The 53,385-nt window shown below is 63.4% G+C and carries 32 protein-coding genes (1 of these 32 running past the window's edge); 22 read left to right on the top strand and 10 right to left on the bottom strand.

What is annotated here, in order from left to right:
- Positions 1 to 627 precede the first annotated feature (627 nt).
- The 20 genes from OKA04_RS16665 to OKA04_RS16570 all read left to right on the top strand — a co-directional run bounded on the left by OKA04_RS16665 (position 628) and on the right by OKA04_RS16570 (position 31,347).
- Positions 628 to 1,398 (top strand): sugar transferase, encoded by a 771-nt coding sequence (locus tag OKA04_RS16665; protein WP_264502327.1) that lies wholly within the window; start codon positions 628 to 630, stop codon positions 1,396 to 1,398.
- The gene (locus OKA04_RS16660; protein ID WP_264502326.1) at positions 1,395 to 2,477 is read left to right on the top strand and encodes a Gfo/Idh/MocA family protein; all 1,083 of its coding nucleotides are present in this window, start codon (positions 1,395 to 1,397) and stop codon (positions 2,475 to 2,477) included. Before OKA04_RS16665 ends, OKA04_RS16660 begins: the two co-directional genes overlap by 4 nt.
- Positions 2,474 to 3,004 carry an acyltransferase gene (locus OKA04_RS16655; RefSeq protein ID WP_264502325.1) on the top strand — a complete coding sequence of 177 codons (531 nt, stop codon included), beginning with the start codon at positions 2,474 to 2,476 and terminating at the stop codon, positions 3,002 to 3,004. Before OKA04_RS16660 ends, OKA04_RS16655 begins: the two co-directional genes overlap by 4 nt.
- A gap of 89 nt (positions 3,005 to 3,093) precedes the next feature.
- Positions 3,094 to 5,340: a GumC family protein gene (locus OKA04_RS16650; protein WP_264502324.1), complete on the top strand. Its 2,247-nt coding sequence runs from the start codon at positions 3,094 to 3,096 to the stop codon at positions 5,338 to 5,340.
- Between the two features lie 161 nt (positions 5,341 to 5,501).
- A complete protein-coding gene (locus tag OKA04_RS16645; protein WP_264502323.1) occupies positions 5,502 to 6,947 on the top strand; it encodes a sugar transferase in 1,446 nt (481 codons plus the stop codon).
- 19 nt (positions 6,948 to 6,966) lie between these two features.
- The gene (locus tag OKA04_RS16640) at positions 6,967 to 7,524 is read left to right on the top strand and encodes an acyltransferase (RefSeq protein ID WP_264502322.1); all 558 of its coding nucleotides are present in this window, start codon (positions 6,967 to 6,969) and stop codon (positions 7,522 to 7,524) included.
- Positions 7,521 to 8,468, top strand: a complete 948-nt coding sequence (locus tag OKA04_RS16635) for a glycosyltransferase family 2 protein (RefSeq protein ID WP_264502321.1) — start codon at positions 7,521 to 7,523, stop codon at positions 8,466 to 8,468. Before OKA04_RS16640 ends, OKA04_RS16635 begins: the two co-directional genes overlap by 4 nt.
- Before the next feature lie 23 nt (positions 8,469 to 8,491).
- A complete protein-coding gene (locus tag OKA04_RS16630) occupies positions 8,492 to 9,379 on the top strand; it encodes a glycosyltransferase family 2 protein (RefSeq protein WP_264502320.1) in 888 nt (295 codons plus the stop codon).
- A 345-nt stretch (positions 9,380 to 9,724) separates the two neighbouring features.
- Positions 9,725 to 11,866 carry a chitobiase/beta-hexosaminidase C-terminal domain-containing protein gene (locus tag OKA04_RS16625; protein ID WP_264502319.1) on the top strand — a complete coding sequence of 714 codons (2,142 nt, stop codon included), beginning with the start codon at positions 9,725 to 9,727 and terminating at the stop codon, positions 11,864 to 11,866.
- A gap of 75 nt (positions 11,867 to 11,941) precedes the next feature.
- Positions 11,942 to 13,129, top strand: a complete 1,188-nt coding sequence (locus tag OKA04_RS16620) for a glycosyltransferase family 4 protein (RefSeq protein ID WP_264502318.1) — start codon at positions 11,942 to 11,944, stop codon at positions 13,127 to 13,129.
- A gap of 24 nt (positions 13,130 to 13,153) precedes the next feature.
- On the top strand, positions 13,154 to 14,512 hold the full coding sequence (locus OKA04_RS16615; protein WP_264502317.1) for an O-antigen ligase family protein: 1,359 nt from the start codon (positions 13,154 to 13,156) through the stop codon (positions 14,510 to 14,512).
- A 117-nt stretch (positions 14,513 to 14,629) separates the two neighbouring features.
- Entirely contained in the window at positions 14,630 to 15,955 is a 1,326-nt protein-coding gene (locus OKA04_RS16610; protein WP_264502316.1) for a glycosyltransferase, read from the top strand.
- A gap of 23 nt (positions 15,956 to 15,978) precedes the next feature.
- Positions 15,979 to 17,565, top strand: a complete 1,587-nt coding sequence (locus OKA04_RS16605) for a lipopolysaccharide biosynthesis protein (protein ID WP_264502315.1) — start codon at positions 15,979 to 15,981, stop codon at positions 17,563 to 17,565.
- Positions 17,566 to 17,597: 32 nt separating this feature from the next.
- Positions 17,598 to 18,494 carry a glycosyltransferase family 2 protein gene (locus OKA04_RS16600; RefSeq protein WP_264502314.1) on the top strand — a complete coding sequence of 299 codons (897 nt, stop codon included), beginning with the start codon at positions 17,598 to 17,600 and terminating at the stop codon, positions 18,492 to 18,494.
- Positions 18,495 to 18,963: 469 nt separating this feature from the next.
- Complete coding sequence (locus tag OKA04_RS16595; RefSeq protein WP_264502313.1) at positions 18,964 to 26,751, top strand: malectin domain-containing carbohydrate-binding protein; 7,788 nt, start codon at positions 18,964 to 18,966, stop codon at positions 26,749 to 26,751.
- A gap of 96 nt (positions 26,752 to 26,847) precedes the next feature.
- Positions 26,848 to 27,753: a dTDP-4-dehydrorhamnose reductase gene (rfbD, locus tag OKA04_RS16590; RefSeq protein WP_264502312.1), complete on the top strand. Its 906-nt coding sequence runs from the start codon at positions 26,848 to 26,850 to the stop codon at positions 27,751 to 27,753.
- A gap of 44 nt (positions 27,754 to 27,797) precedes the next feature.
- Positions 27,798 to 28,907, top strand: a complete 1,110-nt coding sequence (gene rfbB, locus OKA04_RS16585; RefSeq protein ID WP_264502311.1) for a dTDP-glucose 4,6-dehydratase — start codon at positions 27,798 to 27,800, stop codon at positions 28,905 to 28,907.
- A 41-nt stretch (positions 28,908 to 28,948) separates the two neighbouring features.
- Positions 28,949 to 29,863 (top strand): glucose-1-phosphate thymidylyltransferase RfbA, encoded by a 915-nt coding sequence (rfbA, locus tag OKA04_RS16580; RefSeq protein WP_264502310.1) that lies wholly within the window; start codon positions 28,949 to 28,951, stop codon positions 29,861 to 29,863.
- An 11-nt stretch (positions 29,864 to 29,874) separates the two neighbouring features.
- Positions 29,875 to 30,630: a cupin domain-containing protein gene (locus OKA04_RS16575; RefSeq protein WP_264502309.1), complete on the top strand. Its 756-nt coding sequence runs from the start codon at positions 29,875 to 29,877 to the stop codon at positions 30,628 to 30,630.
- A 57-nt stretch (positions 30,631 to 30,687) separates the two neighbouring features.
- Positions 30,688 to 31,347, top strand: coding sequence for a polysaccharide biosynthesis/export family protein (locus OKA04_RS16570; protein ID WP_264502308.1), 660 nt, complete (start codon positions 30,688 to 30,690; stop codon positions 31,345 to 31,347).
- A 477-nt stretch (positions 31,348 to 31,824) separates the two neighbouring features.
- Here OKA04_RS16570 and OKA04_RS16565 read toward each other — a convergent pair whose 3' ends face one another.
- On the bottom strand, positions 31,825 to 32,652 hold the full coding sequence (locus OKA04_RS16565) for a WYL domain-containing transcriptional regulator (RefSeq protein WP_264502307.1): 828 nt from the start codon (positions 32,650 to 32,652) through the stop codon (positions 31,825 to 31,827).
- Between the two features lie 513 nt (positions 32,653 to 33,165).
- On the opposite strand from OKA04_RS16565, the gene OKA04_RS24665 reads away from it, so the two are divergent.
- Both OKA04_RS24665 and OKA04_RS24660 read left to right on the top strand, forming a co-directional pair.
- Entirely contained in the window at positions 33,166 to 33,384 is a 219-nt protein-coding gene (locus OKA04_RS24665; protein ID WP_343226894.1) for a hypothetical protein, read from the top strand.
- A gap of 25 nt (positions 33,385 to 33,409) precedes the next feature.
- Positions 33,410 to 33,589 carry a hypothetical protein gene (locus OKA04_RS24660; protein ID WP_343226893.1) on the top strand — a complete coding sequence of 60 codons (180 nt, stop codon included), beginning with the start codon at positions 33,410 to 33,412 and terminating at the stop codon, positions 33,587 to 33,589.
- 210 nt (positions 33,590 to 33,799) lie between these two features.
- Here OKA04_RS24660 and OKA04_RS16555 read toward each other — a convergent pair whose 3' ends face one another.
- The 9 genes from OKA04_RS16555 to OKA04_RS16515 form a co-directional block, all read right to left on the bottom strand.
- Positions 33,800 to 35,332 (bottom strand): YifB family Mg chelatase-like AAA ATPase, encoded by a 1,533-nt coding sequence (locus tag OKA04_RS16555; protein WP_264502305.1) that lies wholly within the window; start codon positions 35,330 to 35,332, stop codon positions 33,800 to 33,802.
- A 197-nt stretch (positions 35,333 to 35,529) separates the two neighbouring features.
- Positions 35,530 to 37,089: a family 43 glycosylhydrolase gene (locus OKA04_RS16550; RefSeq protein ID WP_264502304.1), complete on the bottom strand. Its 1,560-nt coding sequence runs from the start codon at positions 37,087 to 37,089 to the stop codon at positions 35,530 to 35,532.
- 182 nt (positions 37,090 to 37,271) lie between these two features.
- Entirely contained in the window at positions 37,272 to 43,301 is a 6,030-nt protein-coding gene (locus tag OKA04_RS16545) for a discoidin domain-containing protein (protein ID WP_264502303.1), read from the bottom strand.
- A gap of 209 nt (positions 43,302 to 43,510) precedes the next feature.
- On the bottom strand, positions 43,511 to 44,455 hold the full coding sequence (locus tag OKA04_RS16540; protein WP_264502302.1) for a PEP-CTERM sorting domain-containing protein: 945 nt from the start codon (positions 44,453 to 44,455) through the stop codon (positions 43,511 to 43,513).
- 38 nt (positions 44,456 to 44,493) lie between these two features.
- Positions 44,494 to 47,013 (bottom strand): fibronectin type III domain-containing protein, encoded by a 2,520-nt coding sequence (locus OKA04_RS16535; RefSeq protein WP_264502301.1) that lies wholly within the window; start codon positions 47,011 to 47,013, stop codon positions 44,494 to 44,496.
- Between the two features lie 96 nt (positions 47,014 to 47,109).
- Positions 47,110 to 48,786, bottom strand: coding sequence for a hypothetical protein (locus OKA04_RS16530; RefSeq protein WP_264502300.1), 1,677 nt, complete (start codon positions 48,784 to 48,786; stop codon positions 47,110 to 47,112).
- A gap of 137 nt (positions 48,787 to 48,923) precedes the next feature.
- Positions 48,924 to 49,577, bottom strand: coding sequence for a response regulator transcription factor (locus tag OKA04_RS16525; RefSeq protein ID WP_264502299.1), 654 nt, complete (start codon positions 49,575 to 49,577; stop codon positions 48,924 to 48,926).
- The gene (locus tag OKA04_RS16520) at positions 49,574 to 52,591 is read right to left on the bottom strand and encodes an ATP-binding protein (RefSeq protein WP_264502298.1); all 3,018 of its coding nucleotides are present in this window, start codon (positions 52,589 to 52,591) and stop codon (positions 49,574 to 49,576) included. The genes OKA04_RS16525 and OKA04_RS16520 overlap by 4 nt, the downstream gene beginning before the upstream one ends.
- Positions 52,592 to 52,825: 234 nt before the next feature.
- Positions 52,826 to 53,385 carry the 3' end of a LamG-like jellyroll fold domain-containing protein gene (locus OKA04_RS16515; protein WP_264502297.1) on the bottom strand. The gene runs 1,885 nt beyond the window's last position, so 560 of the gene's 2,445 nt are visible here — the last part of the coding sequence; its start codon lies beyond the right edge, outside the window — the gene reads right to left on this strand; its stop codon occupies positions 52,826 to 52,828.

Below are 53,385 nucleotides of genomic sequence, written 5' to 3'. Positions count from 1 at the left end.
ATCGGAGGATTCTCCAATGGTCGTGCGGCTCTGTACAGCCCAATTGCTCAACTTCAGTTAATTTTCAGACGGCTTCTTAGATTATCACGCATATCTTTATCTTTTGGTTTAATTGCGAGCCCAGAAAGATTCACAAGCTTTTAACATCACCGATATCGGGACATTCAAAATTAGAGCTTGAGAACGGATACCTCACTGATAGAACTAGTGGCGTTGTTCGCCCCCACTCCCGGACAACAATCCCCCCCACTTGAACTCCCGCTGGATACGCCCCCTCCCTCGCGTCCTTCATCAAGGGTATGACTGTCGAGAAGTCCGTCGCAGGCACTCGGTGAAAGAAAGTCAACTCCTGACATCCCCTTCACCTGTCCCGGCCAGCGACGGGACCACGCGATATCGGGCGGCCGCATGATAAAGGCCGCCTCTTCACACATCAGATCAGGAAACCCAAATGACCATGATTCCGAAAAACAACCTCTCCTGAAGTAGACAAGTCATTTCCTCTCCCCCCCTCCTCCCGGAATGATCCCCCCCCCGATTGATCGGCCCCGCCGGTCGGCAGATCCATGCCGTACAGGCAGTCTGGGCTCCAACTCCCTGCATGACTCGCGGACAAGAGTCCTCCGCATGCCCAAGCGGAAAGCCGCCAGCCGCGGCTTCGTCCGGCGTCGGCATGCGAGGCGGCGCACCGAGGCCACCATCCCGACCTGGAAGCGTGCGATGGATGTGTCGCTCGTGGTGATGTCGCTGCCGGTCTCGATCCCGTTGATCCTGGCCGTGATGCTATGGATCCGAATCGTATCGCGCGGTCCCGCCTTGTTCCGCCAGGAGCGCGTCGGCCATGAGGAGAAGGCCTTCACGATCTATAAATTCCGCACCATGCACGAGGGTGCGCAGACCCGGGACCACGAGCTGCACGTGGCGCGACTAATCGAGTCCGACCAACCGATGGTGAAGCTGGATGAGCTTGGCGACTCCCGCATGATCGCCGGTGCCTGCTTCCTCCGGAGCACGGGCCTAGACGAACTGCCGCAGCTCTTCAATGTGCTGCGCGGGGACATGAGCCTCGTGGGTCCGCGGCCATGCATTCCCGACGAGCACGCGTTCTTCACCACGGCACAGCGCGAGCGCTTCCAGGTGCTGCCGGGCATCACCGGTATCTGGCAGATCAGCGGGAAGAATCGCACCACCTTCCGCGAGATGGCCACGCTCGACGTGGCATATGCTCGCCTTTCCTCACCGGGACTGGATCTAACGGTGCTCGCATGCACGCCGATGGCGGTGCTGCGTGAGCTGAAGCATTACCTTCGCCGCCGTATCTTCTCACCCGCCCCCGCGCACGCTGACAGCGCCGTGCTGGAATACGGAAGTCCCCAGCTTCGCGGAGACCGGTCATGAAGCAGCAACTCGCAGTCGGCATCGTGGGATGCGGGTATTGGGGGCCAAATCTGGCCCGCAATATCAGCCTGCATCCTGATGCCGGGATCGCGGCCCTGTGCGACCTGAATCCCGACCGGCTGGAGCATGTCCGCCGGATGCATCCCGGCGTGCGGTTCTTCACGGATTTCCAGCGCTTCCTGGCCATGCCGGGACTGGACGTGGTGGTGGTGGCCACACCTGTTAGAACCCACCACGCGCTTGCAAAGGCCGCTCTACTGGCAGGAAAGCACGTGCTGATCGAGAAGCCGATGGCAGCCTCCGTCGCGGAGTGCGAGGACCTCATCGCGATCGCCCGGAGCGAGGGACTGACCCTGATGGTCGGCCACACCTACCTCTTCTCCGAGCCTGTCCGAAAGATCGCCGACATCATCCGCTCCGGCGGCATCGGCGAGCTGAAATACATCAATTGCCAGCGGCTGAATCTCGGCCTCTTCCAGCAGGACATCAATGTCGCCTGGGACCTGGCCCCGCATGATCTCTCGATCATCCTGCACGTGATGGGCGAGGCCCCCGAGCGCGTGAACTGCCAGGGGAATGCCCACATCAACCCGGGCATCGAGGACGTGACGAATCTCTCGCTCGGCTTCAAGCGCCATCGCTTTGCCACCATCCAGAGCAGTTGGCTGGAGCCGCGGAAGGTCCGCCAGATGACCTTCGTCGGCACGCACAAGATGATCGTCTATGACGACCTCCAGCCACTGGAGAAGATCCGCATCTATGACGTGCGGGTCGAGTGCCCGCCGCACTACGACAGCTTCGCGGAGTTCCACTACTCCTACCACTACGGCGACTGCTACCTGCCGAGGATCGAGCAGAGCGAGCCGCTGAAAACGATGTGCTCGCACTTCATCGAGTGCATCCGCGAGCAACGCCGCCCGCTGACCTGCGGCCAGCGCGGCCTCGACGTGGTGAGGATTCTTGAAGCAAGCTCTTCTTCCCTGCGCGACGGTGGCGGGCCCATCTCGCTCTCGGGTCTCTCATCCCCGCGCCGCAACGAACGGGAGCCATCCCTGAACCCGGAGGCCATCGCGTCATGAAGGCCCACGTCGGGGAAAACCTGCGGATCGCCGCCGATGTCGTGCTCGGGAACCGGGTCGCGCTCGTGGATTTCGTGAATCTCTACGGCTGCGAGGTCGGCGACGATACGAAGCTCGGCACCTTCGTGGAGATCCAGCGCGGTGCCAAGGTCGGTGCCCGCTGCAAGATCTCCAGCCATACTTTCATCTGCGAGGGAGTCCTCATCGAAGACGAGGTCTTCATCGGACATGGCGTGATGTTCGTGAACGACCGCTACCCACGGGCGACGAATGCCGATGGCTCGCCGAAGTCATCCGCCGACTGGCACTGCGAAAGCACACGCGTGGAATGCGGTGCTTCGATCGGCTCCGGCAGCACGATCCTCGCAGGCATCACCATCGGCAGCGGTGCCATGGTCGGCGCTGGCAGCGTGGTCACCCGCGACGTGCCACCGCACGCTGTGGTCGCAGGCAATCCCGCCCGCATCATGCGCGTGATGTCTGGTGTCCCCATTGAACTCCTTCACCACCCCTCCGTGCATGCGTGACAGACATGCACTGGCTGAAGAACTGCTTCACGATCTCCGGTCTGTGATTCCCACCCCTCCCAACCTCTAACGTCAGTCCCCCCCCCGGAATGCAAAAGACTGCCCCCACCCCCAGCAAAGGAGGCATCGGCCTTCAGGATATCCTCTTCGTTCTATTCAAGCACAAGTGGAAGATCATCCTCCTCGGCATCCTCGGCCTCGCAGCCGCTGCCGGTGTATTCTTCACGCAGAAGCCGCTCTTCGAGTCCCATGCGAAGATCCTGGTCCGGCACGTGGTCCAGCGTGGCGGCATCGACGGCACCGACAGCCAGGTCGACGCCAGCGGCCGCTCCGGCGAGCAGGTCGTCAACACAGAGATCGTGATCATCCGCAGCGGCGACCTCGCGAACAAGGTGGCGAAGAGCGTGGGCGTCGAGCGACTGGCCCCGGGATCGAGCGACAAGATGGCATTGATCGACGCCGCTCAAGCGGTCCAGGCAGGCCTTGAAGTCGCACCAGAAAATCGCGGCAGCAATGTCCTCGTCGTGACCTATCGCCACACCGATCCCGAGCTCGCACGCGAGGTATTGGCCGAGGTCGTGAGGCTCTACCCCGAGGAGCACCTTGAGGTGCATCGCTCGGTCGGGGCCTTCGATTCCGTGGCGAAGCAGACCAACATCGTCCGGGAGAAGCTCCAGCAGACCGAAAGGGAACTGGAAGAACTGAAGTCCAAACACAAGATTACCACGGTCGAAGCGAAACTGCTCTCGCTCACCCTGCTGAAAGACAAGACCGAAGGCGAGATCGTGACCGCCGAAGCGGAACTCGCCGCACAATTAGCAAAGGTCAAAGACCTGGAGAAGAACCTCGGGGTGCCTCCACCGAACGCGAAGAACGGGGCGAACAAGCCCGTCCCTGCAGCGCCAACACCGGAGCAGTTGGTGGAGTATCGAGATATCACCACCCGGCTGGACCGGCTCCAGGAGCAGGATGTCGAACTGAGCAAAACGCTTCGTGAAAATGACCCGCAGCGTCGGCGGATCAAGAGCGAGTCCGATCTCCTCAAGGCGTCACGTGGGGACCTGCTGAAGATTGCCCCCGGGCTCGCGATCCAAGCGGCGCCAGCCAACGGCGAAATCCCGGTGAACCCCAATCTCCAGCTTCAGAATGAGAAAGCCCTGCTAGGATCGATCGAGGCACGTATCGCCCGCTACAGGCTTCACCTCGAGGAACTCGATGTGGAATTCAAGAAGCTCGCCGAGATAAGCCCACGATTCAAAGAACTCCAACTCGAGCGCGAGACACAGGAAGGCGAGTATCGCCTGCTGGAGTCCAATCTGAAGAAAGCCACGCTGGACCAAGCACTCGACCGCACCCAGATCCCCGGTCTGAAGGTGATGGAGCAGCCGACGCCGGCAGCGAAAGGCTTCAACGAGAAGACGAAGAAGCTGATGTTCGGCCTCGCGGCTTGCGGCTTCGCGCTGGGTATCGCTCTCGCCTTTCTCCTGGAACTGGTGGTGGATCGCCGGATCACGCGGCCCGCGGAGATCGAGACGCGCCTCCAGGTTCCACTCATGCTTTCCATCCCATACGTTCGCCCGAAAAACCGCGGTGCCCATCTCATCGCCAACGACGGATCGGAAGCGAATGGCGGCGAGGGTCAGAAGATGCTGCCGGCCGTCCGCACGCCGAACGGCATCCCGGGTTTCCCGGGACGCACGGATCACTTCATCCATCCTTACTCGGAAGCCATCCGCGATCGCATCGTCTTCAATTTCCAAATCAACAACATGACCCACAAGCCTAAGCTGATGGCCGTGACCGGCCTCTCGGCAGGCGCGGGCACTTCCACCATCGCGGCGGGTCTGGCGAAGGCCTTCTCCGAGGTGAATGGCGCTAAGGTGTTGCTGGTCGATCTGAACTCCGACTATCCGGACGACAACCCGATGTTTGGCAATAGGCCTCTCCACTCGGTGGTGGGTGCCCTGCAGGCCGCACGCAACACACGCTTCAAGGAGGGCGGGCAGAACCTCTACCTCGCCAGCGCGGCCGCGACGAAGGCCGATGCGAATGCCACGCCTTTCGGCCCGATGCATCTCTACGAACTGCTCCCACATTTCCGCGCCAGCGAGTTCGACTACGTGATCTTCGACATGCCGCCGATGGCCCCCACCAGCCCGACGCTCGCCATGGCGGGTCTGCTGGACAAGGTGCTGCTGGTCGTGGACGGCGAGGATACCAGCCGCGATGCGCTGAAGTGGGGATACTCGGAGTTGGTCAAAGGCCGCGCCGATGTCTCCTGCGTCTTCAACAAGGCACGCACTCACGCACCGCGCTGGGTGGCAGGCGACATGTGATCCCCCCGCCGCCTGATAGCATCGTGAATCCTCCAGGTCACCGTTCCTCCACGCTTTCCCGGGATCAGGTGCATCCTTCACCGGATGATCCTGAGCCTGCCTGTTGACGTTCCTCTCCCCAGCCAGAACGCCTTCACCCCCCACCCCCCCGCCCCCCCAAAATGATTCGCCTTCGGCACAAGGTGCTGATCCATAGTTTCCGTTTGTTCGACCAGCTCATGCTGGTCGCAGCGGCTGCACTCATCATCTACTTCCGTCCGCAGCTCGCGCTGCTGGGCGGTCATGCGGCATCCCCCGCCAACTACCGCATCACGGACACCATCGGCGTCCTGATCCTGGCACTCGGCTGGGTCGGCATCTTCGCCTACACCATCCGCTACAAGGCCGACCGCTTCGTCGCGCTCACCACCCAGATCAAGGACCTGGTGAAGGCCACCACGCTTGCCGCGTTCTGGCTGATGCTCGTCAGCGGGATCTTCTCGGTCGGCAGTTTCAATACGCTCAATATCCTCGTCTTCTGGGGCGCGGTTACTGGCACGGGCGTGGTCAGCCGGCTCTTCATGCGCATCTTCCTGATGAGCGCGCGGCGGTCCGGCTACAACTACCGCTACCTCCTCATCATCGGCGCGAACTCCCGCGGCAACGATGTGGCCGCAAAGATCGATGCAAAGCCGGAGCTCGGCTACAAGATCGTCGGGTTCGTCGCGGAGAATGAAAGCGCCCGCCAGATCTGGGCAGAGCAGGGCGTGCACCACGGCGAGGTGCTCGGCATGCTGGAGGATCTCCAGTGCGTGCTGAAGCGCGAGCGCGTGGACGAGATGATGGTCTGCCTGCCGGTGGAGTCCCGCTTCAGCGACATCGTGAATGTCGTGCAGCACGCCCGAGAACTCGGCGTGGTCGTCCGCCTGATGCCGGATCTGCAGGACGGCTCGCTTTTCAAGAACGTCCACCTCGAGGAGTTCGATGGCGAGCACGTCATCACCATGTTCCGCGAGCAGATGCTGCTACAGCTCCTCGCGAAGCGCATGGTGGATGCCACGCTCTCCGCCACCGCGCTCGTCGTGCTCGCTCCGCTGATGATCATCGTCGCGATCCTCATCAAGGTGACGAGTCCGGGACCGGTCTTCTTCGCGCAGGACCGCGTAGGGATGAACCAGCGCCGCTTCCGCATCTACAAGTTCCGCTCCATGGTGGTGGACGCCGAGGCGAAGAAGAAGGAACTCGCGCACCTCAACGAGATCGCCGACGGCCCTGCCTTCAAGATGAAGAACGACCCGCGCATCACCGCGATCGGCCGCTTCATCCGTAAGACCAGCATCGACGAGTTGCCACAGCTTTTCAACGTGCTGCACGGCGAGATGAGCCTCGTGGGCCCGCGCCCGCCGCTGCCTGACGAGGTGAAGATGTACGAGTGGCTTTTCCGCAAGCGCCTGTCCGTGAAGCCCGGCATCACCTGCGTGTGGCAGATCAGCGGCCGCAGCAACACGACCTTCGAACGCTGGATGCAGATGGACAGCGAGTACATCGACAACTGGTCCATCTGGCTCGACCTGAAGATCCTGGTGAAGACCGTGCCCGCCGTGCTACTCGGCCGCGGGGCCTCCTGATTCATCACTGCCCTTGCCCATGCCCTCCCTCTCCAAAATGCTGAACTTCGCCGGATCCATCCTCGATCCGCGCTCCTACCTGCACGTCCTGCGGCTGATCCACTACTGCGGCTACAGCCATGTGCGCGAGCGGGGAAAGGTCACGAAGGGCCGCGGCACGGGCCTCGCGCCAAATGCCTCGCTGCGCAATGGAGAGCGCATCGTGATGGGCCACGACTGCCACATCGGCGAGCGCTGCTACCTCTGGGCCGGGGACTCCACCGGCCGCATCATCCTCGGGAACTACGTGTCGCTGGCACCCGAGGTCTTCATCACTGCCTCCGACTATCGCTTCGAAGCCGGGAAGCCTTTCCGGCAACAAGCGAAGAACGAGCGCGACATCCACATCGGCAACGACGTGTGGCTCGGAGCCCGCGTCGTGGTCACGGCCGGCGTCACCATCGGCGATGGCTGCATCGTCGGTGCCGGAGCCGTCGTCACGAAAGATCTGCCCGCCGGCTCGATCGCCGCGGGTGTCCCCGCCCGGGTCATCGGAAAGCGAGAGCCCGTCACTGCTGTAGAAACATCCCCCCCATGAAAGCCGACGTAGCCATCGTCATCGTGTCCTACAATTCGCGGGACCACATCGGAGCCTGCCTCGAGAGCGTTTTCGCGCAGAGGAAGTCCGTCACCCAACAGGTCATCGTGGTCGACAACGACTCCCGCGATGACACCGTCAATTTCATCCGCGAGAATTTCCCGCAGGTGGAGCTGGTGCTGCCCGGTGCCAATCTCGGCTTCGCCAAGGGCGTGAATCTCGGCGTGAAGCACTCCGATGCGGAATACGTGCTGCTGCTGAATCCGGACACCGAGATCCTCGACCACGCGGTGGACGTCATCGTGGACTTCGCGCGGAAGAATCCGGGCCACGGTCTCTACGGCGGCCGCACCCTTCGTCCGGACGGCAGCCTGGAGCCGTCATCGTGCTGGGGCCGTCCCACCTTGTGGAGCATGACGTTGTTCGCCTTCGGCCTCACGACCATCGCGCCGAAGAACCGCTTCCTCGATCCCGAATCACTCGGCTCCTGGCAGCGCGACACGGTGCGCGAGGTCGGCGTCATCACCGGGTGCTTCCTGCTTTCCCCCACGAAGGTGTGGAACGAGCTCGGCGGACTCGACGAGCGCTACTTCATGTATGGCGAGGATGCCGACCTCGCGATGCGCGCGCACAGCGCCGGCTATCGCCCGGTGATCTGCCCGGATGCAAAGCTCATCCACGAGGTGGGCGGCTGCTCGGACACTCCGGTGCACAAGACGATGCTGCTCTACCGCGGCAAGGCGAGCCTGGTGCGCACGCACTGGACCGGCCTCGCGCAATGGCTCGGCCTCTTCTTCCTCGCCACCGGCACCGGCCTCCGCGCCGCGATCAGCAAGGTGAAAAAGCCGAACCCTGAGGCCACCAACAGCGCCGCCGCCCGCTGGCAGACATTGTGGGCCGAGCGGAACAAGTGGATCTGCGGCTACGGCAGCCCCACGGCTTGAGAAATCCAGCGCCTCTCACCCCCGTGATCAGCGTTGTCATTCCCAGCTACAATCGCCGCGACTGCGTTCTCGCGCTGCTGGCCGACGTCTATGCCCAGGAAGGTGCGGACTTCGAGGTCATCGTCGTGGACGACCGTTCGCCCGACGATAGCGTCGAGGCCATCCGCCGCGAATACCCACAGGTCACCCTGCTGGTGAACGAGAAGAACGGCGGCCCAGCCGTGACTCGCAACCGCGGCATCCGTGCTGCGAAAGGAGACATCATCGTCGGCCTCGACAGCGACGTGACCGTGCCCGACCGCCATGTGCTGGCGAATGTGGAAAAGCGCTTCCGTGCGCACCCCACCGTCACCGGCCTCGCCTTCCGCCTCTACAAGCCGGACGGCAAGTCCGAGGACACGCCGCGCTGGTGGCACCCGGTGCCGATCGGACAGTATGCGGACAAGAGCTTCCTCACCTCCTACTTCAGCGGCACCGCGTATGCCTTCCGCCGGGAGGAGTTGATCGAGGCGGGCATGTATCCGGAGATCCTCTACATGCACTACGAGGAGGTGGAGCTCGCATTCCGCATCCTGGACAAGGGAGGCTCGATCCTCCACTGCCCGGAGCTCTCCGTGCTGCACCACGCAAACGAGGTTTCCCGCCGGAGCGAAGTCAGTGTCTTCTACAAGCCGCGGAACCAGGTGCTAGTCGCCGTCGCGTGCCTGCCGGGCTTCAAGGCACTCCAGTATGCGATTCCGAGAATGGTGTTCCAATTTATCACCGCATGCCGCCGCGGTCATGTGAAGGACTTCATGCGTGCGATGAAATCGGCCTCCCAACTTATCCCCCGACGCTTGGAAAAGCGTGAACCCCTGAGGTCCGAGACGATGAAGCGAATCGGCGCATTGAAACATGGGCTCGCCCCGTGAACATGGCGTGTTTGCCGCTTTATATTCTCACCCCCGCCTTCACTCCGTAATATCCGCACCCACCTGACTATCAATCCACCCCGATAACAGTTAGGCTCCATTTCCGAGTTCCCGCTTGCTAACATCGCTTTTCCCCGGACTCTTGCCCCCTCAATCTGAAAATCTCAGGTAAATTCAGAAATCGTTAAGCTTCGGCTGCGATTGTGAATTGTACGGACTCATGATTACGCGGTGCCCCCAGCCCCATATCCCTGAAGTCCCCCACTCCGGCCTGATCTCCCTCAAAACCAGCATATCGGAGAAACCCCGAACCTGTACATGAGAATCAAAGCCTGTTTCCTTTTGATGGCCGCCCTGCTTGCGGCCCCGTTTTCCGCATCGGCCAAGCCGACGCGGGTCCCATCCTTCGGCCCGAATGGAACCCACTGGCCGGAGCTGATCCCGACGCCGTTCATGTATGACAACACGGTGTCGAACATCGTCCACGTGCCGTGCAACTGGACCGCGATCAAATCCGCGATTCAGGCCGTGACGAACGCCCAGGCCAACAGCGGCACGCTGATCCTGGTGGCACCCGGCACCCTGACCGGCAATGGCAGCGGCAGCGGCGCGAATCCGGTGATCGAGAACGTGGGCTCCACGAGTTGGGGCCAGCGCGTCACCGTCGCCCCGCGCGATGGCTACGGCAGCGTGAAGTGGGAAAAGGGCGTGCGCTTCGTGAAAGTTTACGGCGTGTGCTTCGCCGGCTTCGAGTCGATCGGCATCAGCGGCGTGAAGATGCATGGCTGCCGTCGGTCCGCCTTTGCCTGGATCAAGTGCACCGGCCACCTCGGCATCTACGGCACGGACGGCTTTGTCACGGAGGGCATTGAGGTCGCCGAGCTGGTCCAGCCGGACCACTACGTGGTGAGCGACGATTCCGCGGACCTCTACGCCGGCGGCGGCGGCTATGATGGCTGGCGCTTCGACGGCTGCTATCACGCACCGCGGTTCTTCGAGGTGCCCTATACCGGTGCGAAGCCGCACACGGATACCTTCCAGATGGCGGCAGCGGGCGGTGGCAGCTACAGCAACATCACGCTGCGGGACAGCGCCTACTTCTCCTCGAACAACTGCGCCATCCAGACCGGCAACGTGGACGGACTCTTCCTCGAGAGATCCTACGTCGTCTCCGGGGAGACCTCGCTCTCCCGCTATCCCCACCTGCCCGGCGGCGCAACCGAGGCGACCTCGAATGCCTTCAATGGATCCGGGAAAAACTTCACCGCCAAGGACTGCGTCTTCATCGGCGGCATGGGCCTGAATACAACCGACGCCGCCCGTCCGTGGGCCTTCGTCCAGAACACGAAAACGAACCGGACCTACGGCTCTTCCAATCAACCTCAGTCGGGCTCCTGGACCGTGGACACCACGCTGAACCAGAACAACTCGGGCATGCCGCCCTACCCGACCGACTCGTATCTTCGCACGATCTGGGCGAATCCGGGCGCGACGACCGACGTGCAGCGCCCCGTCTTCATCCCGGCGGGCGGGACATTCAACTCGCCGCAGCAAGTGACCATGACCTGCTCGACCGCGGGCTCCACCATCTACTACACGCTGGATGGCAGCACGCCGACCGCATCGTCCACGCGCTACACCGGGCCGATCACCGTTTCCGCGACGACCACCGTGCGCGCCTTTGCCACCGCACCGAGCCTCACCGCTTCCCCGGTGGAGGGCGCCGACTACGTCATCACGAACCAGGTGAACAAGCCGGTCTTCTCCCCGGATGGAGGCTTCTTCAGCTCGGCGCAGCTCGTCACCATCTCGACCAGCACCTCCGGTGCCTCGATCCGCTACACGCTGGACGGCAGCTCGCCGACGGCATCCTCCACGCTCTACTCCGGCCCGGTGCTGATTTCCACGAGCGCCACCCTGCGCGCGATCGGCGTGAAAGCGGGTGCCACGAACAGCGCCATCACCTCCGCGAACTTCGGCATCGGCGACTCCTACGTCTCCAGCGACGCGTGGACGAATATCACCATCCCGACGCAGACCACGCGCTTCACCGTGCGATGGAATGCCGTGCCGGACTCCATGGCCGTCGATGCGGTGACCGGCCTGTCCTTCGGCTCGGTGGATGGCTACAGCGACCTCGCCTGCATCGCCCGCTTCAATATCAATGGCACCATTGATGCCAGAAATGGTAGCTCCTACCAGGCGCTCGCCACGCTGAACTACACCGCCGGGACGATCTACCGCTTCCAGATGGACGTTGATCCCGCGACCAAGAAATACTCCGTGACCGTCACTCCGAATGGCGGGACACCGGTGCTCATCGCGCAGAATTTCAGCTTCCGCACCGAGCAAGCCGCGGTCGGCAGCCTCGACCATTTTTCGCTCGTGGCTCTGGAAGGCGGCTCGCACATGGTGTCGGACATCGTCTTTGGCACCTCGACGCCGCCCTCCGCACCCCAAGGCCTGCGCGTGACGTCAAATCCCTGAGTCCCCCGCTTCCATTCATGGACGGCATCGCGACGGGTCGCGGTGCCGTCATTTCATCGCCCCCTCCCCCTACCCGTGAATCCCCCCCCAGTCCGAGTTCTCTACAGCTTCCCGCACAAGCTTGGCGCAGGTCGCATCTGCACCACCGCGTGGCACCAGATCGAAGGCGCATCGCGCTCCGGTGCCCGGGTGACCGTGCTGGCGGGCTCGCAGGTCCGCCCTCTGAACGACGCCGTAACCGTCCGGACGACACTCGCGCTCGGCAAGCTGCGCGTGCCCTACAAGCTCGTCGGCCGCGACCTCGCCTGCCACTGGCACGACATGACCACCGCGCGGTGGCTGAATGCGAACCACCGCGAGGTGGACGTGGTCCACGGCTGGCCGCTTGGCTCGCTGCGCACGATCCGCACCGCGAAGCGCCACGGCATCCCCGTGGTGCTGGAGCGGCCGAATGCCCACACCGCCTACGCCTACGAAGAGGTGGAGCGGGAGAACCGCGACGTGGGCATCGTGCTGCCGGACAATCACGACCACGAGGTGGACCCGAAGCGTCTCGCGCTGGAAGAGACCGAGTACGCCGAGGCGGACTACCTGCTCTGCCCGTCCGACTTCGTGGCGAAGACCTTCCTCGATCGCGGCTTCGCGGAGTCGAAGCTGGTACGCCACCAGTATGGCTACGATCTCTCGCGCTTCAGCCCGCAGCAGCTTTCGGCAACCCGCGACGGGCTGGTGATGATCTACGCGGGCGTGGTGGAACCGCGGAAAGGACTGCATCACGCGCTGAAGGCATGGCTTGCATCGGGCGCGCATGAGAAGGGCACCTTCATGGTCTGCGGCGAATTCGTCCCCGGCTATCGCGAGCGGCTGGAGCCGATGCTCTCGCACCCGAGCGTGAAGATCATGGGGCATCGCAAGGACCTACCGGAGCTGATGCGGCAGGCCGATCTCTTCGTGCTCTCCTCCGTGGAGGAAGGCAGCGCGCTCGTCACCTACGAGGCTCGGGGCTCCGGCTGTGTGCTGCTCGTCTCGGATGCCTCCGGCGCGGTGTGCGAGCACGGCCACGACGGCCTGATCCATCCCATGCGCGATGTCGAAGCCCTGACCTCCCACATCCGCCTGCTCGACCAGGAACGTCCGCTGCTGGAGGTGCTCCGTGCCGCCTCCATCTCCGGGCTCGGCCAGCTCACCTGGGACGAGGCGGGCCGGAGACTGGCGGACGTCTATCGCAGCGTGCAGCGGCGCCTGGCCGCGGCTGCCGCCTGATCGATGCAGCAATCCCCCCCTCCCGTGAGCGCACTCGGATTCCTATTCTTCGTGGTCACCGCAATCGCGCTGCTCAGCGTGCCGCGAAAGTGGGCGCTGATCCCCTTTCTCGTCGGCATCATCTTCATGACCCACGGCCAGCGCTTCGAGCTGGGCGGAGTCGGGCTGCCGATCTTCCGCCTGCTGCTGATGGTAGGCCTCGGCCGTATCATCATGAAGGGCGAGGGCATCGAGGGAGGTGCCAATGCCATCGACAAGCTGCTGATCGCATTCTTCGGGTGGATGTTCTTCGCGAATTTCTTCCACGAGTCCGGCGCGGAGGATGCTGGGCCGATGTTCATCATCGGCGTCTCCGCGGAGATCGGCATCTGCTACCTGCTCGTCCGCTGCTATTGCCGGACCCTTGAGGAATTCTACGCCATCCTCGCGGTGCTGGCCTACCTGCTCGTGCCGGTCGCGCTGGAGATGGTGCAGGAAGAATTCACCGGCAAGAACCTCTTCTCGTCGGTCTTCGGCGGCGTGAATGAAATGGTGGTGATGCGTGAAGGCGAGCTCCGCGCCCGCGGCCCCTTCCGCCACGCCATCCTCGCGGGCACGGTGGGAGCCGGTCTCATCCCGCTGATGTTCGCAATGTGGCGGCGAAATCCCCGCGCTTCCCTGACCGGCATGGCGGCGTGCCTGACGATGGTCATCGCCTGCTCATCCAGCGGGCCCATCCTCAGCCTCATCTTTGGCATCCTCGGCATGTGCCTGTGGTGGTTCCGCCCGTGGATGGGCCTCATCCGCTGGTGCATCCCGCTCGGCTACATCTTCCTAGAGATCATGATGAAGCAGCCCGCCTACTACATCATCGCGAAGCTCAGCCGGGGTGGCAGCACCGGGTGGCATCGGTCGCGGCTGATCGAGGCGTTCATGAAGCACTTCGGCGAATGGTGGCTCGTTGGCACCGACTACACGCGCGGATGGATGCCGACCGGACTTCCGGGTAAGCATCAACACACGGACATCACGAACTACTTCCTCGCGTTCGGGGTGAAAGGCGGATTGCTCGCCGTGTTGCTCTTCGTGGCCATCATCTGGATCGCCTTCAAGTGGGTGGGCGACATTCTGAATGCGCGACCTGACCTTGATCCGCGCGACCGCTTCATGATCTGGTGCATGGGTACCAGCCTTTTCACGCACGTCGCCAGCAGCGTCTCGGTGGCCTACTATGACCAGTCGTATGTCTTCTTCTGGTTCAGCATCGCCTCTATCTCCGCCCTCGCGGCGATGATCCACGAACCGGTGGAGGAAGCCGCAGAAGAAGAAGCGGAAGCGCCCGCCGAGGAAAGCAGCACCGGCAACACCGGCGGCGGCTACACCTACGACATGCCGCGCTTCTGACATCGTGCCCCGCGAATGCACTCTCCCGAAACGGAACAAGACGCCATGCCCCCCCTCGCTTGTCCCCCAGATCCGGCCCTCGACAATAGCTCTCCCCTGGCTTCCCCCGCGGTCGCCATGAGGAAGGTGCTCTTCATCGCCTATCACTTCCCGCCTTCCGGTGGCGGGGGCGTGCAGCGCTCGCTGAAATTCGTCAAGTATCTGCCGGAAGCCGGCTACCTGCCCATCGTGCTGACCACCGAGGCCCCGGACGGTCGCCGCTGGACGCCGAAGGACCAGGCGCTGATGGACGAGGTCCCGCCCGAGGTGCAGATCCACCGCGTGGCCATCCCCGACGAGGTCCACGTGCCGGGCAAGCTGGAGCGGGCGGCGCGGGAGCTGCTGGGCCTGCGCAGCCGCTTTGGCCGGACATGGATGGAGCAGGTGATCGAGGCCGGGACGAGGATCGCGGCACAACAGAAGCCTGACCTGATTTTCGTGACCATGTCGCCCTTCGACGGCGCGGACGCGGCGGCAGAGATCTCCCGGCGCACCGGCATCCCGTGGGTCGCGGACCTGCGGGATCCGTGGGCGCTGGATGAATTCCAGCTCCACCGCACCGGCCTGCACCGCGAAATGGAAAAGGCACAGATGCAGCGCTCGCTGGAGAGCGCCGCGCTGGTCATCATGAATACTCCCGAGTCCGCGCGACGGGTGAAGGAAACCATGCCCCGCATCGCGCCGGAAAGGGTGGTCAGCCTGACGAATGGCTACGACGCGGAGGACTTCTCCGGCGATGCCCCGCCCATCGGCGGCGGGAGATTCAATATCGTCCACTCCGGCTATTTCCACGCCGAGCAGGGACTGACGGAGCGCTCGCGCCAGCGCCAGTATCGCCTGCTGGGCCGCACCATCCCGGGCGTCGAGCGTCTGTCGCGCTCCCACTACTACCTGCTGCAGGCCATGGAGAAGTGGCTGGCGGAAGCGCCGGACATCGCCAGCGAGGTCCGCATGCACTGCGTGGGTGTGCTTTCGAGGTCCGACCAAGCCCTGATCGACGCCTCCCCGGCGAAGGAGCTTTTCGCATGCTCCGGCTACCTCAGCCACGCCGAGTGCCTGCACTACGTCCGCGGGGCCGACCTGCTTTTCCTCCCGATGCACAAGATGCCCGAGGGCATGAAGGCGGGTCTGGTCCCCGGAAAAACCTACGAATACATGGCCGCCGGCCGCCCGGTGCTGGCCACCCTGCCGGCGAGCGACGCCCGGGACTTCCTTGAATATGCGGGCACCGGGGTCTTCTGCGACCCGGGCGACGTGAACGGACTGCTGGCCGAGCTGAAAGACCAGCACGCCAAATGGAAATCCGGCCAACAGTCCTGCGATTGGAATGCCGAATTCGTCCGCCAGTTCGAGCGAAAAAACCTCACGGCCGACCTTGCGGAGTTTTTCGATCAAGTCCGCTGACATTTCCCTCCCCTCCGACTTAGATGCAGGCCGAAAGCGTGATCGACCAACCAACGGACCAACCTTCGCCCTCACCCCGTGACGCAGGCGCGTCACAGCCTGCACCCGGACGTCGCGACCCATTCGCCTCCATCGACGTCTCAAAGGACCTCCGGAAGAACTCCGTCCGCGGGGCTTCCTACATGTCCATGGCCCGCATCGCCGGGCTCGTCCTGCGCATCGGCTCGACCGGTGTCCTGGCCCGCATGGTCTCGCAGAGCGACTTCGGCCTCATCGGGATGACGGCTGTCTTCACGAATTTCCTCGCGATCTTCATGGATGTGGGGCTTTCGCAGGCCACCATCCAGCGCCCGGAGATCAATCACCGGCAGATCTCGACGCTCTTCTGGATCAATGTCGCGCTCTCCGTGCTGATCGCCGTGGTCTTCGCGGCGTCAGCACCGCTCATCGCGATGTTTTACAACAATGCCATGGAGCTCGTGACCATCATCCCGGTGCTGGCACTGAGCTTCATCTTCGGCGGACTCGGCCTGCAGCACTCGGCGCTGCTCACGCGGAACATGCGCTACTCGGTGCTGGCCGCATCCGAGGTGGGGTCGAGCGTGGCGGGTGTCATCGCGGCCATCGTGATGGCGAAGGCGGGGATGGGCTACTGGTCGTTGGTGGGCCTCGCGCTCGCACCGCCGATCGTGAAGACCCTCATGCTGTGGGCCGCGCTGCGCTGGATGCCCAGCCTTCCCTCGCGCGGAAACGGCGTGAAGAGCATGCTGAAATTCGGCGGCGACGTGCTCGGCTTCAATGTCGTGAACTACTTCTCGCGCCAAGCCGGCAGCCTGCTCATCGGCCGCTACTGCGGGGCGAATCCCCTGGCGCTCTACGACCGCGCCTACAGCCTGCTGCTGATGCCGCTCGGCCAGATCAACGGACCGCTCGGCGCAGTCTCGATCCCCGCCCTCTCCCGCCTTCAAAAGGAGCCGGACCGCTTTGCCCGCTATTATCTGAATGCGATCCTGCTCATCTGCTCGCTGAGCATTCCGGTCATCGCCGGGCTCACGATCTTCTCCGATCAGGTGGTTCTGCTGTGGCTTGGCGAAAGCTGGATGGCCACCTCGGAGATCTTCCGCCTGCTGGCCGTGGCCGCGCTCATCGGCGGCATCTCGAATCCCGCGGGGTGGCTGCTCATCGCCCTCGGGGAGACGAAGCGCTACCGGACGATGGGCGTGGTGAACTCGCTCGTCATCGTGGCCGGCTTCACCGCCGGGGTTTTCCTTGGACCGAAGGTCCCGGGCCAGCAAGGCTCGCTGCAAGGCGTGGCCATCGGCTACTCGCTGGCGATGATCCTCACGTTCATCCCCTACTGGGCATGGTCGCTGAAAGGCACGCCGGTGAAGCTGCGGCAGGTGATGGGCACCATGATGGTTCCCACGGTCTCGTGCCTCCCCGCGGGTCTCGCCGCATGGTGGATACTCCAGCAGGCGGGCCGCATCGATGCCTGGGGCATGGTGCTCGCCGCCATCGCCGCATTTGGCATCATCTATGCAGGCGTCCTTCTCTTCGGATTTCGGAAGCTCAGTTTCTTCCGCAACATCGCCGGAGAGTTCAGGAAATAGCAGGCTCCCATATCGCACGATCATTCCCCCCCATGGTCATCATCATCCCCACCTGCCAGCGCGGCGAGCTCCTCGTGAGGACGCTGCAGTGTCTGGTCGATGCCGATCTTCCCGACTCCGTCACGCGCGTCATCGTCGTGGAGAACGGCAAGAAGGACGAAGCGGAAGCCAAGGCCGCGAGCTTCGCGGACAGGCTGCCGGTGGAGTATCTCTACACGCCTGTCGGCAGCAAATGCGCCGCGCTGAATCTGGCGTTGGAATCCTGCGACGGGGAATTCGTGGTCTTCTTCGACGATGATGTGCGGATCGATCCCGGTTGCGTGCGCGCTTATGCCGAGGCAGCGAAGGGCAAGACGGGCGGCGAGTTTTACGCGGGCAAGTGCAATGTGGACTACGACGTCGCACCGCCGGAATGGTTGAAACACTATCTCCCTTTCTCCGCGAAAGGATGGAGCTATGGCGATGCGATCCGCGCTCTCAATGAACCGCTCGCGCTCGGCTTCAACTGGGCGGCCTTCGCCGATGACATCAAGAAGGCAGGCTCCTTCAATCCGGACATTGGTCCCGGACGGCTCATCTCAATCGGCGATGAAACCGACCTCCAGCGCGTGATGCTCGATCAGGGAGTGAAGGGCATCTATCTCCCCGCCGGGCTGGTGTGGCATCACGTGCCAGAGGACCGCTGCTCGACGGCGTGGACACTGGAGCGGAATCGCCGCATGGGCCTGCTAGTCGGCCGGAAGCTAGCCAATGCTCCGGCGGCAAAGCGCTTCGGAAAAGCCGCCGTCGCCCGCGCCAAGATCATCGCACTCGGCCTGCTGACAAAGGCAGGCAAGGCAATGCTGAGCGACGCCAGGCACTTCCACTACCAGCAGCGGAAGTCATGGAATCTGGGCGTGTGGCAGGGACATCAGGGCTTTGGCTCCTGATATCGTTCGGCATGCTTTTTCATTCGCACTCGTCATCCTGACAAAAATGACGACACCAGCCTTAGTTAAGCACATTCAATCATAAGGCGATCATAGATAAGTAAAAATATCTCGCATGAAATTCGCCTGATTGATAGTTTGATTTGCTTTCGCGCTACTCCCCCTATCCCTCGATACTTTCCAGCCCCCCCGGCTGAACTTATCCGGCCCCTCCCCCCCACCCCATGCCAAGTCTCCCCCGACACGCTGGCTCCGGACTTCCTTATTCAAGGCAAGGTCCCGCTCATGCGCCACCGAAGCCGCCATTTTGAGGCGAGCCCGGGCCGATTGAACATGGCCCACGCAGATCCCCCCTGTTCCCCCTCCCCCCCCTCCTACCCCCCAGATGAAATTGAAGTTCCTTTCCCGAGGTTCGGACCGTCGTGTCGATGCCTTGTCGCCCGGATGGCGAACCGCATGGACAGTGTCGATGATATTGGCGACGGCCACGGTGCTTCCCGCCGCCGAGCCGCAACAAGTCGGCTTCTCGCCGAGCGTGCTGAACGGCCTCGGAACCGGGACCAGCCAGAACAAGGCAGCAAAGGTGACCTCGCTGCAGTTCGGCCCGGACAACCGGCTCTACTTCACCCAGGTGAATGGCACGGTGATCGCCTGCGACGTCACCCGCATGGGACCTAACAACTATGTGGCCTCCAACGTGGAAACGATCCCGCTGGTCAAGAACATCCCGAACTACAACGACGACGGCGCACGCAACACCACCCTCACCGAGCGCCAGTGCACCGGCATCCTGGTCACCGGGACGGCAGCAAATCCGGTGGTCTATGTTTCCTCCTGCGACCCGCGCGAGGGTGCAGGCAGCGGCGGCACCGACCTGAACCTGGACACGAACTCCGGCATCATCTCCCGCCTCACGAAGAATGGCAGCGGCGTCTGGGAAAAGGTGGACATCGTCCGCGGACTCCCGCGTTCCGAGGAAAACCACGCGAACAACGGACTGACCATCAGCGCGGACGGCCACACCATCTATCTCGCGCAGGGCGGCAATACCAATGCCGGCAGCCCATCCGCGAACTTCGCCTACTCCTGTGAGTATGCACTTTCCGCCGCGGTGCTCTCCATCGATCTCGTCGCGATCAATGCGATGCCGGTGAAGACGGACGGCTACGGCCAGCACTATCTCTACAATCTGCCGACGCTGAACGATCCGAACCCGGCCCGCGGCGTGAATCCCGACGGATCGAACGTGAACGATCCCTTCGGCGGCAATGACGGCCTGAACCAAGCCAAGCTCGTCCCGGGCGGCCCGGTGCAGGTCTATGCCTCTGGTTTCCGGAATCCCTACGATGTCCTGATAGCGGCGACGCCGGGGCGCGCGGGGAAGATGTACACCTTCGACAACGCGGCCAACAGTGGCTGGGGCGGCTACCCGAAGAACGAGGCAACTCCCGCCGCGGTCACAAATGAATACGTGACCGGCGAGCCCGGCGCGGTGAACAATAAGGATGGCCTCTATCTCATCAGCGGCCCGGGCTACTATCGTGGCCACCCGAATCCGATCCGCGCGAATCCCGCCGGAGCCGGATGGTATCGCAATGACGAGGGCGGCGCAGGCTTCGTTTACTCCACTGCACCGACAAGCGACTGGCCACCGGTCCCGGTCTCGATGGCGGACCCGCAGCAGGGCGACTTCAAGATGCCGGGGCCTGCGGACGGCGCGCTGATCACCAACAGCGCCTCCACCACCGGCATGGCCGAATACACGGCCGCGAACTTCGGCGGCGCGATGACCGGCAACATCATCGCCACCCAATACAGCGCGAAGACCGTCCAACGCATCATGATGAATGCCGACGGCACCGCCGCCACCGGCAGCACCGTGCTGCTGAATGGCGACTCCTACGGCACACCGCTCGACGTGACCTGCCCGGGCCCGGGTGCGGCTCCCGCCTTGGCCGGCACCATCTTTGTCGGTCATCACTCCAGCAAGATCACGATCCTCGAGCCTACCGACTTCGACTCGTCGGGTGGCGGCGTTTGCTCCGGTGTCTTCAGCTTCGCGCTGGACGAGGACAATGACGGCTATAGCAACGCGGACGAGATCTCCAACAACTCCGACCCCTGCTCGCCCGCCGTCACGCCTCCGGACAATGACGGCGATTTCCTTTCCGATCTCCTCGACTCCGACGATGACAACGACGGCATCGCCGACACGCAGGATGTCTACCCCATCGACCAACTCAATGGCCGCGATGTCTCCCCGCCGGTGCGCCGCGAGCTCTTCAACGAGCTGGGCATCGGCTTCTTCAGCATCGGCTTCAAGGGCGTGATGCTGAATCCGGGAGAGAACTACTCCCAGAAGATGAACGTAGACGAACTCATCGCGGGCGGCACCGCAGGTCTCTTCACCGATCCGACGGTCGGCCCGGGCAATCCCCACGGCTCGTCCAACACGCAGATCAACGGCTTCCACTTCGGCGTGAATGTCGATGAGATCACCGGCCCGGTGCTCGCCACATCGCGGCTCGGCGGCCTGCTCTTCAATGGCACGCCGACCGCCGGCCAGTCGCAGGGCATCTTCATCGGCAACGGCGATCAGGACAACTACGTGAAGGTCGCAGTGAACGCCAACGGCGGTCCCGGAGCGATCGAGGTGGTGCACGAGGAAAACGGCATCATCCAGACGCAGGTGCTCCACCCGGCCACCGGGCTCTTCAGCTCGGATGTGATCCTCGCCTTCCTCATCGACCCCATCGCGGGCACGGTGCATCCCGGCTACTCGCTCGGTGGCGGCCCGGTTACCTACGTCGGTTCACCCCTCGCGGTGAGCGGCAAGGTGCTCGGCTCGATCCGCGGTACATCCGCGATGGCCTTCGGCCTGCTGGCCACCACGGGCACGGTCGGAACGCCGACCTTCAATGCGACCTGGGACTACTTCGATGTCTCCCCGGTGCCAAACACCGCCGCGGCAAAGCTGACGGTGAGCAGCGGTGCGGGCACCACGCTGAATTCCTCCACGAATACCTCCGGCTCCTTCAAGCTGGAGAACCTCTCCACCGGCGGGCAAAAGATCACCTCGCTGAAGATCGACCTCCGCACGGCCATCCTCCCGGACATCGTCTTCGACCCCGACCACACCGCGGGGGACAATGACGGCAAGTCCTTCCAGGTGGATGCGAATGGCTCGGGCGACCCATCGGCCCCCACCGGCACGGCGACGCACTCCTACGAGGCACCGCACAATGGCACCGACAGCGGCGACGGCTACAGCGTGATCGCCATCGACCTCGGCACCGCGATGAACTTCGGCCCCGGGCAGCTCCTGAAGTTCTCGTCGGACATCGATCCGCTGAGCATCAAGATGACCCCGACGCCGGTCGCCGGTCCCGGCCCGCTTCACTCCGGAAGCGTCTCCGGCATGGAGATCGTGGGAGCGACGGTGACGGTGACCTTCGACGACGGAACGATCCGCAAGTCCCGCCTCGGCGGCATGCCGGGAACACCGGACTCGAACAAAGGCTCGACCACCACGCTGGCCAATTCCCAGCTTCCCGCCCCGACCCTTACCGTGCCGGGCAAGGCCTCGCCCTTCACCACCATCACGCAGCCGACCGTCCGCATCATCGGCACGCCGGGAGCCACCGTGCAGCTCGGCGTCTATCGCTCGGCTCTCCGTCTGGTGGATGGCATCTACACAGTGCCCGGCTACCAGATCGATCCGTATGAGACGAACCGCGTAGAGAGCTTCGGCTACGCCGACGAGACCATCGGCGCGGGCGGCTACGTGGACGTCCCGCTTTCCCTCAGCCATGACGAGGAGATCGGCGGCATCCACCTGATCTCCGCCTTCACCTTCGACAGCACCGGCAAGCGCAGTGCCTCGTCGAATGTACTGACCATCGAGTATGACCCGACCGCCTCCCCGGCGACCGCACTCTACCGCATCAATACCGGATCGACCACCAGCTACACCGACTCGTCGGATCAGGTCTGGGCGGCCGACGTCAATACGAGCACCTACAACTCGACCTCCGGCGACAACAACACCTTCGCCAATGCGATCTCGGGCACGGAAGACGACGTGCTTTACCAGACCTTCCGCTTTGACGGCAGCGCGTCATCGCCGCTCGACTTCAACTTCACGGTGCCGAATGGCACCTACGAGGTCCGCCTGCATTTCGCCGAGACGTGGTCCGGCATCACCGCCGCCGGGCAGCGCGTGTTTGACGTGTTGCTGGAAGGTCAGACGGCGATCAACGACCTCGATGTTTTCTCAGAGGCCGGGCCGAATGCCGCGCTGGTGAAGACACTCCAGACACCGGTCACCGACGGGCTCCTGACGATCGGGCTCCGCCACGTGGTGCAGAATCCATTCATCAGCGGCATCGAGATCTATCAGCTCAGCACCACCGGCCCCGACCTCGAGGCCCCCGTGGCTCCTGCCCTGCTGACCTATTCGAGCCTGCAATCCGGCAGCATCCAGCTCGCCTGGTCCCAGGCGTCGGACAATTCCGGCAGCATCGCGGGCTACCGCATTTATCGCGATGGCGTGACCGATCCAATCGTCCAGACGACTTCACTGTCCTATCTGGCCGCGGGCCTGATGCCCTCGACCGGCTATACTTTCGGTGTGGAGGCATTCGACGCCGCGGGGAACGTTTCCACCCGCACGACGCTCACGGTGACCACCGCTGCGGACACACAGGACCCGACCTCGCCCGGTCAATTCAAAGGCGTCGCGGGCAACGAGCAGGCTATCCTTTCTTGGCAGGCCGCTACGGATGACACCCGCATCCAGCACTACCGCATCTCGCGCGATGGAAGCCAGATCACCACGGTCACCGGCCTGACCTTCACCGATACCGGGCTCACGAATGGCACCACCTATGCCTATTCCGTCGTGGCCGTGGACGTGATGGGCAAGGTCTCCCAGCCGGTGACGGCATCCGTCCGCCCGCGGGCACTGGGACCGGCTCTCTACCGCGTGGACTGCGGCCTCATGACCGGCAGCTACACGGACCAAGAGGGCCGCATCTGGTCCACCGATTCGGGCTTCAATGCGAGCAACGACACCACCGGCCCTTCCCCGGCCACGAGCGTCGCGATCTCCGGCACGACGGCACCGGACATGTATCGGAATTACCGCTACAAGAACCGTAACTCCGGCACGCCGCTGAAGTATGAATTCACCGTGCCAAACGGCGAATACGAGCTGCGCCTGCACTTCGCCGAGCTCTGGACAAATGCCGCGAACAATCCCGGTGCCCGCGTCTTCAATGTCGCCGTGGAAGGCCAGCCCGCATTGGCAAACCTCGACATCTTCGCGGAGGCCGGCCTGAACGCCGCCCTCGTGAAAGCGCTGCCGGTCTCGGTCGCGGACGGCAAGCTGACCATCGACTTCACAGTGGTGGTGCAGAATCCGCAGATCTCCGGCATCGAGATCTTCCCGCTTCAGGACGGCCCGCCGGACACCACGCCGCCAGCCACCCCGGCGAACTTCACGGTTGCGAGCAAGACGGACAGCAGCGTGACCCTGTCGTGGGCAGCCCCCACCGACGACGCCACCGCATGGGTGGTGAAGCGGGGTGCCACCCAACTGGCCATCGTCACCGGAACCACCCACGCCTACACCGACTCCGGCCTGACCGAGAGCACGGCCTACACCTACTCGGTGGAAGCCCGGGATGCAGCCTACAACCTGTCGATCCCCGCGACGCTGAATGTCACGACAAATCCGGACACCACACCGCCACCGGCCCCGCTGAACTTCACTGCGGCTCCGGGCAATGGCCTCGTCATCCTGTCATGGCAGGCACCTGCCACCGGCGGCCCCATCGCGAACTACCAGATCCTTCGTAATTCGGTGCTGCTGACCACGGTCACGTCGCCCGGCTACACTGACCACGACGTCACCAACGGGACGACCTACAGTTATCAGGTGAAAGCTGTCGATGCCGCGGCCAATGCCTCGGTGCCCGCCAGCGCGAATGCCACTCCACAATCGCTCGGACCCGCGCTGCACCGCATCAACTGCGGCAAGCTCGATGGTGCCTACACCGACCCTGCAGGCAATGTCTGGTCGGCGGACACCTTCTACAACGTGGCCAACACGAACACGGGCACCAGCACCATCTCGGTGACGAACACCGCGGTGCCCGAGATCTACAAGAGCCATCGCCTGAAAAACCGCAGTTCCACGACGCCGCTGAAGTATCAGATCCCCGTCACCAATGGCATCTACGAACTGCGCCTGCACTTTGCCGAGGTCTGGTCCGGCGCGACTGAAGCCGGGAAGCGCGTCTTCGACGTGGCCGTGGAAGGCTCGGTCGTTCTCGATGACTTCGACATCTTCGCCGAAGCCGGTCGCGACAAGGCGCTGGTGAAGACGATCCCCGTGATCGTGAGCGACGGCTCGCTGACCATCGACTTCCTGGTCGTGAAGGGAATGGTGAATGGCGTCGAAACCGCCCTGCAGAATCCGCAGGTGAATGCCATCGAGGTCTTCCCCGTGATGAGCAGCGGATCCGGCGACACCATTGCACCCGGAACACCCGGCGCACTTGCGGCAGCCAACGTGACCCACACGACGGCAGATCTCTCATGGAGCGCGTCCGCCGACAACGAAGGCGGCAGCGGCGTGGCCGGTTACCGGATCTTCCGCCGCGCCTCCGCCACGCAAGCGATCGAGGAAGCGCAATTGATCGCCACCGTCACCGGCACCACCTTCAGCGACAGCGCCCTGACCGCCGGCATCGCATATGAATACCGCGTGGTGGCCTACGACGTGGCGAACAATGCCTCCGCCCCGGCGATCCTTCCTGTGACGACCGTGCCGCTCGACGTGACCGCACCGACGGTGCCGACCGAGCTGACGGCTACTCCGGCAGCGGGTCAGGTCACGCTCTCTTGGCAGCCATCGACCGACATCGGTGGCAGCGGCGTGGCCCACTATGTGGTCCTCCGCGATGGCAATGAAATCGCCACGGTCACAACGCCAGGCCACATCGACACCGGCCTGATCGGAAACGTCTCCTTCGTCTATGAGGTGAAGGCCGTGGACGTCGCCGGGAATTCCTCGGCCTATGCATCCGTGAATGCCACCACGCCCGGTGACACGGTGGCACCACCGGCACCGCGCCATCTGACAGCCACGCCGGGGAATGGCAGCATCACGCTCTCCTGGCTGGCACCGCTCGCCACAAATGACGTGAGCGGCTATGAGATCCGCCGAAATGGCACGCTGGTCACGACCGTCGGCTCCACCAGCCATGTCATTACCGGCCTGCAGAATGGCCAGTCCTACACCTATCAGGTGCGGACCGTGGACACCTCCACGAATGCATCGGCCGATGCCTCCGCCTCCGCGACGCCACGGGTGCTGGGCACCTCGGTGATCCGTGTGAATGCGGGCGGAGGTGCCTTCACCGACCTGCTCGGCAACGTGTGGGCGGAAGATCTCGGATACTTCAACATCGGCCAGACCGCGCCGAATGCCACGATCCCGATCTCCGGCACCGAGGACGACTCGCTCTACCAGTCCGAGCGCTATGACGGCTCCGCGGACGGGGCGGATCTGGAATTCTCCACGCCGGTGGCGAATGGCAGTTACGAGGTGCGCCTGCACTTCGCCGAGACCTATGCCCAGATCACCGCGGCCGGGATGCGCGTCTTCGACGTGTATGCCGAGGGTCAGCTCGTGATCGATGATCTCGATATCTTCGACCGGGTGGGGCTGAATGCCGCGCTGGTGATGACTTTCCCCGTCACCGTGACGGACGGGACCATCAATGTCCGCTTCGATCACCTCGGCCTCCAGAATCCGAAGATCTGCGCCGTCGAGGTGCAGGCGATCATTCCTCTGGCAGCGACTTCCTTCGCGGACTGGCTGGCCCAGCACAATCTCCCCGGCCAGACGACAGGCGACGCAGATGGCGGCGGTCTGTCGAACCAGGAGGAATACGAACTCCAGCTCGACCCGAACAACCCGAACGATGACCTCGCCTTCCACCTGACCTGCACGGGACAAGGCACCACCAAGGTGATTGCCCTCCCGGCGCTGAAGCCGATCGGCAACTACTACCTCCACCGTAGCTCGGGCCTGAACGACCTCGGCAATGTCGCGAACCGCATCGCCACCATCACCAAGGCCCAGATCGAGGCCATGACGCCCGCCGAGAGGGCGAGCCACACAGTCCCGGACAGCACGGGAGGAACCCGAGCCTTCTACCAACTGTTCTTCGAACCCGTGGCCGATTAACTGCTTCCAGCCCCGGATGACCGCGGTCATCCGGGGCCATCCCACCGTGGTGACCGGGCCCCCAACCGGTCACCACGGAGCCCCCTCCCCGACCGCATGAATCCCCCCCCCCGGATTGTCATCGTCGGTGCCGCAGGCCGCCTCGGCCAGGCACTGGTCCAGCGCCTGTCGCCCCACGCGACAGTGATCGGCCTCGCGCGTCCTGCCATCGACCTTTCGGACCCGCTGTCGATCGTCGCGGCGCTGGAACCATTGGACTTCGACCATCTGATCCTGCCTGCGGCGATGACAGCCGTGGACCCGTGCGAAGCGGATCAGGACAAGGCCTACGCGATCAATGCGACCGCCCCCGGCATCATCGCGAAGATTTGCGTCACGAAGCGGGCGCGGATGACCCATGTGAGTACGGACTTCGTCTTCGATGGCGGGAAGATCGGACCCTACACGGAAGCGGACGCCACCCTGCCCGTGAGCGTTTACGGCGAGTCAAAGCTGATGGGCGAGCACCTTGTCATGGCCGCGAGCCCGCTCCATCTGGTCGTCCGAGTGTCGTGGCTCTACGGCCCCGGAAAGCCAGCCTTCCCCGAGTGGATCGTGGACAAGGCTTTCTCGGAGAGCACGCTCTCCCTCCCCGCGGACAAGATCGGCAGCCCCACCTCCGCCACCGATGCCGCGGATCTGCTGGTGCCGTTGTTAGAGAGCTCCGCATCCGGAATCTACCACCTCTGCAATGCAGGCTCCTGCACCTGGCAGCAGTGGGGGCAGGCGTGCCTGGACATCGCCCGCGAGGCCGGCCTGCCGCTCAAGTGCACCACCATCTCCGGCAATTCGCTGGCTGACATCCCCGCCTTCCTCGCCAAGCGTCCGCCGAACAGCGCGATGAGCACGGAGAAATACACGACCCTCACCGGCATCACTCCCCGGCCATGGCTGGAGGCCCTCCGCGAGCACTTCGCGACCTCCTCCTACATGGAAAAATACCTGGCCGCTGCCTGCGATTGACGCCTGCCTTATCCTCTTACCAAAGCCACACCCTTTCCCACCCCATGAACATCCTCGTCACCGGCGGCGCCGGCTTCATCGGATCGAATCTCGTCCACTACCTGCTGCGGGACGCGGCGGAGGAGTTGCGCGTGTCGATCGACAAGGTCGTCACGCTGGACAAGCTCACCTACGCGGGCAATCGCTCCAGCCTGGAAGACCTGGAGTCCGATCCGCGGCACGTCTTCGCACAGGGCGACATCTGCGATGACAAGTTCGTCGGCAGCCTGCTCCGCGAGCACGACATCGACGCGGTAATGCATCTCGCCGCCGAGTCCCATGTGGACCGCTCGATCGATGGACCCGAGGCCTTCATCATGACCAATGTGGTCGGCACTTTCCGCCTGCTGGATGCCTTCCGCAAATACCTCACCGAGACCGGCCGCACGAAGCTGCCGAACTACGGCAAGTCGATCGCCGATGGCGGTGAGTCGGCCTTTCTCCACGTCTCGACCGACGAAGTCTTCGGCTCGCTGGGACCGGAGGACCCGATGTTCTGCGAGACCACGCCGTATTCGCCGAACAGCCCCTACAGCGCCTCGAAGGCGGGCAGCGATCACCTCGCCCGCGCGTATCACCACACCTACGGGATGCCGGTGATCACCACGAATTGCTCGAACAACTACGGCCCCTTCCAGTTCCCGGAGAAGCTGCTGCCGCTGATGATCCAGAAGACCCTGCGCGGCGAAGCGCTGCCCGTGTATGGCGACGGCTCGAATATCCGCGACTGGCTCTACGTCGAGGACCACTGCCGTGGCCTGGCCATGGCACTCGTCCGCGGAGCCATCGGCGAGACCTACGTCATCGGCGGGAAGAATGAGATCCGGAATATCGACGTGGTCCGCCAGCTCATCGCCACCGTGCACGAACTCGCCCCGGAAAGTGCGACCAAGTCCGCCGACGAACTCATCACCTACGTGAAGGACCGCCCGGGCCACGACCAGCGCTACGCCATCGATCCAGCGCGGATCGAGAACGAACTCGGGTGGTCGCCACGCGAGAACTTCGAGTCCGGCCTGCGCAAGACCGTCCAGTGGTATCTGGACCACCAGGATTGGATCCGCGGTATCGAGGACGGAAGCTACCGCGGCGAACGCCTCGGAACGCTGGCCTGATCGCGCCGCCACCCATTTTTCACGACTCCCCCCCGCCTCCCATGCTGTCCCCTGAAGAAAAGAATCGAGCCGTTCAATCCCCCGAAGACCTGTCGCTGCGGAAAGGCATCATCCTCGCCGGTGGCACCGGCAGCCGCCTCTTTCCCATGACCCACTCGGTGAGCAAGCAGCTCATCCCGGTCTATGACAAGCCGATGATCTACTACCCGCTCACCGTGCTGATGCTGGCGGGTGTGAAGGAGATCCTGCTGATCTCCACGCCACGAGACCTGCCCGCCTTCGAGCATCTGCTCGGCGACGGTTCGCAGTGGGGACTGGAGATTTCCTATGCCGAGCAACCGAAGCCGGAGGGTCTCGCGCAGGCATTTCTCATCGGGGAGGAATTCCTCGCCGGAGAGCCCGCCTGCCTCGTGCTGGGAGACAATCTTTTCTACGGCCACGATCTCGCGAAGTCCCTGATGGCCGCGTCCCGCCGGAAGGATGGCGCGACCATCTTCGGCTACCACACCCAACAGCCCGAGCAGTACGGCGTGGTGGAATTCGACCCCGAGGGCAATGTTGTTTCCCTCGAGGAAAAGCCCGCCCGGCCGAAGTCGAATTACGCGGTGCCTGGCATCTATTTCTACGACTCACGGGTCGTCGAGATCGCCAAGGCACTGAAGCCGTCCGCGCGTGGCGAACTGGAGATCACCGACCTGAACCGCATGTATCTGGAAGAGGGCGCGCTTCGGGTAGAGTTGCTCGGACGCGGCACCACGTGGCTGGACACCGGCACGCCGGACTCGCTTGCCGACGCCACGCAATTCGTGCAAGTGATCCAGCAGCGGCAGGGCCTGAAGATCGCATGCCCGGAAGAAGTTGCCTTTCTACAGGGCCGCATCGACCGGGAGAAACTGAACGAGTCCGTGCAGAAGTATTCCAAGACTCCCTACGGCGAATATCTCGCCCAGCTCTGAATCCACACGCCATGTCCACGATGCACACCGATCCCTGGGCCGGGCTGAATCCCGATGCGCGCGCGCGCTTGGAAACGCGGGACTACTCGCTCGCCGATCTCGGCCAGCGCCTCGCCACCACCGGGCTGAATGCCTCCGAGGCCATCGCGGGCCGCGACTCGCTGGCCGACGCGTGGATTCCCGGCGTGGAGCTATTCCAACGCCGCGTCTATCAGCAAAAGGGCCGCGGCTACTTCGGCGAGCTCACGCGGCTGAATGAAGGTCCGCTCGACCGCATCGGCCTCGTGCCGCGACAGTGGGCATCCGCCATGATGCATCGCGACAGCGCGAAAGGCTTCCACATCCATCCGCCGCACATTCCCGAGGGCACCGTGCCCTCGGAGTGGTTCCGAAAGCTCTACATCGAGGAACCGGAGAACTACGCGCTGCGCCCCTACGACCGCGAGCAGTGGGACGTGATGTTCTTCCTCACCGGCATCTGCGAGATGCTGCTGGTGGACGAGCGCCAGGGCATGCCGCGCCGCGTAATGCGCTTCACCATCCCCGGCGACAGCCGACCCGGCCCGGACAATGCCGCGGTCATCATCCCTTCCGGCGTCGCACACGCGCTGCGGAATATCGGAAACGAGGACCTCATCCTGGTCTATGGCACCAGCACCGTCTTCCATCCCGCTTGGGAAGGCCGCATCGCCAGCGACGTGGAGAAGGCCCCGCTGCCTCCCGATTGGGACCGCTACATCGCCGGTGGGAATTCCTCACCCACCTGAAACCCGCACCTCCCCCGCCTCCCTCTCCCCCCCCTGCATTCCAAAACTCCCACTCCCATGAAAAGCACCCCCCGGACCCCACGGCCCGCCACCGCGTGGCAGCGCCTCTCCCTCGGCATGACCAAGCTCCTGACCGCCACCATGGCCGTCGTGCTCGCCGTCACCTTCACCGGCTGTGAAGGCCAGCAGCCCTACGCCCCCATCCCCGCGGAAGCCTATGCCCCCCGCCCGACCGGCAATCTGGCCGCAGGCGACGTGCTGAACATCAGCTTCCCCGGCGCGCCGGAGATGAATACCACCCAGAAGATCCAGGCGAATGGCAAGGTCAGCCTGCCCACCGTCGGCTCCGTGACCGCCCAGGGCAAGAGCGTCTCCGGCCTGCAATCGCAGCTCACCGGCATGTACCAGAGCCACCTGCAAAACCCGGCCGTGCTCGTGGCCGTGGAGACCGCGGCTTCCGGCGTCTACGTCACCGGCGAGGTTATGAAGCCCGGCAAGGTCTCGCTCGACCGCCCGATGACCGTGCTGGAAGCCATCGGCGAATGCGGCGGCTTCACGAAATTCGCCAATCCCAAGCAGGTCGTCGTCGTGCGGAACCAAGGCGGCAAGCACCAGAGCTACACGCTGAACCTGAGCAATACCTTCAGCGGCGCGGATCACTCCGCCTTCTACCTCCGCCCCTACGACACCGTGCTGGTAAAGCAGAGCCGCTGGTGATAGGGCTGAATCCTCAAACAAACCCACCCGAAAAGGGACGGCGAGATCCTCGCCGTCCCTTTTCTCATTTCCGGAGCCAGCGGTCTCTTTAAGAGCCCTCGCGACGTTCAGGATCAGGTCATGGGTGCGGGCGGAGAAATTCATCTGCTGCGCCTATTCGACAAAATGGCTCCGCTGGATCTCGCGCGCCTGCGTGAGCCGCTTGCGGATCATTCGGATTTCTCGCTCGTGGCCGTCGAGGAGAGCTCGCGACAGCCCACGAGCGGTACTTCCACATGAAGATTGATGCGGTCGAGCAAGAGGCCGGAGATCCGCTGGCGGTAGTTCTAAATCTGCCGCGGCGAGCACCGGAATTCCCTCTTACGATCTCCATCGTAGCCACAGGGATGCGGATTCCGCTTGGGAAGGCCCCTAGCATGAATAACCTCAACCTACTGATTACAAAGGATCTGATGGGATGATCTTGATGATCTAAGGCTAGGTTGACTCCAAGACAAAGTGCTTTGGCAAATCGCGATGACTCCTGTGGTCGATGAACAAGGACGCCAGAAGGTAACCTTTCATGGAGCGTCGAACCCGAACCACCAAGGTTTCCCCAGCTAGGTCATAATCCATGCGGATCGCTTCGCGCCCTGCGTCATTTATCGCTGGATTGATCCGAAGCGTCACCGACTCGAAAGTGTCCCAGTCTTGATCCTCCGGCAAATCTTCGATGCTTTTTACAGGCCAGGTGGCTTTGGACATCCGACCTAGAACAAAATCGCGCCAATCCTTTCTTGTTCCGCACCAAGCCCTCACATGCCATCGGGTGCCATCCCAAGCGAGCCCTGTTGGAGACAATTCCCGCACTCGATTGCTGCCCGAACTCAGCGAATGGTATCGCACCTGGAGACAACGCCGTTCCAGCAGAGCGATGAAAACGCGACGAGCAATTCCTATGTCCATTCGCCTCAATGGAAGCTGGATAGTCGATAGTCGCGAATCTGACACCTCTCTCTGGGGCATGCTGCCGCTGAACTGCCCATTCCCGAGGAACATCCTCACAGCTTCTTCGAATGAAGGCTCATGGAGGATACAAGTCATTCCTTCAGTCGATTCATAACGCTTCCGGCTTGTCTGGTAGATCATCGCTCCGGGGTTCAGCCCGGCATAACGTTGCAAATCCCCCGACGCTTGAGCCGGTGAAATTCCGAAGAATTCCATCAAATCTTGCCTGCCCACCCACCCACGCCACCAGAGCAGAAACTCCACGCGACGCAGCCGCTCTCGCGCGGCCCAATTCTCCTCGTTGGTTAAAAGCGACATCGAAATTTCGTTTGGAACTCCTGAATATCTACCATTCAGCGGCTCCTTTACCACCACTTTCCATAGTGCATCTACTTTTTCGCTTGATCATTTTTTCCATATTGGCATTTCGGAGTCATCGAATGCGGGAAGCCGCTGGTGGTTTTCAGCATTCTCGGAGTTTCTAACGCTAACCGAGACTACAGTAAATGAAGCCAGTAAAAGTAACCGATGAGTCAGATTCCGGACGTAACGAGCGCTTCCATGATCCAAACCGCGGAGTGGAAATGACCCGTCCTCAATTCGTCCGGGAAATCGAACGGGGGAACTACCCTGACTACCACGTTCGGGAGGTTAATGGAATCAAGACCCCCTGTTCGAACCCGAACGCGAGCGAGGGCGACAATCTTGGCTGAGGTGGCCCGGGATACAATGCTGAGCCAAGCCTCCATTGGCTCAGACATTTGTCGCCGCTCGACAGGCCCACTTCCCGGATGTTCCGAAAACTCTCAACTACATTTCAAAATCAATATTATGCCTCATTACATCATCAATAATAACAAGCAGCCCAATGGCGATCATGAAGTTCATGATAAGACCAATGGTTGCACTTACATGCCCAAAGCGGAAAACCAGATCGAACTGGGATACCATGCCTCCTGTTATGGGGCGGTAGCAGAGGCGAAAAAGCGCTGGCCCAATGAAAGGATCAATGGGTGCTACTATTGCTGCAACGCCTGCCACACCTCCTGAACCGTCCAACGAACCAAAATCGACTATGGCCACTAATCCACCAACCGGTGACGGAGCGCGCAAAGGCGCGGTGCGGAACCGTTCTCAGACCTTCAATCCTCAAACCGAGCGCTGGACGAAGCGCGATACCGACTCCGGTCGGTTCATCGATCAGAAGTCCGACAGCAACCCATTCAAGGGAGTACGAAAGGAGAAACGGAAGTGAACGAAAAACCTCTACCTACACCGCCGCCTACCCCTTAGCCCCCGACGGACGATCCGGGAACCCGCAGCTACCCTAGGTGCCCCGTGAAAGGTAGGGAGCTTTCGAGCCGATATTAGCATCATCCCCGTGACATCACCGAGCCCGGGAGAAAACTGAGCTTTGCGGGAGCTGCCATTTGTTGGTTCTTCCGTGATCCAAGCTTCACCTCAGTCACCGGAAAAGATTCCGGTCGAGCGAGCGATATTGGATCGCTTCCAGCGTGTCATTCGGCCGGATGTTCACCGAGCCTGCGAGGTCTGCCAATGTCCGGGCGACCTTCAAGATCCGGTCGTGGGCGCGGGCGGAGAAATTCATCTGCTCCATCGCGTGCTCCATGTAGCCGGCGCTTTCGGAATCGAGGCGGCAGTGTTCCTTCACCTGCCGCGCGCCCATGGCGGAATTCGTCTGCTGCGCCTTGCCAGCGAAACGGCCCCGCTGGATCTCGCGCGCCTGCATGACCCGCTCGCGGATCGTCTCGGACTTCTCGCTGGTGGCCGTGGAAGAAAGCTCGCGGTAGTCCACCAGCGGCACCTCCACATGGAGGTCGATGCGGTCGAGCAAGGGACCGGAGATCCGCTGGCGGTAGTTCTCGATCTGCCGCGGCGAGCAGCGGCACTCCCTCTTACTATCTCCATAGTAGCCACAGGGACAGGGATTCAGCGCCGCCACCAGCATGAACCTCGCCGGGAAGGTGAGTGATCCGACGGCGCGGGAGATCGTGACGTGGCCATCTTCCAGCGGCTGCCGCATCACCTCCAGCGTCTGTCTGCGGAACTCGGGCAGCTCATCGAGAAAGAGGATGCCGTGGTGCGCCAGCGAAACCTCGCCGGGTCCGGGATTAGTCCCGCCGCCGAGCAAGCCCGCATCGGAGATCGTATGATGCGGCGCACGAAAAGGCCGCGTGGTGAGGAAGGCGCGCTTGAGATCGAGGTTGCCGGAGATCGAGTGGATCTTCGTCGCCTCGATTGCTTCGTCCTCGGTCATGTCCGGCATGATGGTCGCGAGGCGTTTCGCGAGCATGGACTTCCCCGTTCCTGGCGGACCTACCATCAGGAGATTATGTCCGCCGGCGACCGCCACCTCGAGCGCGCGCTTCACGTGGTGCTGGCCCTTCACCTCGTCGAAGTCGATCTCGTAACTGCGGTGGGACTCAAAGTAAGCCTTCCGGTCGAGACGGAAGGGCGTGATCGTTTCTTCCCCGTTGAGGAACTTCCATGCCTGATGGAGAGACTTCACGCCGAAAACCTCCACGCCTTCGACAATCGCCGCTTCGGTCACGTTTGCCTCCGGCACGATCAGCTTGAGCCGTCCGCGGTTCTTCGCCTCCAGCGCGATGGCGAGCACGCCCTTGACCGGCCGCACCGTGCCGTCCAGCCCCAACTCACCGACGACCATGTAGTCATTCGCCTCCAGCCGCACGCCCTCGCAGGCGGCGGCCATTGCCAGGGCAATCGGCAGGTCAAAGGAGGGCCCCTCCTTCTTCAGATCCGCGGGCGCGAGATTCACGGTCTTTGTCCCAAGCCCCAGCGAAAGCGCCGAAGCGGCCATCGCCGAAAGGACGCGCTGTGATGACTCCCGCACCGCCGCATCCGGCAGCCCCACGATCAACGTGAGCGGCTTTTCCGACTCTCGCGCATTCACCTCCACCTCCACTTCCAAGGCGTCAACTCCCCGGAGGGCGGCGGAAAACAATCGGGTAATCATGCGAACACCACGAAAGTGCCCAGCCTATCGCAGGGTGACAAGGCGAAACCTCGTCTGGAACGATGGACGACGGATCATCTCCGGACTCTCCCCGGGATATGTGCCCCATCTCCGGGGAATGCCTGTGAAACATAAAAGCCCCACCGCAGCGTCCCGGGCTGCAATGGGGCTTTTGTTAGACGGGTATCCCGACGGGATCAGGGCTTCTCGTAGCTGAGCTCGACGGAGTCGAACTTGCCGGTGTCGCCGGGCTTGCCGGTGACGACGAGGCCGATGCGCGGGGCGCGGTCCCACGGCGGGATGAAGGCGGCGTCGATTTCCTGGTCACCCACGGCCTTCCAGTCGCTGCCATAGGTACTGGCGTGGAAGCGGACGCGGTGGCCTGCCTGCACAGTCATGCGGAGGTGGACCTTGTCCCCCTCCGGAAGGGCCGCGGTGGCGAGTTCCTTGGCTTCACCCTTTTCGACCTTGGTGACGGCGAGACCGCCTTCCCCGATGCGGAGGGCGAGCGCGCTGCTGGCTTCGCCGTAGATGGCGATGCCCTCTCCTGCCGGACCGCTCGGGTCGATGACGGCGGTGAAGGTATAGTCTCCGTGCTGGGTGCGGAGACCGTAGAAGGTGCCCGCGGGGCTGGCATTCGTGGCGCTCGATACGCCAAGATTCAGCACGCCGTCCGCGATGCTCACCACGGGCGGACGCAGCAGGTCCCACTGCCAGGTAACGCCGGGCTTGGCATCGTCAAAGCCGTCCTTGAAGCCCTTCGCGGCGGGAGCCTGCTCCTTGCCGAGCGGTGACGGCGCGGAGGCTACGGGATGCTGGCCACCGGCGAGGACCGGCCAGCCATTCTCCTGCCAGACCACCTCGCCGAGGAAGCCTTGGCGACCGGTGTAGACGTTCTCCTTCTCGTTGTAGGTGTGGTAGAGGAAGTAGTCCCGCTTGTCCGGCAGCGTGACCAGCGTGCCGTGGCCGGGGCAGATCCAGCCGTCACCGCCGGAGAGGATGGGATTCACGGGAGAATTCTCCCATGGACCCCGGATGCTCTTCGCGCGGGCCACTTCCGCCTGATAGTCGCAGCCGCGGCCGCAGCAGCCCTTCGAGGAGTAGAAGAGGTAATACCAGTCCCCGCGGCGGGCCATCACCTGTCCCTCGGCGGAGATGGGCTTGCCGTCGGCCTGCGAGAGCTCGAATGCCTCGCCCTTCAGCTTCAGCAGGTCATCCGTCATCTCGCTGGCGAGCATCGAGACCGGGCGGTCGCGGTCGAGACCGTAGGCCTTCCACGAGAAGTAGAACTTCCCGTCGTTGTCCTTGAAAACGAAGCCGTCGATGGCCTCCTTGCCCCACTCGCAGATGATGCCGCGGTCGGTGAAGCCCTTGCGCGGATCGTCCGTGGTGGCCACGCCGATCACGGAGATATTGTCCGACTTCCTACGGGCCGTGTAGTAGGCGTAGAAGGTGCCGTCGTGATAATACAATTCCGGCGCCCAGAAGCTGCCGACGGTCCACTCCGGCATCTTGTCGAAGATATGGCCGACGTGCTCCCAATTCACCAGGTCCTTCGACGTGTAGATGGGGTAATGGGGAGCCCACTCCGAGGAGGTACCAGCGGCATAGTAGGTGTCGCCGACGAGGATGATGGTGGGATCGGCGAAGTCTCCCGCGATGACCGGGTTCTTGTAGCTGTTAGACGCAGCCGCCTCCTGGGCCGAGGCCTGCGGCATGCCGCCGCTGAGGGCGAGGCCGCCAAGTGCCAGAGCCATGAGCGACGCTCGATTGATCCGAAAGGCCAGATTACAAACGCGTTTGATTGGGTGCGGATTCACGGTTGAGATAACGCCCCTGCAAACGCCGGAATGGCAAGAAGCCTTTCTTCCCAAGACCTGCCAGACCTCCTGCTGCCACCGCATGCTGGCAGCAGGAGTCACTTTCCAAGGCCGATCCTTCAAGGCTCGAGCGAGATCCGCATCATGCGGCGGCCACCGTCCGACAGTGGGACGTCATCCACCACGCGGTAGGTGCGCAGGTCATTTGCTTCGGCGATGATCTGGGGCTCGGCGGCCAGTCTGGTCCACGACTGGAGATCGGACGACCCCATGCAGCGGAACTCCAGCACCTCCGTGGCGGAGGCGGCCACTTGGAATTCATAAGCCATGCGGGTCTCGCCGCCCACCTCCACCGGCACAAAGCGGATCGGGCGCAACGCATCGCTGGCACCGGCATCATTGCCGAAGAGCACCTCAAAGGCATTCGCGATGCCATCGCCATCGGGATCGCTCGCGAAGCCGATGAGCGCCGGATTCCCGTGTCCCTCGAATGCACCGCCGGGTCCCGTCAGGGCAAGCCGGACCGCCTCTTCATTCGTCTCGATGCGGTTCGCGACGGTCACGGTGATGTGGAAGGAGATCGCCTCACCGGAAGCTCCGGTGGCCAGCGCGGTAAGCAGGTGCTGCGGCGTGGTCTCGTAGTCGAGCTCGCCGGCCAGCGTGATCGCGCCGGTGGCGGAATTGATCGCGAACTTGCCGGCCGCGTTTCCTCCCGTGATCTGATAGACGAAAGGACCGCCGCTCGCCTGAATGCTGCCGACCGCCGTGCCCGCGGGCAGGCCCTCGGCCACCACGAAGACAGGCGAGACATCCGGAGCGGACAGCATCTGCGGACCGGGCACGGGACCCACGGGCATGAGGTGCTGGCCCGCGATGACCGTCGGAGTCGTGGTCCCCGGGCCAGTCCATGCCACGGCGAGGTGGTCATTGCCGGTGCCATCGCGATGCAGCGCCTCGATGTAGTAGAGTCGGCCCGCGACCAGATTCACCGGGGCGGATTGCTGGACGGGGAATCTCCCCCACTCTCGCGGATTCGTCGCCGAGGGCACGCTGGCGATTTCCATCGCGCGGGATTCCTCGTAGGTCGGGCTCATCCGCAGGACCGCCTCATCGTCGCCGGAAATCCACAGGCGATAGCTGCCCGTGACCGGCGGCGTGAGATAGGCACGCATCCGCGAGCCGAAGTTGTTCCCGGCATTCGCTGGAGCCTCGAAGGACGAGCGGAGCTGCATGCTGTTAGGGAATTCCGGGTAGCGGGCATCCGCGGTCAGGGCGCCCGTGACATTGCTCCACGTTTCCCATGTGGCGTGCCCGCGCGTGCCGCTGACGTAGCGGTTCTGCGTTTCGAAGATGGATGACAGCGATCCCTCGCCCAGCAGCTTCCAAGTGCTGCCGTCATGGCTGCCGTGGAAGCGCCATGTCCTCACGCGGCCCGTCGCGGAGTCCTGTCTCGGCGCGATGGAGAAGCCACCCACGTGCCGTGGTGACAGCATGTCGATGGTGAGGTGATGCGGGTAGCCCGGCAGGTTGTCGCCGCTCCAGCGCGTGTGCCAGAAGGTGCCCCCCTGCCCGTCGAAGGCACGGGTAGCGCGGCCATTTTCCTGCGCCGTCTCCTCGCTGTCCGTGGTGATCGCCCAGCCGGTGCGATTCATCGAGAGGCCTCTCGCATCGAGCACGTTGAACTCCGACACCACGGCCCAGAGGTAGTCCTCGTGGGGAGTCAGCGCTTCGAACTTCACATAGCGGAACTTCTCCACCTCCTGCTCATCCTGGATGAGCGTCTCCACCGCCTGGGTGCTGGCAGTATTCGCCAGCGAGCCGGTGGATACAGGCGTCCAGGTGGTGCCGTCATTGCTTCCGTAAAATTCCCAATCCCTCACCCGGCCACCGGCTGCGTCCTGACGCGGCGCGATGGAGAACCCACCGACGCTGCGCGTGGTGAGCATGTCGATGATGAGGTGATGCGGATGCGGCGGCGGATTCCCGCCTGACCAGCGCGTGTGCCAGAAGGTATTCGTCTGGCCATCGAAGGCGCGCGTCGCCCGGCCATTCTCCTGTGCCGTCTCCTCGCTGTCCGCCGTGACCGACCAGCCCGCGCGGTTCATCGCCTGGAGATTTCCATCGAGCACATTGAACTCGGAGACGACGGTCCACAGCGAGTTATCGTGCGTGGAAAGCGAGACGAACTTCACGTAGCGGAACTCGCCCGCGACCGCCGGAGCCATGACCGGCACGGAGGAGTAGGTGAGCACGTCCCATGCGAAGGACATCGTGGCCGAGGCTCCCGCGGCATCGCGCACGGAGACATGCGCGGTGAAGCCCGCCACCATGGAAGGAGCGCCGGAAATCGCGCCCGTGGATTCGTCGATCCACAAGCCGTCCGGCAGGCCCATCGCGTGATAGGTCAATGCGCCACCGTCGGGATCCGAGGCCACCACCTGCAGGTTGACCGGCTGCTGCACGGATGAAACCTGCTTCGGCAAGGAAGTGATCACGGGCGGTTGATTGACCGTGGACCCGGGCGCGGACGTTTCGAGATCGTCGATCTGCAAGAGATACGCGACGAGCTGGTCGATCTCCGCGCTGCTGCGGTGGAATAGATTCGCGTGGCGACCGCTGATGTCGCGATCCACCAGCACCTCGCGGAGCGTGGCCGCGGAGCCATCATGCAGGTAGGGGGCGGTCTTCCAGAGGCCGCGCAAGGTCGGAGTGTCGAGGCCATCAAGCTCTCCACCCAGCCGCTCGCCGGAATTCACGCCGAGCGTTCCCACATCGTGGCGGGTGAGGCTTGCGCTGTCGGTGAAGGTCGAGCCCGAGTGGCACGAGGCACAGTTTTCCTGGCGGAAGATCTCGCGGCCCAGCACGGCATCCGCCGAGAGAGATCCACCAGCTTCCCGATAGGGGCTGCGGCCCACCGTCGTGAGCGATTGCACATAGGCCGCCAGCGCATCGAGGTCGCTGCTGTAGCCCGCCTTCGATTGACCCAGTGGCCGCGACAAGGTGCCGCCGTGGAAATCGCTGTTCTTCATCAGGCCGGTGCCACCGCTCAGATCGCGGATCTGCCCTTCGAAGTCATGGGCCTCGTCGAAGTTGGCCGTCCAGTGCAGCGGCCCGTGCCCGAGGCCGCGGCCATTCAGGTCGATCGTGTTGCGGAAGCCCTCGCCCATGCCGCTGAAGTCCCAGACCCTGCCATCGTGCCCGCCATCCAGATGGCAGCTCGCGCAGCTCATGTAGCTGTCCGAGGCGAGGCGGGGGTCCTCCGTATTGTAGAAGATCTGCTTCCCGCGCAGGACATCGGCAGCAAGCGCGTCGGTCGTCACCGTGGGCACCACTGCCTTCAGAGGCGAGCTGCCGCAGAATCCGGCGCACACCGTCGAGGTGGCCAGCACCGTCACCGTGCGCGACATGAAATTGTGGACATACAGACGCGACCCGTCCGGGCTGACGGCCAGGCCGTCCGGAGCCAGGCCTCCCGTGCCGATGCTGTAGGGAGCGCCTCCACCATAGGCGTCGATCACCCAGATGAAGGACGAGCCGCTGGAGGCGAAGAAGACCTGATTTCCCTGCGGGCTGTACGCCAGCGCGGTCACGAAGTCGCTATTGTCAAAGTCCAGCCTCCGTGATGCGGTCTCGGTGCGGGCCTGCAGGTCGATGCTGGATGCCATGCTGCGCACCGTGTGCTCGAAGGTGAGGTCGAGCCCGTTGCGACGCGTGCCGCGGAAGACATTGTCCTTCTTTGCCGGGACGTAGAGATGGCTGTAGTCCGGCGAGATCGCCAGCGAGCCCAGGTAGTTCGGCAATCCCATGCCGCCGCTCGCCGTGTCCTCGTCCATCACCGGGGCGAGGTCCACCACGGTCGCCGCGGTGAAGCCCGCGAGATCCACCGCCGTCACCTTTCCCGCATCCTCCGGCGAAATGAAATGACCGACCCACAAGGTGCCGCCGATGGGGTCGAGAGCCAGCGACCTCGGCCACTCGAGCGTGGCCACCGTGCGCAGCACCACGCCGCTCGCGGTATCGATCTCCACCACTTCGCGTCTTCCTTCGAGACACACGTAGGCGCGCGGCTGGGACGGATGCACCACGATGCCGTGCGGAGCGGAGCCGGGCGGCAGCGGGTGCGTGGCCACCACGGCACCGGTAGCGCGATTCACAACGGAAAGCGTGGACGATTCCTTGTTCGCGATCCACAGCCGGTTGTCAGGCCCCAGCGCGAGCGACTTCGGATCGCTGCCCACGGGAATCTCGTGGGCGCGCGTGTTGTCACTCGTGAGGATGCCGGAGATCGATCCGTTGTCCGGATTCACCGTCCATACCTTCCCATTCACAGCGTCCATCGCAATGGTCGAGCTGCGGGCCGGTGCCTGAGCCGGGATGGGGCGGTGGATCACCTGCACGTTGCTCACCGCGGTGGCGTAGGTCTGCCCGGCCATGCGGGTGCGCACGGTCACGAGGTGATTGCCCGGCGTGCTGTAGGTATGCGACGCATCGACCGCAGTGCTGTAGGTAGTGGCTGGCGAGCCATCGCCGAAGTCCCACGAGTGCTCCAGCGACTGCCCGCCGATATTGTTCACCGCGAGGTGCATATTGACCGTGGAACCCATCACCGCGGGTGCCGCGGTCTCCACGATGGTGGAGTATTCGCTGACGGCCTGGCCGGTGGAGAAGCGGAAGACAATCGTATCCGAGGGGACCGCATTCCCCGAGTAGTCGCGGATGCCATTGCCCTGCAGGAAGACCTCGTAAGTGGTATTCGGAAGCAGGTTGGCGGCGGGCACGAAATTCACGATGCCTTCCTTCACCCCCACGCTGCCGGGGATGGATGCCTGCTGGCCGATGACGCGGACCCGGAAGCTGGTGGTGTCGAGCGAGCCCGCGTCGATGTAGTCGGTGAAGCACACGCCGATGCGCGAGGTCAGGCTGACATTCGTGGCATTCGCGGACGGAGAATGGAAATTCGGCACCGGCGGCCGCGAGTCCTTCACCGCATCGTGCAGGCCGAAGATCAGCTTGCGAGGATTGTTGTGATCCGTGGTGATCGCCACCGCATTGCCGAGCGGCGTGAGGAAGGCGTGGTCATCCGCGGGCACGATGCCCGAGTCGATGCGGTTGACGAAGGTGGCCGTGTTTCCAGTGATGCGCCACTTCGTCGAGCCGGGATAGTGACCGATGAAAATGTTCTCGTCCTTGCCGAAGCCATATTCCTGTCGGTCGAGCTGGTTGAGCACGGAGCCGGACGCCAGGGTCGTGGCAACGACGTTCTGCGGATTCGAGAAATCGTGGCGGACGATCGGCTTGCCGGCACCGTAAAAGCTGCCGCCATAGACGAAGCCCTGGTAGCCGAGCGGGCCGCCGAAGGAGCTGATCTGCTTCGGGTCCGCCGGGTCGCTGATGTCCATGACCAGCGCGGTGAAGCTGGTCTCCACGGCGGCGGAATTCAGGATGAGCAGGTTCCCGATGGCCGTGGCCGAGCGCAGCGTCATGTTTGCCAGCGCGGAGCGCGGCATGTGGCGGATCAGCACCGGCTCCTCCGGATCCGACGTGTCCACCACGTAGAGACCGCCGCTACCGGTGGGCGCATAGACATAGCGCGAGCCCTGCCAGGCGGGGGCGAAGGAGAAGCCATCGTAGTTCGACGGCGGGGAGCCACCCGGGAAAATGTAGCGGCTGACGATGCCCGGCTTCGTCGCAGGCGATTCGTCATAAAGCGGAGACATGTCGAGGATCGAAAAGCCACCGCTCGCGCCGTGCCGCTCGGCCACCAGTATCCGGTCCCCCGAGATGGAAAGGTGGTGCATTTCCGCAAAATCTCCGAAGTAGTCCGGCGATGACGAGGTCTGGTAGCGCGCCGGCTCATCGCGTGAATCGAAGACCTCCACCGGGGCGGAGAGATTGCTCACGTCGAAGACCGTAAGGCAGCCAGCACCCTGCCCGCCGCCGTGGTCCGCACCCATCGGCACGATGAGGTAGCCGCGGTGCATGGCCACGCCGCTGATGGCCGCACCGGTGTCCACATGGGAAAGGATGGTGCCCACCTGTGCAGGGGGGAAATCACGGTTCTCCAGACCCGGGCCCTCCGCAGCCATTGCCGCCGCTCCGCAAAGCGCCAGGCATGCCGCGCTCGCGGTGAGAATTCGCCGGGAAGCCATGAAACCGGCGGCGGAAGAGTCGGAAACGGAAAACCTCATCATGAGACAAAGGAAAGCTCTACGGATTGCACGAAGGGGGGAAAACAAAGGCCGGGCACAAGCACTTCCCGGACCCTTGCGTCCATTTGACGAAAATATACCACAGGGGCAAGACCGCTCTCAGACGGTGCCTGCCCCTGTAGCCAGTTACTCGAAGTACCCAGGAAATATTACCGGCGGCGACGGACAAAACCGAAACCCGCTGCAAGGGCGGCCAGTGCTACGGAGCCAGGCTCCGGCACTCCCGTGACATCGGCCCATGTAGTACCGATGCGAATTGCATCGACTTGGCCCCCACCGGAGCTGCCTCCGTTCAGCCACAGCAGGAGATTGTCCGCCACCATCGAGGTGTCGAAGCTGTCCGATGCCGTCCAAGCCGTCACCAGTGAGGGATCGGCCTGGATGGTCGAGCCCGGGCCGTAGCGCATGATATCGATCTGGTCTGCCACCGTGGAGCTGATGGTAATGCGTCCGACGATCAAGGCAGCGCCATTCACGCTATCCTTCGCCTCGTGCGCGCGGATGCCATAGGGGCCATTGTCCGCACCCAGCGTGCCGTAGGAGATATAGGAGGCATTCGATGCGTCGTTTGCGCTACCGCCGATGGATGTCGCATTGTTCCAGCTCAGGCCTGCCCCGATGAAGGACGTGGACCCGGATGCCGAGGTGCCGGAGGCCAGGCCGATGCCCATGGCGGTATCGAGCGGATTGTCCAGACGGACGCTGAAGTAGAGCACCTGGTCCGCGCCGAAGTCGATGGTGCTGGTGAGCGGCCTCGTGGCGTAGATGTTCGTATTGTAGCTTCCGGTGCCATTCCACACACCGCCCAATGCACCATCGCCCGGAGGGAGGCCCGGCAAGGCGGGCGATGCCGAGGTGCCACCGTTGAAGTTGGTGGCAATCATCATGCCATTGGTGCCATTCACCTGCCAGGTGCCGGTGAGGCCCACGGTCGTGGCGGTGTCGCCCAGGCCGTTCAGCGACTTGTCACCGCCGCCGCCGATGTTGTCGAAGAGCTCCTGGACAATGATCGTGGCGTGGCTCTGGGACGAAAGGGCCAGCATGACGGCGGAGGCAGCCGCCATTCCGAGGGATCGGGAGGTTTTCAGGTCCATGTTTGTTTTGGTCTTCAGTGGGGGTTTTGGGAGTTCAATCAGTCGGCGAGGATCTGGCTCGCCTTCAGGCGGATGAAGGCCTTTGTCATCGGTGAGCTGGATGTAGCCGTGACCGTCACACCGCCTGCGGCGGGAGTGGTGGTGGCATTAACCGTCGCGCCACCTGCAGGACCTGCGACGCCGTCCGCGGCATACCAGTCGGTCAGATTCGGAGACCACTCGTAGGATGCCGCCACGTCGCTGATCGCGTTGCTTGCCAGCGTGTGGAAGAAGGATGTGGTCGTGCCATTCGACGTGACCTGCGTCAGTGCCGAGGCATTCGCCGTGGAGGGGTTCGTGCCGAGCAGCGCTTCCAAGCCGTTGCTCAGGCCATCGCCATCCGCATCATCCTCGAAGCCGGTCAGAGCACCGACATTGTATCCTGCGATCCACGCCGCATAGCCCTGCGTCTCTGGCATGATGATGAAATTCGACCCTGGATCGAAGAGACCCGTTCCGGTCTGGAAGGATACCGCGTCCAGCGTGCCGTCGATGCCATTGCCGACGAAGTTCGTGCGACCGAGGTAGCCGAAGCTCAGGTTCGTGACATCGGGGCGGGCAAACGGGCCGTTGCTCAACTGCCCGATCAGCTCGCCATTCACATAGCCGGTGAGCGTCGTGGTGGCGGCATCCCAGACGAGGGCGAAGTGGGCCTTCACACCGCTCGGCGGCAAGGGGCTCAGGCTGCGCTGCACGGCGCTGCCATTGTAGTAGAAGAGTTGGAGCACATCGGCACTCGTCTCGCTGCGCAGGCGGAGATTCGTATCGCCCTGCACGTCGATCAGCCATGGTGTGGTCGTGGTGCTGTTGACGGAGTTGTAGGTCACGACTGCTTCCGCGATCCAATTCTGCGCGCGCAGGTCACCGAGCATCGATGGGTTCGCGTCGAAGCCATCCGGGCCATTGTCCACTCCGGGATTCAGCCTCGCGACCCCATTGCTCACGGTAGGCGCGCCATTCGCCTTGAAGCTCGATGTCTCGTCGATCTCCCCTTCTCCCAGGGTGTAGAAGTTGCCGTCCAGCGTTCCGTCGAAGTTGATCAGCAGCTTCGTCTGGAACGGAGAGACGTCATCGGTCGTGACGGCCACGACATTCGACAGATTGGATCCTCCGACGGGATGCGTCGCCGAGATGCGGTATTCATACGCGGTATTCGGCTGCAGGCCGGAAGCGGTGTCCGTGTATTGGCCGGTATTCGCCGGCAGCGTGGCCACCGTCGTCCATTCGTTCGCCCCGGAGAGCGAGCGCTCGATGACGTAGCCCGTCTCGGTGTAGAAGACATCGCTCCAGTAGAGATCCACCGCATACGCGCTCTGCGCCTCGGCGAAGAGATCATCCACGGCCAAGCCTGTGAGCGGGGTATCGAAATAGCGGCCGTTCTCGCTCCAGCCTTCCAGATCCGGCTCGGGATTCGTATTCACGGCACGGAAGCGATAGTAGTAGCGGGTGTCCGCGGACAAGCCGGTGATGGCTCCGCTGACCGGGCCGATGGCCTGTGTCCCCAGCGAAAGGGACGATGACCAAGCACCCGCATCGGTCCCTTGGTCGAAGGTATCCCAGTAAAGCGTCACCTGACCGGGGCTGGTGAAAAGATTCGCCGATGCCTGGGCACCGGTGAGGGTGACATTCGTCACCGCTGCGGACGTCAGCGCGGGCTGCTCATTCGCTGCGAGCGTCACGCCGGTCACGTCCGTCCACGTGTCGCCAAAGCGGATGGCATCAAGTTCCCCCGAGCCGGTGCCATTCATCCACAGCAGCAGATGGGTGGCATTCATCGAGGTATTCACCGTGCTGCTGGCGCTCCAGACGATCGCCGTAAGGTTGTCATCGATCGTCTGGCCCGGCGCGTAGCGCTTGATGTGGATCTCGTCATCGCCGGTGGCGCTGATCTTGATGCGTCCGACCAGAAGTCCGGGGCCGTTGACCAGCTTGCCCGGCTCGAAGGCACGGATGCCATAGACGCCGTTCTGCTGGGCACCATCCAGCTTGCCGTAGCTGATGTAAGGGGAATTCCCCGCAATATTGCCGCCTCCAGCAATCGGAACCGCGTTGTTCCAGGTAAAGCCAGCCCCCACGAAGTCCGATGTCAGCTCATTGCCCGAGGCCAGACCCACACCCATCGACGTGTCGCCAGGATTGTTCAGCCGCACGCTGAAGTAGATCGTGCGGTCCGTGGCAAAGCTGATCGGCGTGACAAGCGGGCGGGTCGCGAAGATGCTCGTGCCGTAGCCGCCGGTCGCATTCCACACGCCACCCGGCGCACCGCCATCCGAAGGCAATCCGGGCAGGAGTTCGCCATTCACGCCGTTCACGTTGAAGTTGTTCGCCGTGTTGATGGCAGTGCTGCCATTGGTCGCCCACGTCCCGGAAAGGCCGACGGTGGTCGTCGTACTTCCGGCACCATTGAGCGAGGCATTCCCCGTGGAGATGTTGTCAAACAGCTCCTGGACGAAGATGCCGGCATGGGACACCGAGGCCGTGGCCGTCAGTGCGAGCAGTGTGGTGAATCTGGATTTCATGGGGTTTGGTCTTGGGTCTTCTCTGGGGCTATGGGAAAAATCAGGAGCCCTCGGCCTGCGACGCCCCGGCAGATGCCGGGGCGTCGTACCGGTGGGCTAGTTCGATGAAGTGGCGCTGTCGGAACCGAAGGTGAAGGTCACCACGTCGCGGGATTCCTTGATGTGGATCTTGTTCTCGTCACCGGTGCGCGAGACCTCGCTGGCGCCGAAGGAAAGCGAGTAGCCGAAGCCCTCCTGCTTGAAGCCGATCGCGTGCTTCGTCACATCGGCGAGAGGGATTTTCTTGTCCTTCGCCCACGTCATATCGAGGCCCCAGTCGGAGCGCGCGGTCTCGCCGCTCAGCTCGATGGCGAACTTCGTGGGGTCGCAGCGGAACTCCACCGCACCACCTGCCGCGAGGTCGCAGGTCACCACCAGCGACTCGGTGCCGACTTCCTTCACCACGGGCACGCCCTTCGTCTTGAGAGGCTGCGTGCCATCGGAAGACTTCACCACGCCGCGGATGCCCGCGAGGTCGCCGGGCCTGCTCCAGTGGAAGCCATCCATCACCGGCAGCGTGTCGTAGGTCGCCACGGCGCTCGGCTCGTGCTTGTCGAGGTAGCGCTCGGCGTAGTCCTCATTGAAGACGTGCATGTCGCGGATGCGCCACTGGTCGCCTTCCCACGAGAGATTCACGCGGTAGTGCTTGCTCTCGTACCAGATGCTGCGGTTCGGCTCGCCCTTCGAGTCCTCCAGCGCCACGACGGACGTCGCTGGAGTGGACTTGTAGGTGTCGCGGAACCACTTGCCGGACGCGCCAAGGGTCTCCACGCGGATCTTCTTCTGATCGCGCAGCGCTGCGAGCTTCGCGTACTGGTCGATGAGGCCGACCGACATGTCGGGCCAGCCGAAGGAATTCTCCTGCCCGGCCTGCATGTAGGAGAAGCCGAGGCTGGGGGTGTTGAAGTTCGTGTCGAAGAACCAGTCCACCCACTTCGCATCGCCACCACCGGGGCGATAGACAGGCTCCAGAGTGACGACACCCTGCCACGAGCCGCCGAGGCCGTTGTCGTACTGGTGCACCGGATCACTGCCGAGCATGCGGAAGACCGGGACATTGAGCTGCTGCTCCGAGGTCTGCGCTGGCATGAAGGCATTCAGGCGGCTGGGGTAGTAGGCTTGGTTCCAGTAGCCGCCCCACAGCGTGTAACCGTCGGTGCCGCTCTGGTCCTTGCAATTGCACGCGGTGGAGACCCCGTACTTGTCGTGCAGGTAGTTCAGCGTCGGAGCGTCGATGATCCAGCAGCCTGCGGAATCCGGGTGCTTGCCGAAGACCTCCTTGAACTTCGCTATGTAGACATCCATCAGCTTCTTCCGCTCCTCGACGGAGTAGCCGTGCGTGAAGCCGACATTCACGTGCCAGTCCCAAGGGAAGCGCCCGCGCCACTTGATGCCCGCGGCTTCCACCTGCGGCTGCACCACCTCGATCCACGCGCCGATCTCGTCATTCGGTCCCATCTCGCGCTTCAGCAGGTCCACGATGTCCGGGCGGAGCAGCGCGTCGTACTGGATGAGCCAGGTGGTCGGCAGGCCGTGCTTGCGGCCCAACTTGAGCTGCTCGGCCACCGGCTCGACGAGATCGACCTTGTGGCGCGGCTCCACGCCGCGGATGAAATTGATGATATTGACGATGTCCTCGCCCTCAGCCTTCACGAGACCGGTCTGGGCCAGGAGTGCTGCGAGCGACAGGGCCAGTGCCCGGTCCGTCTTCCACGATTTGGTGCGCAAATTCATTCCAAGAAACGGCCGGCCTTTGGTCCCCGACCAATCCCGAGCGTATTCCGAAACCGCCTCCTGCCTACCTCTCCAACCGGAGAGAAAAAATCCGCGCTTCTCCTCAATGCAGCATGCCGCCGCCCAGATCAATCCCGCTACTGCAGGCCCTTGTATTTCATCGCCGCCTCGGTGCGGTTGTGCACGTGGAGCTTCGTGTAGATACTCCGCAGGTGCCAGCGCACGGCCTCCGTGGAGACGCCCAGACGAGCCGCGATGTCCTTGTTCCCCATGCCGCTCGATAGCAGCTCCAGCACCTCGGACTCGCGGCGTGAGAGCGAGTCGAGTTCCTTGCTCTGCTGCTCCTGCTCGGTGAAATACTGGATCACCTTCAGCGCCACGCCGCCGCTCATCGCACCACCGCCACGACGCACCTCGCGGATAGCGGAGATCATTTCCTCCGGCGTGGAGCGCTTCAGCAGGTAGCCATTCGCACCCGCGCGCAGGGCACTGAAGATGCGAACCGGATCTTCATAAACAGTGACCATGACGATCAGCACATCCGGCATCGTCTCCCTCAGGCGGCGCACGCAATCGATGCCCGACATGCCGGGAAGCTGGATGTCCATCAGCACGATCGCAGGGGAAAACTTCGGCAGCAGCTTCAGCGCCTCCTCACCCGTGGAGCAAGTGACCACGCACTCGAGATCCGGCTCGAGCTCGATGATGGTCTTCAGGGCATCGCGCGTGGTGTGGCTGTCTTCCACGACTGCCACCGGCGTCTTCGCGGCTGGGGATGAGGCTTCGTTCATGGGGATCGCAGGGGCAGGGTGAAGGTCACGACGGTACCACCGCCGGGGTTTGCCACGATCTCGCACCCGCCATCGAGATCATGCATGCGCTCTCGCAATCCCACAATGCCCTGGCTACCGGGCCGCGGCACATCACCGGCAGCGATGCCCGAGCCATTGTCGGCGATGCTGACGATGAGGTGATCCGCCTCGACGCGGACACCGAGATCCACGCGCGTGGCGCCGGAGTGCTTGATCACGTTGTTCAGCGCCTCCTTGAAGGCAAGCAGCAGCGAGTGCCGCGAGCGCGAGCCGAGGCTGCGGCTGGGGATATCCACGGGCTTCACCGGATCGCAGGCAATTCCCGCGGGATTCAGCAGGCGCTGCGCGTGAAGCCACAGGTAGGCAGCCAGATCGTCCACCGAATCGTAGTCGGGATTGATCGCCCAGACGATCTCATCGAGCGCGGAAACGAGCGAGCGCGAGACATCGCCGAGCGTGTTCACGTAGTTCGACTTCGCGGTGGCGGGAATGGCGGGATTCCCCATCAGCGAGCCTAGCAAGCCGATCTCGGTGAGACCAGCGCCCAGCTCATCATGCAGGTCGCGGGCCACCCGCGCGCGCTCGAGTTCCAGCGCACGCTCGGTTTCCGCGTGCTCCTTCTTCGCGATCTCCACGGCGAGTTCCGAGGTGCGCTTTTTCACCACGCGCTGGAGGATGCCCACCCAGCCGAGCACCAGCGACAGCCCGCCGAAGAGCACCGCGACCAGAAGCAAGAGCCGCCGAGTGCTCCACCACGAAGGCTGCGCGATGAGCTGTAATGCATCGTCACCCATCATGCGGATCTCGAAGTCCCCCTGCCCCATCGACAGCGGGTCGGAATTCATGGCGAAATACACGCCGTCCACCTGCACCACCGAGTCGCGCAGGAAGGTGGCATCGCCGGGCATCGAGTGGGGTCCTATCGCGAAGAAACGCTGCGCTCCGGACTCCAGCTCCAGCCGCCGCTGGCCGCTCTGGATTGTATCGCTGATCACCCGGCCCTGCATGCGGAGCAGCTTGCCATCCAGCTTCAGGTCCGGCAGCTCCGCGGGGTCCTGCTCGATCGGCTGCGGCATCGCGAGCTGCGACAGCACCCGCAGCACGGGATGCACGATCAGCGGGGAAATGGCGCCCGTCCGCGCAAATCCCACCACCTCCACCTCATCGCCCGGCACAGCTCCGTGGGCGGAGTCGCTGGCGAGGCGCAGCGTGTGCGCGCCCGCTGAAACGAGCAGCGTGTCATCACGGCGCGCCATCAATTGCCCACGCAACCGCACGCGATTCAGCGCGGTGGATTGCGTGGTGAATTTCCAGAGATCCGGCACGGTCACCAGCGGGATCAGGCCCGGGTCCTGCGGGGCAAGCTCGACCACGGAAAGCGTGGCATTCCCCAGGGAAAACACCCCAGGCGTGAGGCGGCCGAGATGCCGATCCCAACTGGTGGCAAAGACACCGCGGAGCTTCACCCGCGCGCCGACCAGGCTGGTAGCCGTTGGACGGAGCAACTCCACGGGCAGCGGATAGAATTGGGTCGATTGCAGGACGGTGGTTCCATCGCGCGTCAGCAGCTCGGCACGGTCAGCGCCCAGCGAGATGATCACGCCCTCGATTTCCACCATCTCGGCATCCACGCTGCCATTCTGGAACTCCTCCCAATTCGGACGGCGCGGAAGCGGCAATGCGCCGGACGAGAGAAAGCGGCAGTTCTTCGCGACGACGATGGGCGAGAAATCCCCGGGTGCCGCCTCGCCTTCCACGATCCAGCGCTCGCCCACTTCGGGTGGCGGTTCAATCGTCATGTTCTGCGCAAGCACGAAGACGCCGCCACTGTCATCCTGCAGCACGAGCGAGCGATAGTTCACCATCGTGACCACGCCGCGCAGCACCACCGGCGGATACTTCGCCGTTTCGTCCGGCTGCAACTCGCGCACCTGCACGGCGGATGCGAGCACCGGCGCGGACAATCTGTTAGACGGCTCCAGCCGGAGGTGCCCCGCTGAGAGGACGCAGACGCCGCCCTCATAGGCGATGCCCTGCGCCGTGATGTACCGCCCCATCAAGACCCACGGGTCGAGCCCGGCCGGATTCAGCACGGTCAATTCCGAGCGCTTCTGATCGGTCGCGACTTCCAGCCGGAGCCGCGCCCCCTCCTTGCTGGCAAAGGAGACGGTGCCTTCCACCTCTCTCCAGAGGGAATCCTTCACCGGCTCCAGATCAGGAAGGATCTTCCACGCCGCTTGCGGAGCGCCGAGGCTGAGCCGAGCGCCGTCGTCACAGCGCATGCGAAAGGTATAGGTCCCGTCCGAGGGAACCTCCAGCATGCCGGAAAAGCGCAGCGCGACATTCTCCAGCCCTTCGCCTGCCGAGTGATCGATCTTCGTGACCGATCCCGTGAGATCTCCCCCGCCCTCTTCCGGGACTTGATCGAGCGAGCTGATCCCATCGATGCGGAACCTCTCGAACCGCAGTCCCGGCTTTCCACCGTCATGCGACAGCCACTCCGCCGGGACGACCTCGTGCTGGAAGCCGGGGCCCTCCATTGCGAGGGAGAGCACCGAGGTGGCGCGTCCATTGAACCACTCCACCCCCAGCGGATGCTTCCCACGCGTGAGGAAGACGGTGCCGGATTTCTCCGTCGGCGGGTGAAGGCCATCCGCGTCGATGAGCGGTGCGCCCACACAATCGATCCGCAAGCCACGCCGGAAGAACCGGCTCGCGGGAAAGTCGAACTGGACCGATTTCCCGACTTGGAGCTGCGGCCATGCCCCGGCGGGGAGCTGCACGGAAAGGATCACCGCACGGGACTGATCCTCCAAGGCGACAAGCCCTCCCGCGGCGTCCGTGGCGAGAATCGTGCCCGTGACGCTCATCGGGTCGCTACTACCGCCACCCGCGACGGACAGCTCCCACAGGTCCTGCAGGGTGAGCGACTTGCCCTGCGCGACCGGGATGCAGGCGATAACCACGACGAGCCACAGCGCGCGGGCAAACACGCCCGTGCGCCGAAATCGCGCCTGCCATGACCCGGAATGCCCCCCCATCACATCTCGGCGGAATGATCCACACCTCATCCACGCCCCCAATCCCTCGATTGGCCATTTTAAATTTCTCCCCGATTGGAGAGGCGAGCGAATGCGAGAAGGGTCGGCTGGGCAATCCCACGAGAGGATCAATCGAGCGCGGATGGCGCTGGAAAGCAGCCCACCCGCTTCCACGAAAGGGTCGCCTCAAGGCAACTTCGACGTCACCCGATAGATCCCGCGGGCCGCAGGGGTATTGAGCGGACGCACGGTGGTGCCATTCTCACCCGCGGCGAAGGGAAGCTCGACCTGCCACGTCCCGCTGGCCTCGACCAAACGCTCGACCGCATAGAGACGGGCAGGCGTGGACACATACGAGATGCTGCCGGTGGCCGCGCCTGTGCGGGTGAAGGAAGCCATGAATCGGGACTCGCCCTGCGACGGATTGCTCGCTCCGAGGAATTCCGTGCGATTGCTTTGCCCGTCACCGTCGAAATCGGCATCCGGAGCGCCTCTCCCCGCATCGATGTCCGCGGGGGAGAAATGCTCCATCATCCACGAGTAGTATGCGGACTCTTCCGCGAAGCCGCTGCCGAGCGATTGCTGGCCGCTCGCGTCGAAGTGGAGATTGTCCCCCGCCATGCCGAAGCCATCGGTGGAAAGCACCGACGTGCGAGGATCGGCAGCCGCCACGGCATCCTGCGCCGCCTGCACCTGCCCGCGCCACGTCCCGTCGATCGAAGTCTGACCGCTGGAAAGCCGGCCGA

It is taken from the genome of Luteolibacter flavescens, assembly GCF_025950085.1.
In the GTDB taxonomy this organism is placed as follows: domain Bacteria; phylum Verrucomicrobiota; class Verrucomicrobiia; order Verrucomicrobiales; family Akkermansiaceae; genus Haloferula; species Haloferula flavescens.
Note: the sequence above shows the minus strand (reverse complement) of the source record. Positions and strands in the feature narration are given on the sequence as shown.

Coding starts and splice junctions, on each gene's coding strand:
- OKA04_RS16665 (WP_264502327.1), top strand. CDS start 628: ATGCCCAAGCGGAAAGCCGCCAGCCGCGGCTTCGTCCGGCGTCGGCAT.
- OKA04_RS16660 (WP_264502326.1), top strand. CDS start 1,395: ATGAAGCAGCAACTCGCAGTCGGCATCGTGGGATGCGGGTATTGGGGG.
- OKA04_RS16655 (WP_264502325.1), top strand. CDS start 2,474: ATGAAGGCCCACGTCGGGGAAAACCTGCGGATCGCCGCCGATGTCGTG.
- OKA04_RS16650 (WP_264502324.1), top strand. CDS start 3,094: ATGCAAAAGACTGCCCCCACCCCCAGCAAAGGAGGCATCGGCCTTCAG.
- OKA04_RS16645 (WP_264502323.1), top strand. CDS start 5,502: ATGATTCGCCTTCGGCACAAGGTGCTGATCCATAGTTTCCGTTTGTTC.
- OKA04_RS16640 (WP_264502322.1), top strand. CDS start 6,967: ATGCCCTCCCTCTCCAAAATGCTGAACTTCGCCGGATCCATCCTCGAT.
- OKA04_RS16635 (WP_264502321.1), top strand. CDS start 7,521: ATGAAAGCCGACGTAGCCATCGTCATCGTGTCCTACAATTCGCGGGAC.
- OKA04_RS16625 (WP_264502319.1), top strand. CDS start 9,725: ATGGCCGCCCTGCTTGCGGCCCCGTTTTCCGCATCGGCCAAGCCGACG.
- OKA04_RS16610 (WP_264502316.1), top strand. CDS start 14,630: ATGAGGAAGGTGCTCTTCATCGCCTATCACTTCCCGCCTTCCGGTGGC.
- OKA04_RS16605 (WP_264502315.1), top strand. CDS start 15,979: ATGCAGGCCGAAAGCGTGATCGACCAACCAACGGACCAACCTTCGCCC.
- OKA04_RS16600 (WP_264502314.1), top strand. CDS start 17,598: ATGGTCATCATCATCCCCACCTGCCAGCGCGGCGAGCTCCTCGTGAGG.
- OKA04_RS16595 (WP_264502313.1), top strand. CDS start 18,964: ATGATATTGGCGACGGCCACGGTGCTTCCCGCCGCCGAGCCGCAACAA.
- rfbD (WP_264502312.1), top strand. CDS start 26,848: ATGAATCCCCCCCCCCGGATTGTCATCGTCGGTGCCGCAGGCCGCCTC.
- rfbB (WP_264502311.1), top strand. CDS start 27,798: ATGAACATCCTCGTCACCGGCGGCGCCGGCTTCATCGGATCGAATCTC.
- rfbA (WP_264502310.1), top strand. CDS start 28,949: ATGCTGTCCCCTGAAGAAAAGAATCGAGCCGTTCAATCCCCCGAAGAC.
- OKA04_RS16575 (WP_264502309.1), top strand. CDS start 29,875: ATGTCCACGATGCACACCGATCCCTGGGCCGGGCTGAATCCCGATGCG.
- OKA04_RS16570 (WP_264502308.1), top strand. CDS start 30,688: ATGAAAAGCACCCCCCGGACCCCACGGCCCGCCACCGCGTGGCAGCGC.
- OKA04_RS16565 (WP_264502307.1), bottom strand. CDS start 32,652: ATGTCGCTTTTAACCAACGAGGAGAATTGGGCCGCGCGAGAGCGGCTG.
- OKA04_RS24665 (WP_343226894.1), top strand. CDS start 33,166: ATGCCTCATTACATCATCAATAATAACAAGCAGCCCAATGGCGATCAT.
- OKA04_RS24660 (WP_343226893.1), top strand. CDS start 33,410: ATGGCCACTAATCCACCAACCGGTGACGGAGCGCGCAAAGGCGCGGTG.
- OKA04_RS16555 (WP_264502305.1), bottom strand. CDS start 35,332: ATGATTACCCGATTGTTTTCCGCCGCCCTCCGGGGAGTTGACGCCTTG.
- OKA04_RS16550 (WP_264502304.1), bottom strand. CDS start 37,089: ATGGCTCTGGCACTTGGCGGCCTCGCCCTCAGCGGCGGCATGCCGCAG.
- OKA04_RS16545 (WP_264502303.1), bottom strand. CDS start 43,301: ATGGCTTCCCGGCGAATTCTCACCGCGAGCGCGGCATGCCTGGCGCTT.
- OKA04_RS16540 (WP_264502302.1), bottom strand. CDS start 44,455: ATGGACCTGAAAACCTCCCGATCCCTCGGAATGGCGGCTGCCTCCGCC.
- OKA04_RS16535 (WP_264502301.1), bottom strand. CDS start 47,013: ATGAAATCCAGATTCACCACACTGCTCGCACTGACGGCCACGGCCTCG.
- OKA04_RS16530 (WP_264502300.1), bottom strand. CDS start 48,786: ATGAATTTGCGCACCAAATCGTGGAAGACGGACCGGGCACTGGCCCTG.
- OKA04_RS16525 (WP_264502299.1), bottom strand. CDS start 49,577: ATGAACGAAGCCTCATCCCCAGCCGCGAAGACGCCGGTGGCAGTCGTG.